Source organism: Streptomyces sp. NPDC003035, from assembly GCF_042888285.1.
Lineage (GTDB): Bacteria > Actinomycetota > Actinomycetes > Streptomycetales > Streptomycetaceae > Streptomyces.
The window spans coordinates 1-56427 of record NZ_JBIAPJ010000006.1 but is presented as its reverse complement, the minus strand read 5'-3'; the positions used below and the strand labels follow the sequence as shown (position 1 = coordinate 56427).

The 56427-nt window shown below is 71.4% G+C and carries 51 protein-coding genes and 1 pseudogene; 34 read left to right on the top strand and 18 right to left on the bottom strand.

Annotated features, from left to right (window positions below; all coding sequences use genetic code 11):
- The first annotated feature begins 211 nt into the window (after positions 1-211).
- A complete protein-coding gene (locus ACFYV5_RS20160; RefSeq protein ID WP_389170132.1) occupies positions 212-1669 on the top strand; it encodes a purine-cytosine permease family protein in 1458 nt (485 codons plus the stop codon).
- Between the two features lie 629 nt (positions 1670-2298).
- Here ACFYV5_RS20160 and ACFYV5_RS20155 read toward each other — a convergent pair.
- The gene (locus tag ACFYV5_RS20155) at positions 2299-3651 is read right to left on the bottom strand and encodes an MFS transporter (RefSeq protein WP_389170129.1); all 1353 of its coding nucleotides are present in this window, start codon (positions 3649-3651) and stop codon (positions 2299-2301) included.
- A gap of 261 nt (positions 3652-3912) precedes the next feature.
- On the opposite strand from ACFYV5_RS20155, the gene ACFYV5_RS20150 reads away from it, so the two are divergent.
- The 5 genes from ACFYV5_RS20150 (at position 3913) to ACFYV5_RS20130 (ending at position 8324) form a co-directional block, all read left to right on the top strand.
- Positions 3913-5028 carry a PfkB family carbohydrate kinase gene (locus ACFYV5_RS20150; protein WP_355116113.1) on the top strand — a complete coding sequence of 372 codons (1116 nt, stop codon included), beginning with the start codon at positions 3913-3915 and terminating at the stop codon, positions 5026-5028.
- Positions 5029-5133: 105 nt separating this feature from the next.
- Positions 5134-6156 carry a PhoH family protein gene (locus ACFYV5_RS20145; protein ID WP_355116111.1) on the top strand — a complete coding sequence of 341 codons (1023 nt, stop codon included), beginning with the start codon at positions 5134-5136 and terminating at the stop codon, positions 6154-6156.
- 12 nt (positions 6157-6168) lie between these two features.
- The gene (ybeY, locus tag ACFYV5_RS20140; protein ID WP_355116109.1) at positions 6169-6666 is read left to right on the top strand and encodes an rRNA maturation RNase YbeY; all 498 of its coding nucleotides are present in this window, start codon (positions 6169-6171) and stop codon (positions 6664-6666) included.
- 7 nt (positions 6667-6673) lie between these two features.
- Positions 6674-7981: a hemolysin family protein gene (locus ACFYV5_RS20135; protein WP_389170125.1), complete on the top strand. Its 1308-nt coding sequence runs from the start codon at positions 6674-6676 to the stop codon at positions 7979-7981.
- Complete coding sequence (locus ACFYV5_RS20130; protein ID WP_389170122.1) at positions 7971-8324, top strand: MmcQ/YjbR family DNA-binding protein; 354 nt, start codon at positions 7971-7973, stop codon at positions 8322-8324. The genes ACFYV5_RS20135 and ACFYV5_RS20130 overlap by 11 nt, the downstream gene beginning before the upstream one ends.
- 18 nt (positions 8325-8342) lie before the next feature.
- On the opposite strand, the gene ACFYV5_RS20125 is transcribed toward ACFYV5_RS20130, so the two are convergent.
- A complete protein-coding gene (locus ACFYV5_RS20125; RefSeq protein WP_355116105.1) occupies positions 8343-9743 on the bottom strand; it encodes an MFS transporter in 1401 nt (466 codons plus the stop codon).
- A 92-nt stretch (positions 9744-9835) separates the two neighbouring features.
- Here ACFYV5_RS20125 and ACFYV5_RS20120 point away from each other — a divergent pair, with 92 nt between their 5' ends.
- The 10 genes from ACFYV5_RS20120 to ACFYV5_RS20075 all read left to right on the top strand — a co-directional run bounded on the left by ACFYV5_RS20120 (position 9836) and on the right by ACFYV5_RS20075 (position 20500).
- The gene (locus ACFYV5_RS20120) at positions 9836-10723 is read left to right on the top strand and encodes a helix-turn-helix transcriptional regulator (RefSeq protein ID WP_389170119.1); all 888 of its coding nucleotides are present in this window, start codon (positions 9836-9838) and stop codon (positions 10721-10723) included.
- A gap of 116 nt (positions 10724-10839) precedes the next feature.
- Entirely contained in the window at positions 10840-11565 is a 726-nt protein-coding gene (locus ACFYV5_RS20115; protein ID WP_389170117.1) for a hypothetical protein, read from the top strand.
- Positions 11566-11592: 27 nt separating this feature from the next.
- The gene (locus ACFYV5_RS20110; protein ID WP_355116102.1) at positions 11593-11955 is read left to right on the top strand and encodes a cytidine deaminase; all 363 of its coding nucleotides are present in this window, start codon (positions 11593-11595) and stop codon (positions 11953-11955) included.
- A gap of 195 nt (positions 11956-12150) precedes the next feature.
- The gene (locus tag ACFYV5_RS20105; RefSeq protein ID WP_389170114.1) at positions 12151-12624 is read left to right on the top strand and encodes a hypothetical protein; all 474 of its coding nucleotides are present in this window, start codon (positions 12151-12153) and stop codon (positions 12622-12624) included.
- 114 nt (positions 12625-12738) lie between these two features.
- Entirely contained in the window at positions 12739-14079 is a 1341-nt protein-coding gene (locus ACFYV5_RS20100) for a beta-xylosidase (protein WP_389170111.1), read from the top strand.
- A gap of 29 nt (positions 14080-14108) precedes the next feature.
- Positions 14109-15053 (top strand): WxL protein peptidoglycan domain-containing protein, encoded by a 945-nt coding sequence (locus tag ACFYV5_RS20095; RefSeq protein WP_389170108.1) that lies wholly within the window; start codon positions 14109-14111, stop codon positions 15051-15053.
- A gap of 21 nt (positions 15054-15074) precedes the next feature.
- Positions 15075-16025, top strand: coding sequence for a GTPase Era (gene era, locus ACFYV5_RS20090; protein WP_389170105.1), 951 nt, complete (start codon positions 15075-15077; stop codon positions 16023-16025).
- A gap of 144 nt (positions 16026-16169) precedes the next feature.
- Positions 16170-16697, top strand: a complete 528-nt coding sequence (locus ACFYV5_RS20085; RefSeq protein ID WP_389170102.1) for a hypothetical protein — start codon at positions 16170-16172, stop codon at positions 16695-16697.
- 176 nt (positions 16698-16873) lie between these two features.
- A complete protein-coding gene (locus tag ACFYV5_RS20080; protein WP_389170100.1) occupies positions 16874-19897 on the top strand; it encodes a tetratricopeptide repeat protein in 3024 nt (1007 codons plus the stop codon).
- A 54-nt stretch (positions 19898-19951) separates the two neighbouring features.
- A complete protein-coding gene (locus ACFYV5_RS20075; protein WP_389170098.1) occupies positions 19952-20500 on the top strand; it encodes a GNAT family N-acetyltransferase in 549 nt (182 codons plus the stop codon).
- Between the two features lie 20 nt (positions 20501-20520).
- On the opposite strand, the gene ACFYV5_RS20070 is transcribed toward ACFYV5_RS20075, so the two are convergent.
- Together ACFYV5_RS20070 and ACFYV5_RS20065 are read right to left on the bottom strand one after the other, a co-directional pair.
- Positions 20521-20784 (bottom strand): protealysin inhibitor emfourin, encoded by a 264-nt coding sequence (locus ACFYV5_RS20070; RefSeq protein ID WP_389170095.1) that lies wholly within the window; start codon positions 20782-20784, stop codon positions 20521-20523.
- Between the two features lie 12 nt (positions 20785-20796).
- Positions 20797-21855: a M4 family metallopeptidase gene (locus ACFYV5_RS20065; RefSeq protein WP_389170092.1), complete on the bottom strand. Its 1059-nt coding sequence runs from the start codon at positions 21853-21855 to the stop codon at positions 20797-20799.
- Between the two features lie 295 nt (positions 21856-22150).
- Here ACFYV5_RS20065 and leuA point away from each other — a divergent pair, with 295 nt between their 5' ends.
- A complete protein-coding gene (gene leuA, locus ACFYV5_RS20060; protein WP_389170089.1) occupies positions 22151-23908 on the top strand; it encodes a 2-isopropylmalate synthase in 1758 nt (585 codons plus the stop codon).
- Between the two features lie 213 nt (positions 23909-24121).
- A complete protein-coding gene (locus ACFYV5_RS20055) occupies positions 24122-24844 on the top strand; it encodes a TerB family tellurite resistance protein (protein ID WP_355116082.1) in 723 nt (240 codons plus the stop codon).
- A 12-nt stretch (positions 24845-24856) separates the two neighbouring features.
- Here ACFYV5_RS20055 and ACFYV5_RS20050 read toward each other — a convergent pair whose 3' ends face one another.
- Positions 24857-26272, bottom strand: a complete 1416-nt coding sequence (locus ACFYV5_RS20050; protein ID WP_389170086.1) for an FAD-binding oxidoreductase — start codon at positions 26270-26272, stop codon at positions 24857-24859.
- A gap of 98 nt (positions 26273-26370) precedes the next feature.
- A complete protein-coding gene (locus ACFYV5_RS20045; protein WP_389170084.1) occupies positions 26371-28242 on the bottom strand; it encodes a LuxR C-terminal-related transcriptional regulator in 1872 nt (623 codons plus the stop codon).
- Between the two features lie 232 nt (positions 28243-28474).
- Here ACFYV5_RS20045 and ACFYV5_RS20040 point away from each other — a divergent pair, with 232 nt between their 5' ends.
- The 3 genes from ACFYV5_RS20040 to ACFYV5_RS20030 are packed head-to-tail and all read left to right on the top strand — an operon-like array spanning position 28475 to position 32428.
- Positions 28475-30553 carry an MMPL family transporter gene (locus ACFYV5_RS20040; protein WP_389170081.1) on the top strand — a complete coding sequence of 693 codons (2079 nt, stop codon included), beginning with the start codon at positions 28475-28477 and terminating at the stop codon, positions 30551-30553.
- Between the two features lie 55 nt (positions 30554-30608).
- A complete protein-coding gene (locus ACFYV5_RS20035) occupies positions 30609-31760 on the top strand; it encodes a sensor histidine kinase (protein WP_389170078.1) in 1152 nt (383 codons plus the stop codon).
- Positions 31757-32428, top strand: coding sequence for a response regulator transcription factor (locus ACFYV5_RS20030; RefSeq protein ID WP_355116074.1), 672 nt, complete (start codon positions 31757-31759; stop codon positions 32426-32428). Before ACFYV5_RS20035 ends, ACFYV5_RS20030 begins: the two co-directional genes overlap by 4 nt.
- Here ACFYV5_RS20030 and ACFYV5_RS20025 read toward each other — a convergent pair.
- The 3 genes from ACFYV5_RS20025 to ACFYV5_RS20015 form a co-directional block, all read right to left on the bottom strand.
- The gene (locus tag ACFYV5_RS20025; RefSeq protein WP_389170074.1) at positions 32415-33791 is read right to left on the bottom strand and encodes an FAD-dependent oxidoreductase; all 1377 of its coding nucleotides are present in this window, start codon (positions 33789-33791) and stop codon (positions 32415-32417) included. The genes ACFYV5_RS20030 and ACFYV5_RS20025 overlap by 14 nt on opposite strands.
- A gap of 146 nt (positions 33792-33937) precedes the next feature.
- Complete coding sequence (locus ACFYV5_RS20020; RefSeq protein WP_355116072.1) at positions 33938-34759, bottom strand: hypothetical protein; 822 nt, start codon at positions 34757-34759, stop codon at positions 33938-33940.
- Between the two features lie 98 nt (positions 34760-34857).
- On the bottom strand, positions 34858-35697 hold the full coding sequence (locus ACFYV5_RS20015; RefSeq protein ID WP_389170071.1) for a hypothetical protein: 840 nt from the start codon (positions 35695-35697) through the stop codon (positions 34858-34860).
- Between the two features lie 86 nt (positions 35698-35783).
- Here ACFYV5_RS20015 and ACFYV5_RS20010 point away from each other — a divergent pair, with 86 nt between their 5' ends.
- Positions 35784-36230: a hypothetical protein gene (locus ACFYV5_RS20010; protein WP_389170068.1), complete on the top strand. Its 447-nt coding sequence runs from the start codon at positions 35784-35786 to the stop codon at positions 36228-36230.
- Here ACFYV5_RS20010 and ACFYV5_RS20005 read toward each other — a convergent pair.
- Both ACFYV5_RS20005 and ACFYV5_RS20000 read right to left on the bottom strand, forming a co-directional pair.
- Entirely contained in the window at positions 36220-36489 is a 270-nt protein-coding gene (locus ACFYV5_RS20005; protein WP_389170065.1) for a DUF397 domain-containing protein, read from the bottom strand. The two genes, ACFYV5_RS20010 and ACFYV5_RS20005, sit on opposite strands and share 11 nt — an antisense overlap.
- Positions 36471-37304 carry a Scr1 family TA system antitoxin-like transcriptional regulator gene (locus ACFYV5_RS20000; RefSeq protein WP_389170062.1) on the bottom strand — a complete coding sequence of 278 codons (834 nt, stop codon included), beginning with the start codon at positions 37302-37304 and terminating at the stop codon, positions 36471-36473. Before ACFYV5_RS20000 ends, ACFYV5_RS20005 begins: the two co-directional genes overlap by 19 nt.
- Positions 37305-37436: 132 nt before the next feature.
- Between ACFYV5_RS20000 and ACFYV5_RS19995 the strand changes: the two genes are divergently transcribed.
- The 5 genes from ACFYV5_RS19995 (at position 37437) to ACFYV5_RS19975 (ending at position 40126) form a co-directional block, all read left to right on the top strand.
- A complete protein-coding gene (locus ACFYV5_RS19995) occupies positions 37437-37661 on the top strand; it encodes a hypothetical protein (protein ID WP_355116062.1) in 225 nt (74 codons plus the stop codon).
- A complete protein-coding gene (locus ACFYV5_RS19990; protein WP_355116060.1) occupies positions 37658-37873 on the top strand; it encodes a hypothetical protein in 216 nt (71 codons plus the stop codon). Before ACFYV5_RS19995 ends, ACFYV5_RS19990 begins: the two co-directional genes overlap by 4 nt.
- A 103-nt stretch (positions 37874-37976) precedes the next feature.
- Positions 37977-38726 carry a DNA repair protein RecO gene (recO, locus tag ACFYV5_RS19985; RefSeq protein ID WP_355116058.1) on the top strand — a complete coding sequence of 250 codons (750 nt, stop codon included), beginning with the start codon at positions 37977-37979 and terminating at the stop codon, positions 38724-38726.
- An 18-nt stretch (positions 38727-38744) separates the two neighbouring features.
- The gene (locus ACFYV5_RS19980) at positions 38745-39590 is read left to right on the top strand and encodes an isoprenyl transferase (protein WP_355116120.1); all 846 of its coding nucleotides are present in this window, start codon (positions 38745-38747) and stop codon (positions 39588-39590) included.
- Entirely contained in the window at positions 39590-40126 is a 537-nt protein-coding gene (locus ACFYV5_RS19975) for a YcxB family protein (RefSeq protein WP_389170058.1), read from the top strand. Before ACFYV5_RS19980 ends, ACFYV5_RS19975 begins: the two co-directional genes overlap by 1 nt.
- Positions 40127-40188: 62 nt before the next feature.
- Here ACFYV5_RS19975 and ACFYV5_RS19970 read toward each other — a convergent pair whose 3' ends face one another.
- From ACFYV5_RS19970 to ACFYV5_RS19955, 4 genes are read right to left on the bottom strand one after another with little or no spacing between them, the layout of a single operon-like run.
- Positions 40189-40599: a transcriptional repressor gene (locus ACFYV5_RS19970; protein WP_355116055.1), complete on the bottom strand. Its 411-nt coding sequence runs from the start codon at positions 40597-40599 to the stop codon at positions 40189-40191.
- 46 nt (positions 40600-40645) lie between these two features.
- Positions 40646-41548 (bottom strand): metal ABC transporter permease, encoded by a 903-nt coding sequence (locus tag ACFYV5_RS19965; protein ID WP_389170055.1) that lies wholly within the window; start codon positions 41546-41548, stop codon positions 40646-40648.
- A gap of 16 nt (positions 41549-41564) precedes the next feature.
- Entirely contained in the window at positions 41565-42326 is a 762-nt protein-coding gene (locus ACFYV5_RS19960; RefSeq protein ID WP_389170052.1) for a metal ABC transporter ATP-binding protein, read from the bottom strand.
- 23 nt (positions 42327-42349) lie between these two features.
- Entirely contained in the window at positions 42350-43390 is a 1041-nt protein-coding gene (locus ACFYV5_RS19955; RefSeq protein ID WP_389170048.1) for a metal ABC transporter substrate-binding protein, read from the bottom strand.
- 164 nt (positions 43391-43554) lie between these two features.
- Between ACFYV5_RS19955 and ACFYV5_RS19950 the strand changes: the two genes are divergently transcribed.
- Positions 43555-44937, top strand: coding sequence for a glycine--tRNA ligase (locus ACFYV5_RS19950; protein ID WP_355116049.1), 1383 nt, complete (start codon positions 43555-43557; stop codon positions 44935-44937).
- A 274-nt stretch (positions 44938-45211) separates the two neighbouring features.
- Positions 45212-45430 carry a DUF6243 family protein gene (locus tag ACFYV5_RS19945; RefSeq protein WP_355116047.1) on the top strand — a complete coding sequence of 73 codons (219 nt, stop codon included), beginning with the start codon at positions 45212-45214 and terminating at the stop codon, positions 45428-45430.
- Positions 45431-45484: 54 nt separating this feature from the next.
- Here ACFYV5_RS19945 and ACFYV5_RS19940 read toward each other — a convergent pair whose 3' ends face one another.
- Positions 45485-46942 carry an MFS transporter gene (locus tag ACFYV5_RS19940; protein ID WP_355116045.1) on the bottom strand — a complete coding sequence of 486 codons (1458 nt, stop codon included), beginning with the start codon at positions 46940-46942 and terminating at the stop codon, positions 45485-45487.
- A 125-nt stretch (positions 46943-47067) separates the two neighbouring features.
- On the opposite strand from ACFYV5_RS19940, the gene ACFYV5_RS19935 reads away from it, so the two are divergent.
- From ACFYV5_RS19935 to ACFYV5_RS19920, 4 genes are all read left to right on the top strand, one after another.
- A complete protein-coding gene (locus tag ACFYV5_RS19935) occupies positions 47068-47988 on the top strand; it encodes a helix-turn-helix domain-containing protein (protein WP_389171079.1) in 921 nt (306 codons plus the stop codon).
- Positions 47985-49121 (top strand): tRNA dihydrouridine synthase DusB, encoded by a 1137-nt coding sequence (gene dusB / locus ACFYV5_RS19930; protein ID WP_389170044.1) that lies wholly within the window; start codon positions 47985-47987, stop codon positions 49119-49121. The genes ACFYV5_RS19935 and dusB overlap by 4 nt, the downstream gene beginning before the upstream one ends.
- Before the next feature lie 376 nt (positions 49122-49497).
- Positions 49498-52209 carry a pyruvate, phosphate dikinase gene (gene ppdK / locus ACFYV5_RS19925; RefSeq protein ID WP_389170041.1) on the top strand — a complete coding sequence of 904 codons (2712 nt, stop codon included), beginning with the start codon at positions 49498-49500 and terminating at the stop codon, positions 52207-52209.
- 563 nt (positions 52210-52772) lie between these two features.
- Positions 52773-53813, top strand: coding sequence for a helix-turn-helix domain-containing protein (locus ACFYV5_RS19920; RefSeq protein WP_389170038.1), 1041 nt, complete (start codon positions 52773-52775; stop codon positions 53811-53813).
- On the opposite strand, the gene ACFYV5_RS19915 is transcribed toward ACFYV5_RS19920, so the two are convergent.
- Positions 53783-54943 (bottom strand): alkaline phosphatase PhoX, encoded by a 1161-nt coding sequence (locus tag ACFYV5_RS19915; protein ID WP_355116039.1) that lies wholly within the window; start codon positions 54941-54943, stop codon positions 53783-53785. The two genes, ACFYV5_RS19920 and ACFYV5_RS19915, sit on opposite strands and share 31 nt — an antisense overlap.
- Positions 54944-55100: 157 nt before the next feature.
- On the opposite strand from ACFYV5_RS19915, the gene ACFYV5_RS19910 reads away from it, so the two are divergent.
- Positions 55101-56084: a hypothetical protein gene (locus ACFYV5_RS19910; RefSeq protein ID WP_389170035.1), complete on the top strand. Its 984-nt coding sequence runs from the start codon at positions 55101-55103 to the stop codon at positions 56082-56084.
- On the opposite strand, the pseudogene ACFYV5_RS19905 reads toward ACFYV5_RS19910, so the two are convergent.
- Positions 56081-56427: pseudogene (locus ACFYV5_RS19905) on the bottom strand (IS200/IS605 family accessory protein TnpB-related protein); the annotation flags it as partial. The gene ACFYV5_RS19910 and the pseudogene ACFYV5_RS19905 overlap by 4 nt on opposite strands.

The following is a 56427-nucleotide window of genomic DNA, read 5'->3' as shown; positions in this document are numbered from 1 at the left end:
TTCCCGCGCGGGGGGGGCGGCGACCCTGTCCGCGGGGGGGGGGGGGGGGGGGGCCCCCGCCCCCCGGAAACCCCCGGGGGGGGGGGGGCGGGGGCCGCCGCGCCCCCCTGGGCTGTTCCGTTCCCGCCAAACCCTTGACGCCAGGAAACGGATGCTATTGAGTGTGCGACCAATAACCTATTAGCCGGTTGACCAATACCCGGAGGGCTCCGTGGCGTCCACGATTCCTGACCCGCACCCCAGAACGGACGACGCGTCCGGAGCCGCCCCGCCGGCCTCGGGCCGAGCGGGTCGTATCGAGGCCCACGGCGTCGACCACATCCCGGACTCCGAACGCCATGGCCGCCCCCGGGAGCTCTTCTCCGTCTGGGCGGCGGCGAACGTGAACTACCTCAGCCTGATCATCGGCGGCGCCCTCGTCCTCATGGGCCTGAGCCTCTGGCAGTCGCTCGCCGTCATCGTCGTGGGCAACCTCTTCTGGCTGCTCACAGGGCTGCTCGCCACCTCGGGCCCGGCCGCGGGCGCCCCCAGCGAGGTGATCACCCGGTCCCTCTACGGCGTCATCGGCAACCGGTTCAACAACGCGATCGGCGGCTGGCTGGTCTCGGTCTGCTACTTCGCCCTCAACCTGGCCGCCGCCGCGGCCGCCGCCTTCGCCCTCGTCGAGAAGGCCGGCATCACGACGAACACCCCCGTCAAGGTCGTCGTCGTGGTGGTCATCGCGGCGCTCACCCTGGTCATCAGCGTCTACGGACACGGGATGATCATGAAGCTGTACCTCCCGATCACCCTGGTGCTCGCCGCCGCCTTCGCCGTCGTGGCCTTCGCGGTGGCCGGACACGCCGACTTCGCGTACCGGCCGGCCGAGCCGCTGACCGGCATCGAGCTGTGGGCCGTTCTCGTCGCCGGCGTCACCATGATCGCCTCGGGACCGCTGTCCTACACAACCAGCGCCGACTTCTCCCGCTACCTGCCCCGTACGGCCTCGCGGAAGGGGATCGTCGGCTGGACCGCGTTCGGCGCCTTCCTGCCCAGCGTCCTCACCTGCGCCCTGGGCGCCGTCGCCGCGACGGCGGTCGACATGACGGACCCGCAGACCGGGCTGGAGCGGATCCTTCCCGGCTGGTTCCACCCGGTCTTCCTGCTCGCCCTGGTCCTCGGCACGATCGCCATCAACGCCCTGACGGCCTACAGCGCCGGACTGGCCCTCCAGGCCGTCGGCCTGCGCATCCGCCGCTCCCTCAGCGTCATCGTCGACGGCGTCGTCGCCGTGGCCCTGACGCTCTACGGCCTGCTGGCCTCCAGCCTCCTCGACACCGTCAGCAACGCCCTCCAATTGGCCGTCGTCCTGACCGGTCCCCTCATGGCCGTCTACGCCACCGACATCGTGCTGCGCCGGGGCCGCTACGACGGAGCCGCCCTGTCGGACGAGACCCCGAACAGCCCCTTCTGGTACACCGGCGGCGTCAACGGGGCGGGCGCCCTCGCGCTCGGGGCGGGCGTCGCCTCCGCGGCCCTCTCCGTCAACACCCTCTACGCGGGCCCGGTCGCCGACGCGCTGGGCGGTGTGGACCTCTCCCTGCCCGTCGGCATGGTGGTCTCCGCCGCGGTCTACGCCGTCCTGATGCGGAAGCACGCGACCGTGCGGGCGGCGAGAGCGGAGGCATGAGCGACCGTACGATCCTCCGGATCACCGGCGACGGCCCCGCGAGCGGGGCCACGCCGCCGGCCGCCGGACCCGCGGGACCGCCCGCTCCTGCCACGTCCAGGACCGGCGCCTCAGGGCGACCCGGCCCCTGGCCGCTCGCCCGGAGCGGCCTCCAGGGCGGTCCGGCCCCCGGCCGCTCGGGGAGTGGGCCTCCAGGGCGGTCCGGCCCCCGGCCGCTCGGGGAGCGGGCCTCAGGGCGGTTCCGGCCCTGGCCGCTCGGAGGGGGCCCCAGTGCCTTTCAGCGCCCGTCGTTCGGGCAGCGGGCCCCCGGGCGGTCCGGCCCTTGGCCGCTCGGGGAGTGGGCCTCCAGGGCGGTCCGGCCCTTGGCCGCTCGGGGAGTGGGCCTCCAGGACGGTCCAGCCCTGACCGCTCGGAGTGGGCCCCAGGGGCCTTCCAGCGCCCGTCGCTCGGGTGGTGGGCCTCCAGGACGGTCCAGCCCTGACCGCTCGGAGTGGGCCCCAGGGGCCTTCCAGCGCCCGTCGCTCGGGTGGTGGGCCCCAGGACGGTCCAGCCCTGACCGCTCGGAGCGGGCCTCCAGGGCCTTCCAGAGCCCGTCGTTCGGGAGAGGCGTCCCCTGAGCCGGTGTTTGGCTAGCCGCGGGCGCTCGGGCGGGCCAGGCGGAAGGCGCGGCGGTCGGCGCGGCGGCGGGACGGGACCGGGATCTCGGTGACCTGCTGTTCCGGCGCGCCCATCTGCGGGACCAGGCCCGTGGCCGCCGTCGTCGTGCCCGCGACCACGGCCGCCGGGGCGCCGCCGCGGCGGCGGACGGAGCCCGGTACCAGCGGGCGGCCCGAGGTGTGCAGGGCGACCGCGGTCATCGGGACCGCGACCAGCAGGAGCAGGACGCACAACACCATGCCCATGCCCGGGTACCCGGCCTGCGCGGACAGGACGCTGCCGGTGACCGGGCCGCAGGCCACGCCCAGCGAGGACGCCGAGCCGACGAGCACGGCCCAGCGGCCGCGCGGGTCCAGGGAGGCGGCGAGACCCAGCAGGTAGGACAGGACGACCGGGTAGAAGAGGTTCCAGAGGATCTCGCCGGTCGCGAAGGCGGCCAGGTTCTCCGCGCCCGAACTCACCAGGACGCACCCGGCGATGATCGCCGTGCCGGCCCCGATCGGGACGGCGCGTCCCAGCCGTGAGCCGAGCGCCCCGGCGGCCGTGACACCCGCGAGCCCGGCTCCCAGCGCCACGGCGAAGACCGCGCCGACGGTGACCTCGCCGAGCCCGGCCTGCGTCAGGCCGATCCGGCCGCTCACGCCCCACAGGGCGTTCTGCGCCAGGGACCACAGCAGGATCGCGGCGGCGAGCACGAGGCCCGAACGCCGGTGGGGGAGCGGCACGCCCTCGCCGCCCCTGCCCGGCCGGCCCGGCGCGTCCTCCGCACCTCGCGCCGCACCTCGCGCCGCACCTCCCGCCAGGCCCCCCGTCAGCGGCCACACCAGCGCCGCCGCCAGCGCGATCGACGCGAACGGCAGCGCGTGGCCGCCGCCGAGGTGCGGCAGCGTGAGATAGAGCGCGCCGGCCGTCGCCGAGACCGAGAGCAGGCCGAGGGTCGAGGCCCGGTGCGGGTCCCGCTGCGCCGCGATGCCCGCGGCGGCCACCGCCAGCGTCGTACCCGAGCCGAAACCGCCGACGACCGCACCGCCGACCACCAGCGGCACACTCGTGGTGAGCGCCGCCGAGCCGTAACCGACGCACATGGCCAGCAGGCCGGCCCGCGCCGCCCTGCGTGGGCCGAACCGCTCCACGCGCGCGGCCAGGGTGAAACCCGCCGACGCGGAGGCGAGGAGGAGGACCGATCCCACCAGGCCCGCCTGGGCGGGGCTGAGGCCGAGTCCGGCGGAGAGCCGGCCGACGACGGTCGGCAGCAGGTACGGGGCGAGATAACCGGCCGTGAACAGGGCGACGAGAGGCCCCAGGGCACGCGGGCGCGACAACATGGGCGTTCCAGGAACAAGGGGAAGGGAGGGAGGAGCGCCCGGTGTTGCACGGGATCGCGGGACATAAGTATCAAGTGACGGAGGGTCCCGAGAAGACCGGAGAGGCCGGAATCCAGCACTTCCAGTTGTGATCTGGGTCACCATGGGTTTGAGGACCGGTTCCGCGGGTATGTCCGCGCGCTTTTCGGCCCGCGTCACCCCCGTCACCGGAGACCCATCAGGCACACTGACCTGATCCGCACCACGTACGGGGAGGCCGCCGTGACCACAGCAAGGGGAGACCAGCAACACGACGCCGGGGTCGACCCGTTGGTGTGCCTGCGCGAGCCCACCGACCCCGACTGCGACGTCTTCCTCACCGGCACGGTCTTCCTCGACATCATCTTCACCGGCCTCGACAGCGCCCCCGTACGCGGCACCGAGTCGTGGGCCAGGGGCATGGGCTCCAGCCCCGGCGGCGTCGCCAACATGGCCACCGCCCTCGCCCGCCTCGGCCTACGCACCTCGCTCGCCGCCGCCTTCGGCGACGACCACTACGGCGAGTACTGCTGGGACGCCCTGGAGCAGGGCGAGGGCATCGACCTCTCGCTCTCCCGGACCGTGCCCGGCTGGCACTCCCCGGTCACCGTCTCCATGGCGTACGAGGGCGAGCGCACCATGGTCTCCCACGGCCACGACGCACCGCCCCTGGAAGGCGCCCTGCCCGCCTACCCGCCGCACGCCCGCGCCGCCGTCGCCTCGCTCGTGCCCGGGCGCGCCGAGGAGTGGGTCGCGCAGGCGGCCCGCGGCGGGGCGAAGGTCTTCGCGGACGTCGGCTGGGACGAGACCGGCCGCTGGGACCTGGGCGGTCTGGGCGACCTGGAGCACTGTGAGGCCTTCCTGCCCAACGCGCAGGAGGCGATGCGGTACACCCGTACCGACTGCCCGCGGGCCGCCGCCCGGGCGCTCGCCGACAAGGTCCGCTACGCGGTCGTCACCCTCGGCGCGGAGGGCGCCTACGCGGTCGACGGGGCCACCGGCGAGACCGCCGAGGTGCCGGCGATCCAGGTCTCCGCCCTCGACCCGACCGGGGCCGGCGACGTCTTCGTGGCCGGCTTCGTCACCGGCACGCTCGCGGACTGGCCGCTCGCCGACCGGCTGGCCTTCGCCGGGCTCATCGCGGCGCTCTCGGTGCAGGAGTTCGGTGGATCGCTCTCTGCACCCGGCTGGGGCGAGGTCGCCGCGTGGTGGGAACACGTCCAGGACCACGTCTGCCAGGACCCGGAGGCCCTGCGCGCCCGCTACGCCTTCCTGGAGCGGCTGCTCCCCGCCGCCACCCGCCCCTGGCCGCTGCGCCGGGCCGTGCCGACCATCGGCTTCAGAGCGGCGAGCCTGTAAAAGCCTTCGGCCTTGTCAGCGCTACGTCGTAGGCTTGTACCCCAGAGGTTGTCGAGCAGCGAGAACCCTGCAACGGGAGGTATGTGCAGGCCACAGTGCCGGCCCATGACTCAGACACCCACAGCCCGCAATGGCGCGCAGGGCGAGGCCCGCGCCCACTTCACCGTCCCCGCCAAGCATCCGATGGTGACCGTCCTCGGCTCCGGTGACGCCCTCCTGCGCGTGATCGAGAAGGCGTTCCCGAAGACCGACATCCATGTCCGGGGAAACCAGGTCAGCGCGGTCGGCGAGGCGACGGAAGTCGCCCTGATCCAGCGACTGTTCGACGAGATGATGCTGGTGCTCCGCACCGGACAGCCGATGACGGAGGACGCAGTGGAACGCTCGATCGCCATGCTCAGGGCGAGCGAGAACGGCACGACGGAGGCAGGCCAGGAGACCCCGGCCGAGGTGCTCACCCAGAACATCCTCTCCAGCCGTGGCCGCACCATCCGCCCCAAGACCCTCAACCAGAAGCGGTACGTCGACGCGATCGACAAGCACACGATCGTCTTCGGCATCGGCCCCGCGGGTACCGGCAAGACGTATCTGGCCATGGCCAAGGCGGTCCAGGCCCTGCAGTCCAAGCAGGTCACCCGGATCATCCTGACCCGGCCCGCCGTCGAGGCCGGCGAGCGGCTCGGCTTCCTGCCCGGCACGCTCTACGAGAAGATCGACCCGTATCTGCGCCCGCTCTACGACGCGCTGCACGACATGCTCGACCCCGACTCGATCCCGAAGCTGATGGCGAGCGGGACGATCGAGGTCGCGCCGCTGGCATACATGAGGGGTCGCACGCTCAACGACGCGTTCATCATCCTCGACGAGGCGCAGAACACGAACCCCGAGCAGATGAAGATGTTCCTCACCCGCCTCGGCTTCGACTCCAAGATCGTCATCACCGGTGACGTCACCCAGGTCGACCTGCCGGGCGGTACGAAGAGCGGTCTGCGTCAGGTCCGCGAGATCCTGGACGGCGTCCAGGACGTGCACTTCTCGTTGCTCACGTCGCAGGATGTCGTCCGGCACAAGCTCGTCGGCCGTATCGTCGACGCGTACGAGCAGTACGACAGCCGCAACGGGAAGTAGTCACAGAGCACCATGTCGATCGACGTCAACAACGAGTCCGGAACCGAGGTCGACGAGCAGGCGATCCTCGACATCGCCCGCTACGCCCTCGCGCGGATGCGCATCCACCCGCTCTCCGAACTGTCGGTGATCGTCGTCGACGCGGAGGCGATGGAGCAGCTCCACATGCAGTGGATGGACCTGCCGGGCCCGACGGACGTCATGTCCTTCCCGATGGACGAGCTGCGCCCGCCCTCGAAGGACGACGAGGAGCCCCCGCAGGGGCTCCTCGGCGACATCGTGCTCTGCCCCGAGGTCGCCACCCAGCAGGGCAAGGACGCGCCGACGGAGCACTCCATGGACGAGGAGCTCCAGCTCCTCACCGTCCACGGAGTGCTGCACCTGCTCGGGTACGACCACGAGGAGCCGGACGAGAAGGCCGAGATGTTCGGCCTCCAGGCGGCCATCGTCGACGGCTGGCGCGCGGAGAAGGGCCTCACCGGCCCGTCCCCGGCGCCGACCGTCTCCTGAGCCCCCGATGAACGCTTCGCTGATCTTCGGCGCGGTCGGCCTGGTGATCGTCGCCTGGCTGGCCGCCTGCGCCGAGGCCGGTATCGCGCGCGTCTCCAGCTTCCGCGCCGCCGAGGCCGTACGGTCCGGGCGGCGCGGTGCCGAGAAGCTCGTCGAGGTCGCCTCCGATCCCACCCGCTATCTCAACGTGGCGCTGCTCGTGCGCGTCTCCTGCGAGATGGCGGCCGGCGTCCTCGTCACGTACGCCTGCCTGGAGGAGTTCCCCCAGACCTGGGAGGCGCTGCTCGTCGCCATCGCGGTGATGGTGCTCGTCTCGTACGTCGCCGTCGGCGTCTCGCCGCGCACCATCGGCCGGCAGCACCCGCTGAACACGGCCACCGCCGCCGCGTACGTCCTGCTGCCGCTGGCCAGGATCATGGGCCCGATCCCGCAGCTGCTCATCCTCATCGGCAACGCGCTCACCCCCGGCAAGGGCTTCCGCAAGGGCCCCTTCGCCTCCGAGGCCGAGCTGCGGGCGATGGTCGACCTCGCCGAGCAGGAGTCGCTGATCGAGGACGACGAGCGCCGGATGGTGCACTCCGTCTTCGAGCTCGGCGACACGCTCGTACGGGAGGTCATGGTGCCCCGCACCGACCTGATCTGCATCGAGCGGTACAAGACCGTCCGCCAGGCCCTCACGCTCGCGCTGCGCTCCGGCTTCTCCCGGATCCCCGTCACGGGCGAGAACGAGGACGACGTCGTCGGCATCGTGTATCTGAAGGACCTGGTCCGCAAGACGCACATCAACCGGGACGCCGAGGCGGACCTCGTGTCGACGGCGATGCGCCCGGCCGCCTTCGTGCCGGACACCAAGAACGCCGGCGACCTGCTGCGGGAGATGCAGCAGGAGCGCAACCACGTCGCAGTCGTCATCGACGAGTACGGCGGCACGGCCGGGATCGTCACGATCGAGGACATCCTGGAGGAGATCGTCGGGGAGATCACCGACGAGTACGACCGCGAGCTCCCGCCGGTCCAGGAACTGGGCGACGACCGCTACCGCGTCACCGCCCGCCTCGACATCGGGGACCTCGGCGAGCTGTACGGCTTCGGCCCGGACGAGTACGACGACGAGGACGTGGAGACCGTCGGCGGACTCCTCGCCAAGGCGCTGGGCCGGGTGCCGATCGCGGGCGCGAAGGCGGTCGTGGAGCTGCCCGACGGGCGCTCACTGCGGCTGACGGCCGAGTCCCCGGCGGGCCGGCGGAACAAGATCGTCACCGTGCTCGTGGAACCCGTGGCCGTCGCGTCGGAGGGGACGCCCGATGACGCCTGACCAGCTGCGCGCATTCTGCCTGGAGTTCAACGACGCGACGGAGGAGTTCCCCTTCGGGCCGGACACCTCCGTCTTCAAGGTCGCCGGGAAGATGTTCGCGCTGTCCTGGCTCGACGGCCGGCCGCTGCGCATCAACCTCAAGTGCGAGCCGGAGGAGGCGGTCCGGCTCCGCGAGGAGCACCCGGCGATCGCTCCGGGCTACCACATGAACAAGCGGCACTGGAACACGGTGACGGTCGGCGAGCTCCCGGACCGCATGGTCCGGGAGCTCATCGAGGACTCGTACGACCTGGTGGTCGCGGGCCTGCCCAAGGCGGTACGGCTCCGCCTCGACCGGCCGTAGCGCCCCGGCCTGCCGCCGCTACGCGCGCCGCCGCAGGCCGAGGGCGACCAGCAGGGCAGCCGCCAGCACGATCGCCGCGTCGACGGCGAGGACCGTGCGGACACCGTCGTACAGACTCGGGCCGGTCGTCGCGAGGACACCGAGCAGGGGGATGCCGACGGTGATGCCGACCTGCTGGGTCGTCGTCACCAGCCCGGTCGCCAGACCCTGCTCCTCGTCCGGGACGCCGGAGGTGACGGTCACGCCGTACGAGATGATCGCGGCGAGGTGGCACATGCTTGCCAGCGAGACCGCGATCGTCGCGAACACGGCACCCGAATCCGTGCCGAGGCCCAGCATCGTCGCCACGAACACGCCCTGGCCGAGCAGGGAGAACGCGAGCGTGCGGCGGGCGCCGATCCGCCCGATCACCTTCGACGCGACCGACCCGGCGAGCACCGACAGGACGCCCTGCACACCGAAGACCAGACCGGTGCCGAAGGCCGAGAGGCCCAGCGTCTCCTGGAGGTACAGGGTCAGCACGAAGATGACGGTGGACATCATCGAGAAGGTCACGAGCCCGCCCAGGTTGCCGAAGGCCACCGTGCGCCGCCGCAGCATCGGCAGCGAGACCAGCGGGGACTCGTGCCGGGACTCGACCGCCACGAAGGCCGCGAGCAGCAGCACGCCCGCCACGAGCGTCACGAGGACGTCCGTGCCGCCGAAGCCGCGCTCCGCCGCCGACGACAGGGCGTAGATCACCGCCAGCAGACCGCCGGTCACGGTCACCGCGCCCGGCACGTCGAGCCGCGGCCGGTCCGCGGTCCGCGACTCGCGCAGCAGGCCGGGGGCGAGGGGCAGCACGATCAGGGAGAAGAGCGCGAGCAGACCCATCGTGGAGCGCCAGCCGAGGGCGTCGGTCATGACCCCGCCCAGGATCATGCCGACGGTGAAGCCCAGGGACATCACGGTGCCGGAGATGCCGAGCGCCCGGTCCCGCGCAGGGCCCTCGGGAAACGTGGTGGTCAGCAGGGACATGCCGGTCGGCACGATCGCCGCCGCGCCGAGGCCCTGGAGGGCACGGCCGGCCAGGAACGAGGCCGGGTCCCAGGCGAACGTGGCGAGCAGCGAGGCCGCGCCGAAGAGCGCGAGGCCCGCGAGGAACAGCCTCTTGCGCCCGTACAGGTCTCCGATCCGGCCGAACAGCAGCAGGAACCCGCCGGACGGCAGGGCGAAGGCCGTGACCGCCCACTGCAGCGCGGACGGGCTCAGGCCGAGATCGGAGCCGAGGACGGGCAGCGCCACGTTCAGTACGGAGAAGTCGAGCGCCACCATGAACTGGGCGGCGCACAGCACGAAGAGGACGAGCCGGGAACGGCCGGTCAGGACCGGTGGGGCGGGGGCGGGAGCCGGAGCCGAGGAAGTGAGCGTGGTTGCCATGGGCACCACCCTCGGCGCGCGGGAACAAGCGTGGGGAGCGGGAACTTATCCTGTTGGTCGCACCACCAGGCATCCCGGGGGAGGAAGCACACGTGGCCCCAGTGATCGAGAGCACGGACGCCAAGGCACACCGACTGGCCGAACTGCGCGAGTTCCTGATGAGCCGTCGGGCCCGGGTCACCCCGGCCGAGGCCGGCCTTCCGGACGGCGGTGCCCGGCGCCGTACGCCCGGCCTGCGCCGGGAGGAGGTCGCCGTCCTCGCGGGCGTCGGCGTCTCCTGGTACCAGTGGCTGGAGCAGGGCCGCGACATCACGGTCTCGCCGCAGGTGCTCGACGCGGTGGCGCGGGTGCTGCGGCTCAGCGGGGCGGAGCGCCGCCACCTGTACGTCCTCGCCGGGCTCAACCCGCCCGCGCCCGAGGTCGATCCGGAGGCGCGGGACATGTGCGCGGGTTTGCGTCGGCTGATCGACGCGTGGATGCCGTTCCCGGCGCACATCATGGACGTGTACTGGAACACGATCATGTACAACGAGTCGGCGTCCGTCGTCCTCGGCATGCGGCCCGAGATCTCGCAGAACTGCCTCGTCTCCTTCTTCACCGACCCGATCTACCGCTCCCGGTCGACCGACTGGAAACGGCTCGCGCCGCAGGTCGTCGCACAGTTCAGGGCCGCCTGCTCGGAGTGCCCCGACGACGAGGGCTTCCGCGCGGTGGTGGAGGAGGTGAAGGCGGCGAGCGCGGAGTTCGCCGAACTGTGGGAGCGGCGGGACATCTCCCCGGGCGGCCAGATCCGCAAGGAGATCGAGCACCCGCTCGTCGGCGTCCTGCACGTGGAGTCCACGCAGTTGAGGGTGCCGGCCCGCCCCGACCTGACGATCGTCATGCACACCCCACTGCCGCAGGCGGACACGGCCGCCAAGCTGGAATGGCTGGTCTCCCCGGAGGGACGACGCGGGGCGATGTATCCGATAGCGGGCTGAACGAGGCGCTGCCGTCAGGCCTTGTCGGTGGGCCCGTATATCCTCCTGGCGATCCGGCCGTCCCCCACCGGTGCCGGGCTGTCCCACCACCCTCAGCCGCAAAGGGCACATTCACCATGCGCACTCGCATTCGCCACGGACTGGCCGCCGCTCTCGCCGTCTCCGCTCTCTCGCTCACCGCCGCGTGCGGTGGCGGCGACGCCAAGGACGACGCGAAGAAGGACAAGGCGGCCGACAAGCCGGCCGCCGAGCAGACCACCTCGGCGGCTCCGGCCGCGCCGCTGACGGCCGCCCAGATGAAGGCGGCGACGCTGACCGTCAAGGACCTGCCCTCCGGCTGGAAGAGCGGCACGTCCGACACGGACCAGATCCAGCCGAAGGCGGACAAGGCGGAGTGCCAGCCGCTCGCCGGCTTCATGGCCGACACCATCACCGGGGCGACGATGGGCCCGTCCGGCAGCTTCGAGCGCACCAGCGACACGACCGGGATCGACAGCCAGGTCTTCACCTTCCCGGCCGCCGGTGCCACGGACTTCGTCAAGGCGCTGGGCACCTCGCTGGACACCTGCAAGGGGTTCGCCGCCGACCTCCAGGGCATGAAGATGACCGTCACGGCCGAGAAGCTCGCGGGCCCGAAGGCCGGTGAGGAGTCTCACGCCTTCCGGCTGAAGATGAAGATCGCCGACATCTCCATGACCGTCGAGACGAACATGCTCGTCGTGCGGCAGGGCACCGGCGTCGCCCGCGTCTCCCACGTGCCGCCGAACGCCTCCGGCCACAAGGACTTCGAGGCCCTCGCCAAGCTCGCCGCCGACAAGTTCGTCAAGGGCGCGCAGAGCTGACCCCGTGCCCCGACCTATGCTCGGGGTATGACACTCAAGCCCGACCACGGCGCTCTCGGCGCCGAGGACCTCAAGATCATCACGCTGGCGCGCAGCGCCCGCGCCCGCAACGGTGTGCCCGAGGGCGCGGCGGTACGGGACGAGACCGGCCGCACGTACGTGGCGGGGACCGTGGCCCTGGAGTCGCTCAGACTGAGCGCGCTCCAGACCGCGGTCGCGATGGCCGTGGCCAGCGGGGCCCAGTCCCTGGAGGCCGCGGCCGTCGTCTCGACCGCGGACGCCGCCTCCGAGGAGGACCGCGCGGCGGTACGTGACCTCGGCGGCCCCGAGACCCCGGTGCTGCTCGCCGGCCCCGACGGGCAGCTGCGCGCGGCGGTCACGGCGGGCTGAGGCCCGGCGGACTCGAAGAGGGCCCGGCATCCCGCCGGGCCCTCTTCGCGTGCTGGTGAAGAATCACCGGACATTCTCTTGCCTTCCCCGGCCCGCTGCGCATCAATGAACAGCGGTCCGCCCGACGGACCGTCAGTTCTACGCCTCACGCAGCGTCCGCACCCCTGCGTGCTTCATCGGAAGGGGTACGACCTCATGAGAGGCACCAACTTAGGACTCGGCGCCGTCCTCGCGGGTGCGCTCGCCGCGACCGGACTCGCCTTCGCCCCTGCGGCGGCCGCCGTGACGCCGTCGACCGCGACGGCGACGTACGACTGCGGCATGTGGGGCGGCGGGCTCGCCACCCTCAAGGCCACGCAGAGCGGCACGGCCGCGACGATCACGCTCACCGCCGCCGTCAAGACGCCGATCGCGGTCGGCGCCGACCAGATCAACGCCCGCCTGACGATGGCCAAGACCGGCGGCGGCACCCGCGTCTTCAGCGGCAAGAAGAACCCCGCACTGGCGGCCAACCAGGCCGTCACCATCGGCCCGCTCAGCGGCACGGTGGCCGTCGGCGACAGTCTCAACTCCTACTTCGCCGGCACCGCTCTCACCATGACGATCTTCGGGACGACCGTGAACTGCGACGCCATCACCTCGCAGTCGCCCGGCCCGTTCGTCTTCTGACCCATCGGAGCGCCACGCACCACCGCGCCCACCGCGCACCACCCACGCACCACCCCTCAACCGGCGTCGCCCCAGGCGGCGCCGGTACCTTCCCATCCCTCAGGAGGGGCACACATGGCACAGAGAACACCGACGCCACCCCGAAGACGGCGCTGGACCGCCGCCCTCGGCGTCGCCGCACTCGCGGTAGCCGCCGGCGGCGCGCTGGCCGCTCCGGCCGGCGCCCTGGCGACCGCGTCCCAGGCGGTGGACTTCCCCACGCACTGCGTCCCGCCGCCGATCGCCGGCATCCCGCCCATCGACGGCACAACGACCGCCGAGATCACCGTGGACAAGCCCACGCCCAAGGTCGGCGACACCGTCACCGTCACCTACAAGGTGACCAAACCGGCCGCGTCCAACCCCGTCGACCTGGCCCTCCCGGCCGACATCATGACCCCGAGCGGCAAGGTCGTCCTCGGCGGCGCCCAGACCGGCGCGGTCACCGTCACCGGTCCCAAGAAGAACGACCCCGTCCCCGGCAAGGGCGCGTTCCCGCCGTTCTCGATGACCGGCACGTTCACGGTCACCGCGCCCGGCTCGATCACCCTCTCGCCCGGCGACTACAACATCCACACCAGCTACCTGATGGAGCTGGACACCCCCTGCACCGTCACCGACCCGCCCGCCCCCGTCTCCGAGACGATCACGGCGAGCGCGCAGCCGGGCGCCAACGAGCGCAACATCTCGCTCGGCACGGCCTCCGGCGCCCCGGGCGTCCGCGTCACCGTGACCGGCGCCAAGTTCACCCCGCTCACCGAGGTCACGGTCGTCGGACGTTCCGGAGCGGCGGAGACCGCCGACCGGATGACCGTCACGACCGACACCGAGGGCGGGTTCGCCGCGCGCCTGAGGGTCGACGACAAGGCGACCACCGGGATCGTCGCGTACGAGGGGACGGCCTGGGACCCGGAGAAGGGCGCCGGACCGGCCGCGTACACCGTCATCGACGACACCCCGCAGCCGCCGAACAGCCAGAAGCTCGAGGTGGCCGTCACGGCGGGCGAACTGTCGATGACCCAGGCCGGTGACGCGGTGCAGCTGTCGTCCGTCGACTTCGGTCAGGGCGGCGCGGCGACCGGCGATCTGAGAACGGTGACGGTCAAGGACTTCCGCGGCGGCCCCGCGGGCTGGTCCCTGACCGGCAAGGTCACCGACTTCACGGGCCCCGGCGGCTCCATCGGCGCGGGCGCGCTCAGCTGGACCCCTGCCTGCACCACCAAGGCCGGCAGCCCCAGCACCTGCGTCCCCGGCTCGGCCGGAACGGTCGGCGGCGGCGGGGCGACCCTCGCCTCGACCCCGAACGGCACGCTCACCGGCGGCGAGTTCACCGTCGACGCCAAGGTCTCCCTCGACGTCCCGGCCTTCACCGCACCCGGCGCGTACGCGGGCGTCCTGACCCTGACCCTGTCCTGATCCCGGGCGAGCAAAAGGAGTTCCGCACCGTGCGCAACCTGTACGTACTCCTCCTGGCCGCCGTGCTTCTGCTCCTGCCCGGCGGCCCTGCCCCCGCCCACGCCGCCGAGAACGGCGAGTGGGCCGTCCACCCCGCCGCCTCCCGGCTCGGGAGCCGGCCGTACTTCTATCTCTCCGCCGACCCCGGCACGACCCTGACCGACCGGGTCACCGTCACCAACAAGACCGGCGCGCCGCTCACCTTCCGGCTCTACGGCGCCGACGCCTACAACACCGAGCGCGACGGCGGCTTCGCCGTCCGCACCCGGCAGGAGAAGCAGACCGGCGCCGGCGCCTGGATCACGCCCGAGCGCACCCGCGTCACGGTCCCGCCCCGTTCCTCCGTGACCGTGCCCTACACCCTCGCCGTCCCCGCCGACGCCGAGCCCGGCGACCACCCCGGCGCGCTGGTCGCCCTCGACGAACGGATCCAGCCGGGCCGGGGGTCCGTCGCCGTCGGCGTGCAGCGGGCCGTCGGCGCCCGTGTGTACCTCCGGGTCAACGGCCCCACCGTCCCCGCCCTCGCGGTCGAGGACGTCACCCTCGACCAGGACCGGCCGCTCGTCCCCGGCGCCGGGACGAGCACCGCCCTCATCTCGTACACCCTGCACAACCGCGGCAACGTCACCCTCGACCCCAAGGTCGCCCTGCGCGCCGAGGGAGTCTTCGGCCGCACCCTGCTCGCCCGCGACCTGGAGAAGATCCCCTCGGAGCTGCTGCCGCGCCAGAAGATCCGGCTGACCGAGCGCTGGACGGGATCGCCGCAGTTCGACTGGGGTGAGGTGACTCTCACGGCCACCGCGAAGGACGTACGGGAGTCCGGGCGCGCGTCCTTCCTCGCCCTGCCCTGGCTCGCCGCCGCGGTGGTGCTGACCGGGGGAGTGGTGGCGCTGATCGGCCTGCGGGTACGGCGTCGGCGGGCACTGGGTACGTGATGACGCCCCGCATCGGGGAGAATGGCCCCCATGAGCGCTCGTAATCAAGAATCCGAAGCCGTCCACCGGGCCGGCTTCGCCTGCTTCGTCGGCCGCCCCAACGCGGGCAAGTCCACCCTCACGAACGCTCTGGTCGGCCAGAAGGTGGCGATCACCTCCAGCCGGCCACAGACCACCCGGCACACCGTCCGCGGCATCGTGCACCGCCCGGACGCGCAGCTGATCCTCGTGGACACGCCCGGCCTCCACAAGCCGCGCACGCTCCTCGGCGAGCGGCTGAACGACGTCGTGCGCACCACGTGGGCCGAGGTCGACGTGATCGGCTTCTGCCTGCCCGCCGACCAGAAGCTCGGCCCCGGCGACCGCTTCATCGCCAAGGAGCTCGCCGGGATCAAGAAGACCCCGAAGGTCGCGATCGTCACCAAGACCGACCTGGTCGACTCGAAGACCCTCGCCGAGCAGCTCATCGCCATCGACCAGCTCGGCAAGGAGCTGGGCTTCGAGTGGCAGGAGATCGTCCCGGTCTCGGCCGTCGGCGGTTCGCAGGTCCAGCTCGTCGCCGACCTGCTGATCCCGCTCCTGCCGGAGTCCCCGCCGCTCTACCCGGAGGGCGACCTCACCGACGAGCCGGAGATGGTCATGGTCGCCGAACTGATCCGCGAGGCGGCGCTGGAAGGCGTACGGGACGAGCTGCCGCACTCGATCGCGGTGGTCGTCGAGGAGATGATCCCGCGCGAGGACCGCCCGGCGGACCGGCCGCTGCTCGACATCCACGCGAACGTCTACATCGAGCGGCCCAGCCAGAAGGGGATCATCATCGGCCCGAAGGGCAGCCGCCTGAAGGAGGTCGGGATGAAGTCCCGCAAGCACATCGAGGCGCTGCTGGGGACCCCGGTCTTCCTCGACCTGCACGTCAAGGTCGCCAAGGACTGGCAGCGGGACCCGAAGCAGCTCCGGAAGCTCGGCTTCTAGCCCGCCCGGCTGCCTGAGGCTCGGGGTCGTTCTTCGCCGGATTTCGGGGTTCTCCCCCGGGACATCAGCGGGCTCTTTAGGGTAGTCCCGCTATCTTTTCGCGCGGCCGGCCCGGGGGCGGTCCGCCGGACGAGGGGGAGAACGGTGCTGGTCGAGACGTTGACGGCGTTGGCCGCCGCGGGGGGCGGTGCGGTCGTGCAGGCCGCCGGGACCGACGCGTGGCACGGCGTACGACGGCGGGTGGCGGAGCTCTTCGGGCGCGGCGACGAGGAGCTTGAGCAGGCCGAGCTGGAACGCCTGGACCGGACCGCCCGGGCGCTGGAACCCGGAACCGCCGCGGACCCGGAGCGGGAGCGCGACCGGCAGAGTGAGCGGGACCGGCAGGGCGGCATGTGGCAGGGACGCTTCGAGGCCCTGCTGGAGAACGCGCACCCCCAGGACCAGGAGCGCGTGGCCGAGGAACTGCGGGCGCTGCTCGCCTTCGCCGCCGGCTTCGAGGGCGACCTGGCCGTGTCCACCGGAAGGGCGGTGGCCACGGACGGGGGCCACGCGGTGACGGGCGTCGAGCGCGGCGGCGGGGTCGGCGGGCGGCCGGCACGCGCGGTGAACACCGGGGACGCGGAGGCCACAGGCCCGGGCTCCCGCGCGGTCAGCGGCATAGCCGACGCGTAGTCGCCGGGCACCGTGCGAAGGCCGAAGAGCGACGAGACGAGGGATCGGGAGCGGCCGTGGCCAAGTGGCGCTGGGGCAGGCGACGTGACGGTGGCGGGCGCAGCCCGGCACGGGGCACCGCCGTCGAGGGGGTGCGCGTGACGGGGGAGGCCCCTCCGCCCCCTCCCGTCCAACAGGTGACAGGGTCCGGGAACGCCGTCGCCGACAACGGCGGCATCGCGGTCTCGGGCATCTACAACGACCATTCCAGCGTGCTGCTGCCACCCGAGGTGTTACGGGCGGCGGCCAAGGTGAAGGCCCCGCGGGGAATGGACGATCTGCCCTACCTGCCGGGCCACTTCGTGGGCAGGGAGGCCGAACTCCAGACCCTCGACTCGGCCTTGAGAGTCTCCGGCCAGGTGCATCTGCAGGCGGTGCACGGACTCGGCGGGGTCGGCAAGAGCGCTCTGGCCGCCCATTGGGTGGCCACCCGGGCCCGCTCCCAAAGGCTGAGGCCGGTCCGGTGGATCACCGCCGACAGTCCGGCCGGCGTCGAGCAGGGGCTCGCCGCCCTGGCCATCGCCCTGCAGCCCGCCCTTGCCAAGGTGCTCACGACGGCCGCCCTGGCCGAGTACGCCCTCCAGTGGCTGGCCGGGCACACCGGCTGGCTGCTGGTCCTGGACAACGTCACCGACCCGGCCGACATCGCCGGACTGCTCGCCCGCGCCCCCGGCGGCCGCTTCCTGATCACCAGCCGGCTCGCCACGACCTGGACCACCGCCACCACCGTCATCCGGCTCGACGTCCTGGACCCGGCCGAGTCCCTGGCCCTGCTCACCCGCATCACCACCGCGGCCGGCCCCCGTGACCTGGACGGCGCCGCCGAGTTGTGCGCCGACCTCGGCCATCTGCCTCTCGGGGTCGTGCAGGCCGCGGCGTACCTGGCGCGGAACCCCATGCTCACCCCGCGCGACTACCTCGGCCTCCTGCGCGAGGACCCGGCCGGGACGTACCAGCGGGGAGGCGAAGGCCGCACCGCCGCCGAGCGCACCGTCGCCCGCGTCTGGCGCGTGACACTGAACCGCGTCAGCGAACTTCAGCCCTACGCCGTCGACCTGCTGCGTGCCATGGCCTGGTACGGCCCCGACCGTATCCCCGCCGGCCTCCTCGACCGCATCCCCGCCGGCACCGTCGAAACAATGCCCGCGCCGCGCGACGTCGCTGGCGCCATCGGCCTCCTGAACGCCTACAGCATGATCGATGTCGACCCCGCAACCCGCACCCTCGCCATGCACCGCCTGGTGCAGGGTCTGGCCCGCACACCCGACCCCGACGATCTGCACCGCGACCCGATGCTCGTCCATGTGGGCCGCTACCGTGCGACCCACGCCCTGCACGAGGTCGTCCTCCCCCTTTCCTGGCGGGATCCCGCCTTGTGGCCCCAGTGGCGCAGCCTGATCCCGCACATCGACGCCCTGGCCCGTAACACGCCCGCCGCCGAGGACCTGCCGGACATGGCGGCACTCCTCAACCAAGCGGGGGGCTACCTTCACGGCCAGGGACTGGCCGACCGGGCGGTCCCGCACCTCGAACGAGCCCTCGCCCACCGGGAACGCCACCAGGGTCCGGACCACCCGGAGACCTCCCACGTCCTCAACAACCTCGCCGCCGCCCGGCTCGGGATCGGTGACCTGGCAGGGGCCGTCGCCCTGTCCGAGCGGGCCGTCGCGGCGACCGTGCGGCACTGGGGCGAGGACCATCCGCTCAGCATCGGAGCCCAGGTCAACCTCGCGGCCGTCCACCTGGAGGCCGGGGAGGTGGACCGGGCGACGGCCATGATCGAGCAGGCCCTCGCCGACAGCCTTCGGCTGGGAGGCGAAGGGCACTACGCCACCATCATGACCCGCTCCAATCTGGCGACCGCCTACCTGGCGGCAGGGCACTTCGACCGGGCGCTGGAGCTGCAGACGCGGAACGCCGCCATCTGCGCCCGGGTGCTGGGGGAGGACCACCCCGACACCCACGCCGCCCGCCTCATCCTCACCCAGGCCGCCCAGGCGGCGGGAGACCCGGCCCGAGCCGTTCCGCTGTACGAACGGCTCCGCCGAAGCCAGGAGCAGGCCCTGGGGGAGGATCACCCGCACACCCTCGCCACACGTTCGAACCTCGCCTCCGCCCACCGGGCGTCCGGAAACCCGGGCCGGGCGATCGAGGAGTACGAGCAGGTGGTCGAAGACCGGGTGCGGGCCCTCGGCGAGGACCATCCGCACACGCTCGCCGCCCGAGGCCAGCTCGCCGACGCCCATACCGAGGCCGGGGACACGGAGCGGGCGATCCCGCTCTGCGCGCGAGTCCTGGAGGACCGGCTGAGGGTCCTGGGGGAGGACCACCCCGACACGCTCGCCGCCCGCGAGAGTCTGGCCGGGGCCCACCGGGAGGCGGGAGACCTCGACCGGGCGATCCTGCTCTGCGGCCAGGTTCTCGACGACCGGCTGCGCGTGCTCGGCCCGAACCACCCCGACACCCTCAACTCACAGAGCAATCTCGCTCTCGTCCATATGCAAAGGGGGGACCTCGACAAGGCGATCCCCCTCTTCGAGGAAGCCCTCGCCGCGCGCCTACGCGTCCTGGGCGAGGACCATCCGCACCTTCCCGCCACCCGTCTCAACCTGGCGTCCGCCCACCTGGAGGCCGGTGACCCGGGCCGCGCGATACCCCTCCTGGAGCAGGCCCTCGCCACGAGCGTCCGCACGCTGGGCGAGGACCATCCCCACACCGTCAACGCCCTCCACGGCCTCGCTTCGGCCCACCGGGACGCGGGAAACGCGGCCGAGGCCGTCCCGCTGTGCGAGCGGATCCACGCCTCCCACAGCCGGACGCTGGGCAAGGACGACGCCCAGACCCTCAAGTCGGCCTCCCACCTGGCTCTCGCCCATCTGGAGGCGGGAGACCCGGAGCGCGCCCTCCCCCTGCTGAAGGCGACCTACCGCGCGCAGAAGCACCTCCTCGGACCCGGGCACATCGATTTCCTCACGACCGCCCACAATCTGGCGCTCGCCCACCACACGGCGGGGCGCCTGGGCAAGGCCATCCGCCTCTACGGGACGGTCCTCTTCATGTCCGTCCGCATCCTCGGCGAGGACGATCCCCTGACGATGTCCGCCCGAGCCCACCACGCCGCCGCCACCGCCGAACGGGACGCCCGCCGGACAGCCCGCTAGGACCTGTCCGTAATTGGTTTGCCGTCGGCGAGCCCGGTCGGATAGGAAGCGTGCATGCTCAGAGGAAGCAAGGTCGGGCTCAGGGCCCGGCACGAGGACGACATCCCGATCCTGCGGGCCGAGCTCTACGACGACGTGGTCAACGCCTCGAGGGCTGAGGGCGCGCCGTGGCGGCCGATCACGCCCGGCTCGAAGGATCCGCGACTCGTGGTCGACGACAAGGAACAGGGGCACGTCCCGTTCTCCGTGGTGGAGTTGGACGGCGGCACGCTGGTCGGCACCGCGACACTGTGGGGCATCGACAACCACCACCGGTCCGCGCACATCGGCCTCGGGCTGCTGCCGTCCTCCCGCGGCAAGGGCTACGGCACCGACGTGGTCGCGACGCTGTGCCACTACGGCTTCGTCGTGCGCGGCCTGCAGCGGCTGCAGATCGAGACGCTGGCGGACAACGCCGCGATGCTGCGCTCGGCCGAGCGCAACGGCTTCGTCCGCGAGGGCGTGCTGCGCTCCTCGGCCTGGGTGATGGGCGAGTTCCTCGACGAGGTGCTGCTCGGGCTCCTCGCACAGGACTGGAAGCCGGATGCGAAGGGCGAGGGCTAGGGCTGGGGCCCTCGGCGTCTCTAGGCGCCTTCCTTCAGGACCTTCGCGATCAGGGCGCGCTGCGACTCGGTCAGACGGGGATCGCAGCAGCGGATCGTCTCGCCGTCGACCGTGATCTCGTACGAGAAGCCGTCCGGCACGCCCCGGACGTCGCCGTCGCCCTCACGGAGGACGGTGGCGGCCAGGGTCTGCCACTCCCCGGTGTCCGGCCGGCCGGAGGTGTCCACCTCGGCCGACCGCTCGATGCCCGCGAAACCGCCGGTGCGCCGCACTCGAATACGCATGGCTCAGGTCTATCAGTCCGTCGGCACGCCGACAGCCGTCCACGCCTTCAGCACGGCCTGGATCTCCGCCCCGTCCCCGTACCGCGCCTTCGCCGCCTTCGCCGTCGCCCGCGCGAACTCGGTGAACCGGGTCTCGGGGGTGAGCGTGCCGCCCGTCATCACGTCGTACCAGATCTGCCCCGCCCGCTCCCAGGCGTTGCCACCCAGCTCGGTCGCCGCGAGGTAGAAGGCCTTGTTGGGGATGCCGGAGTTGATGTGCACCCCGCCGTTGTCGCTGCTCGTACGGACGTAGTCGTCCATGTGCGCCGGCTGCGGGTCCTTGCCCAGGACATCGTCGTCGTACGCCGTGCCCGGCGCCTTCATCGAGCGCAGCGCCACGCCCTGGACGTTCTCGTGGAGCAGGCCCTCGCCGATCAGCCAGTCGGCCTCGGCGGCGCTCTGTCCGAGTGTGTACTGCTTCACCAGCGACCCGAAGACGTCCGAGACCGACTCGTTGAGCGCCCCGGACTGGCTGAAGTACTCCAGATTGGCCGTGAACTGGGTGAAGCCGTGGGTCAGCTCGTGGCCGATCACGTCCACCGGCACGGTGAAGTCGAGGAAGATCTCGCCGTCGCCGTCACCGAACACCATCTGCTCGCCGTTCCAGAAGGCGTTCGCGTAGTTCCGGTCGTAGTGGACGGTCGCGAGCAGCTTCATCCCGGCGCCGTCCATCGAGTTCCGGCCGTAGGCCTTCAGAAAGAGGTCGAAGGTGGCGCCGAGGCCGGCGTACGCGCGGTTGACGGTCGCGTCGTCCGTCGCCTCCGCGCCCTCCTCGCGCACCGTGACGCCCGGCAGGTCGGTGCCGTGCTCGGCGTCGTACACCGTGCGCCGGGGCTTCGCCGCCTCGTCCGGGGCGGCCTGCGCGGGGGCGGTGGGCGCGGCGAGGCGGCGCGCGGTTCGCTGGGCGGCGTCGGCGGCCAGGGTGCGGCGGGCGGTCTCGGCGATCGCCGGGTTCCCCGACCGGGCCAGGTGCTCCAGCAGGTGCGGGGGCACGATGGAGCAGAAGACAGGGTGCTGCGCGTGGGAGGTCATGCCTGCAATGTGGCACTGCGTGATCCGGCTGTCACTACCGGCGACGATGATCCGCGAAATAGAGTGATTCGTCACTCTTTCGTATTGACGCCGCACCGTGTCCCGCATACTGAAACAGGACGTCCGGAGTCCGCCGTCCTGAGCTAGGCTGCGGCCATCATGCGTTTCGGGCTGCTTCTCCTTAGCTGCCGCGGCGAGGGCCTGTAGTCGTAGGCCGACCCCCTCCCCGCGGGACCTGGTGTTGCGTTCGACAGTCGGCCGTCCCTCCCCAGCTGGACCCGAGGAGCCCTACGCAATGTCTCAGCCCGTTGGCCGCCCCACGCCCATCACCAACGCCACCCAGATGCAGAAGCCGTCCGGGATGCCGATCCACAAGTACGGCCGGTACGAGGCCGTGCACATCCCCGATCGCACCTGGCCCGAGCAGCGCATCACCAAGGCGCCCCGCTGGCTGTCGACCGACCTGCGCGACGGCAACCAGGCTCTGATCGACCCGATGAGCCCCGCCCGCAAGCGCGAGATGTTCGACCTGCTGGTGCGCATGGGCTACAAGGAGATCGAGGTCGGCTTCCCCTCCTCCGGCGAGACCGACTTCAACTTCGTGCGCTCCATCATCGAAGAGGGCGCGATCCCGGACGACGTCACCATCTCCGTACTGACCCAGGCCCGCGAGGACCTGATCGAGCGAACCGTGGAGTCCCTGGTCGGCGCCAAGCGCGCCACCGTCCACCTGTACAACGCCACCGCGCCCACCTTCCGCCGGGTCGTCTTCCGCGGCTCGAAGGAGCAGATCAAGCAGATCGCCGTCGACGGCACCCGCCTGGTCATGGAGTACGCGGACAAGCTGCTGGGCGATGAGACGATCTTCGGCTACCAGTACAGCCCGGAGATCTTCACCGACACCGAGCTGGACTTCGCCCTGGAGGTCTGCGAGGCGGTCTGTGACGTCTGGCAGCCCGAGGAGGGCCGCGAGATCATCCTGAACCTGCCCGCCACCGTGGAGCGTTCGACGCCGTCCACGCACGCGGACCGGTTCGAGTGGATGTCCCGGAACCTGACCCGCCGCGAGTACATCTGCCTGTCCGTCCACCCGCACAACGACCGCGGTACGGCGGTCGCGGCGGCCGAGCTGGCGATCATGGCCGGCGCCGACCGTATCGAGGGCTGCCTGTTCGGCCAGGGCGAGCGGACCGGCAACGTCGACCTGGTGACGCTGGGCATGAACCTGTTCTCGCAGGGCGTGGACCCGCAGATCGACTTCTCGCAGATCGACGAGATCCGCCGCACGAGCGAGTACTGCAACCAGATGGAGGTCCACCCGCGCCACCCCTACGCGGGCGACCTGGTCTACACCGCCTTCTCCGGCTCCCACCAGGACGCCATCAAGAAGGGCTTCGACGCCATGGAGGCCGACGCGGCCGCCGCGGGCAAGACCGTCGACGACATCGAGTGGGCGGTGCCGTACCTGCCCATCGACCCGAAGGACGTCGGCCGCTCGTACGAGGCTGTGATCCGGGTCAACTCGCAGTCCGGCAAGGGCGGCATCGCGTACGTCCTGAAGAACGACCACAAGCTGGACCTGCCGCGCCGGATGCAGATCGAGTTCTCGAAGATCATCCAGCAGAAGACCGACACCGAGGGCGGCGAGGTCACGCCGGCCGCGATCTGGTCCGTCTTCCAGGACGAGTACCTGCCCAACCCGGACAACGCCTGGGGACGCATCCAGCTGCGTTCCGGCCAGACCACGTCCGACACGGACGGCACCGACACCCTGACCGTCGAGGCGGTCGTGGACGGCGTCGACACCGTCCTGACGGGCTCCGGCAACGGTCCGATCTCCGCCTTCTTCGCCGCACTGCAGGCGATCGGCGTGGACGCCCGCCTGCTGGACTACCAGGAGCACACGATGAGCGAGGGCGCCTCCGCGCAGGCCGCCTCGTACATCGAGTGCGCCATCGACGGCAAGGTCCTGTGGGGCATCGGCATCGACGCCAACACCACCCGTGCCTCGCTGAAGGCCGTCATCTCGGCGGTCAACCGCGCCGCGCGCTGACCTCGCGGACCGTACGAGAGCCGGTGCCCCGCATCCCCCGAGGGGGTGCGGGGCACCGGCCTCTCCACCCCTGAGGGTGATCTCGCGGGGCGTGATCGGGAGCGCGGCGAGCCCCTTCCGGCGGTGTCGCGTCTCGGCCATGTCCGTGGCGTTCTGTCGACGGGGTGCTGACGCCACATCACAGATGTGGTTAACATCACGCCCACGTCGGCAATGCTGCCGGTTCGCCAAGGGAGGTGCGGGATGCGGTCTGCCCGGGAGTCACGTAGTCGAAAAGTGGGCATCTGTGGCATTCGTACTTCCTGGAACACCGTAGGGGACGGCGAGTTCTTCTGCGAGGAGTGCGGCGGCGACCGCAACTACCGCCGTCGGACCGGCCGTCGGCGCTTCGCCGTCCTGGGAGTCCCGGTGCTGCCTCGCGGGCACGCCGGACCGGTCGTCGAGTGCGCGGCCTGTCATACCCACTTCGGTACCGACGTCCTCGACCACCCGACGACGAGCCGCTTCTCCGCGATGCTGCGGGACGCCGTGCACACCGTCGCCCTCGCCGTCCTCGCGGCCGGCGGCACCTCCTCCCGTACGGTGGTGGACACCGCGGTCGCGGCGGTCCGCGCCGCCGGGTTCGACGAGTGCACCGGCGTCCAGCTCACCGACCTCGTGGAGGCGCTTGCCGCCGACACCGGCCGCTTCCTGCCCGACGAGGGCAGCGGGGGCGCGGCCCTGGCCATCGAGCTCCACGAGGCCCTGGAGCCACTCGCGCCGCACCTCGCCGTCTCCGGGCGCGAGTCGATCCTGCTCCAGGGAGCCAGGATCGCCCTTGCGGACGGGGCGTACAGCCCGGCGGAACGGGACGTGCTCCACACCGTCGGCAACGCGCTGGCGCTGTGCGCCGACGACACCGCCCGGCTGCTCGCCACCGCCAGGACACTGCTCTAGTCAGGGCTTCCCTCACGGCGCGATGTTGTGATTGAGACGGAACAGGTTGCCGGGGTCGTAGCGGCGCTTCACCGTCCGCAGCCGGTCGTAGTTCTGCCGGTAGTTGGTGCGCACCCGGCTCTGGTCGTCGGTGTCCATGAAGTTGATGTAGCCGGCCTCCTCGGTGTGCGGCCGCAGGTCCCGGTCGTACGCCCGCGTCCAGGCGATGTTCGCCTCGTTGTCCGCGGGATCGGTGTGGCTCGTGCCGAACGCGGCCGAGAAGGAGGCGTCGCGGTAGGCGAACGCGGTGTCCTCGGGGCCGACCCGGTGGCACGCCCCGTCGATCGGGAAGATCGCGGTGTCGCTCTCCATCGAGGGCATCGTCTCCCCGTAGCGCATGTGCACATCGATGGCGCCGTCGCTGAGATCGCGGCTGAAGCTCCCCTTCCAGTAGTGGTACAGCCCCGGTGGCAGCTGCTCGTCGAAGAGTGTGTTGATCACCGGGTACGGCATCCGCTCCACGAACCGGCCCACGACCGGGCCCAGTTCGTCGAGGAGGCCGAGCATCTTCTCGTCCTCGGTGGCGGGGCCGCTGAAGCAGGTCATCAGGCCGCAGATCGGGCGGCCGTGCCAGCGCTCCGGCAGGAACGGCATCTCGGGGCCGAGCGCGATGACCAGGATCGTGTTGAGCTCCTCGGGGGCGTCGGCGTTCATGTCACGCCAGCGCCGGGCCACCTCCGCGTCGAGCGGATAGAAGACGGCGCCGCCCAGGATGTCCGACACCGGGTGCAGGCGGTAGACGAGCGAGGTGACGACGCCGAAGTTGCCTCCGCCGCCACGCAGCGCCCAGAACAGGTCCGGATGCCGCTCGGCGTCGCAGGTCAGGAGGGCGCCCTCGGCGGTGACGACATCGGCCTGCACGAGGTTGTCGCAGCTCAGTCCGTAGCGACGGGCCAGGTTGCCCATGCCGCCGCCGAGGGTGAGACCGGCGATGCCGGTGGTCGAGACGACCCCGCCGGTGGTGGCCAGGCCGAAGGCGTGCGTGGCGTGGTCGAAGTCGCCCCAGGTGCAGCCGCCGTCGGCGCGGGCGGTACGGGTCACGGGGTCGACGCGGACGGAGCGCATCCGGGACAGGTCGACGACGAGACCGTCGTCGACGGTGCCGTACCCGGCGACGGCGTGGCTGCCGCCGCGGACGGCGAGCGGCAGCCCGTTGTCCCGGGCGAAGAGGACGCCGGCGATCACGTCGCCCGCGTCCACGGCCCGGACCACGACGGCCGGGTGTCGGTCGTGGAGGGCGTTGTAGACCCGGCGGGCCTCCTCGTAGGACGGGTCGCCGCGGACGACGACGTCGCCGCGGACGGTGCCGCGCAGGGTGTCGAGGGCGAGTTCGGTGGTGGGTGCGTTTGTGGTGGGTGCGTTTGTGGTGGGTGCGTTTGTGGTGGTCATGTACCCGTTCTAGGCCGCGGGGGCCGGCGCGGGCATCGCCCGAACCACCCACGTCGGTGGGCGGCCGGGCATGGGTGAAACGGCCTATGCCCGGGTGCCTATGCCCGGGTTCTGACCAGACCGTGGGCGTAGGCGTAGGCCGTGGCGGCGGTACGGGAGGTCACGCCCAGCTTGGCGAAGATGTTGTTCAGGTGCCGGGCGACCGTGTGCTCGCTGATCACCAGGGCGTGGGCGATGTCCTTGTTGGTACGGCCCTCCGCCACCAGGCGCAGCACCTCCGCCTCGCGGCCGGTCAGACCGCCGGGCAGGCGGCGGCGCAGCCCGGTCAGCAGGGCGGCCGCACGGCGGGCGTCGGGGGCGGCGCCCAGCCGCTCGAACGTCGCCCGGGCGGCCGCCAGCTCCAGCCGGGCCGCCTCCTCGTCGCCCGAGGCCCGGTCGGCGGCGGCGAGCAGCATCCGTACCTGCGCGGCCTCGTACGGGACGCGCAGCTCCAGCCAGCCGGCCAGCGCCCGGCGCAGCGGAGGCAGGGCCGGTTCGTGCCGGGCGAGGGCGAGGGCGCCGCGGGCGGTGTCGGCCAGGGCGCCCAGGAGCGGCGCCCCGCCGGAGAGCGCCTCCAGCTCCGCGACCGCCTCGGCGGCCCCGTCCGGGTCCCCGACGGCCAGCGCCACCTCCGTGCGGGCCGCGAGCAGCCGGGCCCGGCCGAGGAGGTCGTGGCTCGGGTCGCTCTGACAGGCCAGGGCCAGCTTCAGGCCCGTGACGGCGGCGTCCGCCTTGCCCTGGGCGAGCCGGAGCAGAGCCAGCCCCGGCTGCGGGATCCGGCCGAGTTCGTGAGCGTGCGCGTACGAGACGGCGGCTGCGTCGAGCCGCCCCTGGCGGCGCCGGATCTCCCCGGCCGCGTAGTGCGCCGCGGCGGCGACGTCCAGGCTGTCCACCGGCACCTCCCCGCACACCCGCGCGGCCTCGGCCTCGGCCGGCGCCCAGGACCCGAGCAGGTCGAGCACCTCGACATGATGGATCCGACACAGGCCCCGGAAGGGGTTGTCGGCAAACGGCGCGTCCGCGCCGGCCAGCGGCGCGGCGCCCGGCGGGGCGGCGCCGGTCGTCAGCGCAGGCACGGCGGCCGGCACGGCGGCCGGGCCGGAGGCCCCGGACCTCGCGCCGGGCGCGCCCGGCGCCTCGGTGCCGCCCTCGCCGGGCCCGGAACCCAGCCCCGACGCGCCGGCCGCGGACGCGGCCCTCGCGCGGACGTGCTGGGACCAGGGGACCTCGCACCAGGCCATCGCCGCGTCCGTCCATTCCACCGCGCGGCCGAGGTCCGCCGCCTCCATGCACTGGGTGAGGGCCAGGCAGAAGAGCCAGCCCGTGAACATGCCGCTCAGCTCGCCCGCCGTGACCGCGCACATCGCGTCGTCGAGGAGCGCGAGGCCCTCCGCCCTCCGGCCGTTCGCGAGGAGGACCGAGGCCTGGGCCTGCCGGCTCAGGGCGATCAGGTCCGGGCTTCCGGAGGCTCGCGCGAGGCGCTCCATGCGCCGCGCCGCGGCGAGCGCCGCCTCCGGATCGTGGCGCTCCTGGGCCTCCTCCGCGTCCGTCCAGGCGAGGAAGCACTGCTCGGGGCAGTCCGGTTCGCCCTCCAGGTGGTGCCGGGACCGGTGCAGCCAGCCCGCCGCCGCCGCGGGCCGCCCCAGGCAGCGGTACTCGAAGGAGAGCCACCACGCCACCTGCCCCGCCCCGCGGTGGTCGCCCGCCGCCACGTACCCCGCGTGGGCCCGCAGCCGGGCCGCGACCGACTCGTCCACGTGGCCCGTCCACCAGGCGGCGTCGGCGAGAAGGTCCAGGTCCTCGGGGCCGAGCGCGGCGGAGGGATGCCGGTCGGCCTCGCACAGCAGGACGTACACCTCGGCCCACGACTCCCGGGCCGCCGCTCTTCGCGCCCGCTCGAAGGCGGGGGCCTCTTCGACGGGGACGGCCATCGCCGCTCACTCCCTTTCCGGTCCTTCCAGAGTAGGAGCGCGCGGGCGGCCGCGCCCGCTCCCCGGCGCGTACCGCGCGCGGCCGCCCGCCCCGTACTCCCCAGGGAGTACCGCCCACGCCGCGCCGCCGCCGGCAGTAGCCCGCAACTCGATCGCCGGGCCGACGAATCGCCCCTGCCCCGACGGGAGTCTGGGAACGACCCGGACGCCACACGCAGGAGGGAGGCCCGACATGGGGGCCCCGAACAGGACCATCGGCGAGCGCAGGGGGCGGAGGGCCGTCCCCTGGGGGGTGCTCGCCCTGTGGGTGATCGTGATCGCGATCGCCGCACCCTTCGCCGGACAGCTCGGCGACGTGCAGCGCGACCGGGCCGTCGACTACCTGCCCGCGAGCGCCGACTCCACCCAGGTCGCCACGATCACCGAGCAGCTGCCCGGCGGCGACTCCACCGACCTCGTCCTCGTCTACCACCGCGACGGCGGGCTGACACCGGCCGACGAGGCCACCGCCGCCCGCGAGGTCGCCCGGGTCGCCGCCGAGCATCCGCTCACCGCCACGCCGCGACCCGTCCCCTCCGAGGACGGCACGACCCTGCTGTACGCGGTCTCGAGCACCGAACCGGGGCAGGACGAGGAGGCCAGGGACGCGTTCGTCAAGGACATCCGCGCCACGGTCACCGGCGAGGTCGGCGGGCCCGGCGCCCTCGCCACCGACGCGGGCGAGGTCTACAACTCCCTCGACGGCCCGCTCCTCTACACGACCGTCGCCGTCGTCGCGATCCTGCTGATCGTCATCTACCGCAGCCCCTTCCTCTGGCTCGTCCCCCTGGTCGTCGCCGGAGTCGCCGACTACCTCTCCATGGCCGTCACCTACGGCCTCCACCAGGGCTTCGACATCAGCGTCTCCGGACAGAGCACGGGCGTCATGACGATCCTCGTCTTCGGCGCCGGCACCGACTACGCCCTTCTGCTCGTGGCCCGCTACCGCGAGGAACTGCGCCGCGTCCCCCGTCCGTACGACGCGATGCTCGCGGCCCTGCGCGGCTGCGGCCCCGCCGTCCTCGCCTCCTCCGGCACCGTCGCCGTCGGCATGCTCTGCCTGCTCGCCGCCGACATGAACAGCAGCCGGGGCATGGGCCCCACGGCCGCCGTCGGCGTCCTGTGCGCGCTCGTCGCCATGATGACGCTGCTCCCCGCCCTCCTCGTCGTGCTCGGCCGACGGGTGTTCTGGCCGTTGGTCCCGGCGTACGGAAGCGAGCCGAAGGCCCCGCGCCGCTCCCTCTTCGCCGTCATGGGCAGCTCCGCGGGCCGCCGCCCCCTCACCGTCCTGCTCACCGGAGCTGCGACCCTGGCCGCCCTCGCCCTGGGTGCGCTCACCCTGCCCGGCGCCCTCAAGCAGGAGGACTCCTTCACCTCCACCCCGGAGGCGGTCGCCGCGATGAAGACGCTGGCCGTCGCGTACCCGGAGATGGGGACCCAGCCGATCACGGTCGTCGCCCCGACCGCCGGTGCGCCCGGCGCCCTGCGGACCGCCCTCGCGACCGAGGGCGTCGCGAGCGCCGAGCGGGGCCGCAGCGGCGACGGCTGGACCGAGATCTCCGTCATCGCCGCCCACCCGCCCCAGTCCGCGGCCGAGACCGCGACCATCAAGGAGCTGCGGCAGGCGCTCGGCGACGGCGTGTACGTCGGCGGGCCGAGCGCCGAACAGCTCGACATGAGCGACACCAGCGCCCGCGACCGGAACATCGTCGTCCCGCTCGTCCTCGTCGCCGTCCTGCTCGTCCTGATCGTGCTGCTGCGCAGCCTGGTCGCCCCGCTGATCCTGCTCGGAGCCGTCGTCGCCGTCTGGGGCGCGGCCCTCGGCATCGGCGGACTGGTCTTCGAGTCGCTCTTCGGCTTCGAGGGCACCGATCCCGGCCTCTCCCTGCTCTCCTTCGTCTTCCTCGTCGCCCTCGGCGTCGACTACGGCATCTTCCTGATGCACCGGATGCGGGAGGAGTGCCTGAACGGTACGGAGCCGGGAGCGGCGGCCCTGACCGCCCTGCGCACCACCGGCGGGGTGATCGCCTCGGCCGGACTCGTCCTCGCCGCCACCTTCGGGGTCCTGATCAACATGCCGATGGTGCAGCTGGCGGAGCTCGGCTTCGTCATCGCGGTCGGCGTCCTGCTCGACACGTTCCTGGTCCGCACCTACCTCGTCACGAGCGCGAGCGTGCTGCTCGGCAGGAAGGTGTGGTGGCCGGGTCCGTTGGCCAGGGCGCCGGAGCCGGCCGTCGGTCAGGGACCGGAGCGGACTCCCGTAGGGGTGTGATCAGGGGCGGGCGGGGGCCTTCCCGGACTGTCAACGGCCCCCGCCCGCAGGGAGGATGAACCTCGTGGACTTCGCAACAGCTCTGACCCGAGACCCGCAGGCCGCTCCGTACCCGGTGCGGTGGGACGCGACGGCCGCCGCCGTGTTCGCGGTCGTCGCGGCCGTGCTCGCGCTGACCACCGACGACGGCCGCCGGCCGGACGCCCTCGGCTGGGCGCTGCTGCTCGCCGCGCACGTCCCGCTGGCCTGGCGCAGGCGCCGCCCGCTGCCGGTGCTGCTCGCCGTGGTGGCGTTCGTGGTTCCGTACCACGCGCTCGACTACATGCATCTGGCGCCGATCCCGGCCTCGATGACCGCGCTGTACACGGTCGCGGCGAACGGCCGTCCGCTGCGGACGCTGATCGTCGGCCTCTCGGTCACCGCCGTCACGCTCACCATCCAGCTGTTCGCCAACCCGCACGAGATAGCCGAGATCCTGCGGGTCTCCGGCTGGGTGATCGCGATGCTCGTCTTCGGCGCGAGCATCCGCCTCTACCGCCAGCTGGTGGCGGGCATGGTGGAGCGGGCGGAGCGCGAGGCCGAACAGAAGGTGGCCGAGGAGCGGCTGCGGATCGCCCGCGATCTGCACGACCTCCTGGCGCACTCGATCACGCTCATCGGCGTCCAGACCTCGGTCGCCGCGCACGTCCTGGTCGCCGATCCGGACCGGCTCGACCGCGAGGCGCTCGCCAAGGCCCTCGACGGGATAGCCGAGACCTGCCGGGACGCCCGCTCCGAGATCCGTACGACGCTGGACGTGCTGCGCGCCGCCCCGGAGGGCCCGCTGCCGGACCTGGCGGCGCTGCCCGATCTCGCACGGGCGTCGGGGGCGGAGCTTGCGGTACGGACGGGGGAGGCGCGGGTGCCGGCGGCGGTGGGCGCGGCGGCGTACCGGATCGTGCAGGAGTCGCTGACCAACGCGGTACGGCACGGGGGCCCGGACGCCTCGGTGCGGGTCGATGTCGGCCTGGCGGACGAGGTGTTGACCGTACGGGTCACGGACGACGGCGCCGCACCCGAGGGAACGGGCGGATCCGGCTACGGAATCCTGGGGATGCGCGAACGGGCCCGGAGCGTGGGCGGCACACTGAGCGCGGGCCCGCGCACCGGCGGGGGTTTCGAGGTCACGGCGGCCCTGCCGCTGCGGACGGGGGAGGTCATGGCGTGAGCGCGATCCGGGTCCTGCTGGCGGACGACCAGACGCTGGTCCGGGCGTCGTTCGCGATGCTCGTCGACTCGGCGCCCGGCATGGAGGTCGTGGGGCAGGCCGGCACCGGCAAGGAGGCGGTGGAGCTGGCCCGTTCGGCGCGGGCGGACGTGGTCGTCATGGACATCCGGATGCCCGAACTCGACGGCATCGCGGCGACCCGGCTGATCGCCGCCGACGAGGACCTGGCCGGCGTGCGGGTGCTGGTCCTGACCACGTACGACACCGACGAGCATGTGATGGAGGCGCTGCGGGCGGGTGCGTCGGGCTTCGTCGTGAAGGACATCCGACCGGCCGAACTCCTGGACGCGATCCGCACGGTGGCGGCGGGGGAGTCCCTGCTCTCGCCAGGCCCGACGGCGCGCCTGATCGCCCGTGCGCTCGCCGCCCCGGACGCCCGGCCGGCGGGCGGACCGGACGAACTGTCGGAGCGCGAGCGGCAGGTGCTCGCGCTCGTCGCCCGAGGTCTGAACAACACGGAGATCGCGGAGACCCTCGCCCTGTCGCCGCTCACCGCGAAGACCCATGTCAGCCGGATCATGGGCAAGCTCGCGGCCCGTGACCGGGCCCAACTCGTCATCATCGCCTACGAGTCGGGCCTGGTCCGGCCGGGTGCTACTGCGGGGTGACGGCGTTGCTCGCGCGCAGCATGTCCTCGCGCTCGACGATCTTCACGCGCTCACGGCCCTGCGGCTCGCCGAGCGCCTTCTCGGCGGCGTCGAGGGCGTACCAGCCCTCCCACGTCGTGTACGTGATGCCCTTGCCCTCCAGGAAGGCCACGACGGCGTCCGTCTCCGGCGTCTCGGGGGTGAGCAGCCGGCCGTGGGCGAAGTCGTCCAGGAGGTTGGCGACGGTCTCGTTGGCGTCTCCCTTGGTGTGGCCGATGAGGCCCACCGGACCGCGGCGGATCCAGCCGGTGACGTACGTGGAGGCGAGGTGTCCGCCGCCCTCCTCGATGACCCGGCCGCCCTCGTCCGGGACGGTGCCGCTGGCGGTGTCCCAGGGAAGCTTGGGCAGCTCGTCGGAGAGGTAGCCCACGGCCCGGTAGACGGCCTGGACGTCCCAGTCGGTGGTCTTGCCGGTGGAGGTCACGTTGCCGGTGCCGTCGAGCTCGGTGCGCTCGGTGCGCAGCCCGACGACCTCGCCGTCCTCGCCGAGGATCTCGACGGGCGACTCGAAGAAGTGCAGGAAGAGCTTGTGCGGGCGGTCGCCTATGTCGCGGATCGCCCAGTTCTCCAGGGTCTTGGCGACCATGTCGGTCTGCTTGTTCTTGCGCCGCTCGGCGATCGAGCCCTCGTCGTAGTCGATGTCCTCGGGGTTGACGATGACCTCGATGGTGGGGGAGTGGTCCAGCTCGCGCAGCTCCATGGGGCTGAACTTGGCCTGGGCCGGGCCGCGGCGGCCGAAGACGTGGATCTCCACGGCCTTGTTGGCCTTGAGGCCGTCGTAGACGTTCGGCGGGATCTCGGTCGGCAGCAGCTCGTCCGCGGTCTTGGCGAGGATGCGGGCGATGTCGAGGGCCACGTTGCCGACACCGAGCACGGCGACCTTCTCGGCCTTGAGATCCCAGGTGCGCGGCACGTCCGGGTGGCCGTCGTACCAGGAGGCGAAGTCGGCGGCGCCGAAGGAGCCGTCGAGCTCGACGCCGGGGATCTTCAGCTCGCGGTCGAACATGGCGCCGGTGGAGAAGATCACGGCGTCGTAGAAGGCGCGCAGGTCGTCGAGGTGCACGTCCGTGCCGTAGTCGACATTGCCGAAGAGGCGGACCTGCGGCTTGTCGAGGACCTGGTGGAGGGCGGTGATGATGCCCTTGATCCGCGGGTGGTCGGGGGCGACGCCGTAACGGATGAGTCCGAAGGGGGCCGGCATCCGCTCGAAGATGTCGATCGACACGCCCGGCTCGGCGGCGGCCTCGGACTTCAGCAGCGCGTCAGCGGCGTAGATTCCGGCGGGGCCGGCGCCGACGATCGCGACCCGGAGAGGGCGGGGCATGTCAGGTTCCCTTCGCAAGGACGTGACGACGATGACTGTCGTCGCTTAGGTCACCCTAATTAGCACGCCGAGCGAAGCGGTACCCGCCCCCGGTCTATGAGCCCATAAGGTGGACTTATGACATCCCAAAGGGCTGGCGAGGGTCCCTAGCTTCCGTCGCCGGTGAACAGACCGCCGGTGAGGGCGTCCACCGCGATGATCGCCACCATCACCATGCCGAGGAGCCCGCAGAAGAGAAGGAAGGACCCCATGACGGTGTTGAAGCGCCGCAGGAGCGGGTTCTGCGGCGCGTAGACGTCCGCCGGGTCGTCGGGGTCATAGCTGACCGCCACGTACGCGCTGTTTCCCTCCCACGACACGACGCGGACCACGCCGGCGCCATCGGTGTACAGATACCGGCCCGGCACGTCGGCAGGCCGGGCGAAGGTCTTGACGCCGTGCTTGAGCAGCCGCCGCCTGCGCATCCACACCCCCATCTCGAACACACCGGCCGTGAGCGCCGCGATCGCGAGGAAGCCGAACGGCACGAGGGCGATGATGTGACCGCCGCTTCCCACGACCGCGCAGATCACACACAGCGCGACGACCGTTCCGACACAGCTCAGCACGAACCACTTGAGCCGGCGCAGGGCCTTCTCGCGCGCCTTGGTCCTGAGGGTCCGCACGACGACGAGGGTGGCGGCGTCGACCTCCTCGTCCGGCTCGATCAGCAGCGAGTTCACGCCCTCGGCGAAGGCGGCGGCCGCGTCCTCGCTCACGTCCTCGATCCTGTGCACGGCCGGAGTCGCCCCGGCCGGCGCCCTCAACTCGACGGCGACGGACCGCCCCTCGGCACGCACCCGGGCGACGGCCTCACCCGGGATCGTGACCACCTCGCGGGGACGCTCCAGGATCAGACCGCCGCTGACGGCGCACAGGACGACGCCGTCGCGGCCCTGGAGTATCGGGAGGGAGGAGATGATCGACATGGGTGTGATCGTAGGGGTGGGGCGACGGATGGGGACAGCCCCTGGACGTCGGTACGGCGAGGGGTGACGGGACGCCGGAGGCGTGGACGCCGATCCGCCTACCCGTCGAAGGCAGGGAGCGCGAGGAGGACCGTCCCGTAGACGACGGGAGCGGCGAACGCGAGGAGGAACACGACGAGGAGCAGGTCCTTGACCTGGCGGCCCCACCCTTCGCAGGAGACCGCTCTGCTCGGCCTGCGCACGCTGTACGCGACCCGGACGGTCTCGTCCCTGGACGAGCCGGAGAAGGGGTGGGTCTTCCCGCTGGTATCGGTGTACACGTGCCTGTCCCTGCCGTCGAGCCAGACCTGCTGCGCGTCGACCGTGATGCCGTGGCGGGGCAGGTACCAGTTCTCCCACGCCGTGAGCAGCGCCGAGCCGACCATGGCGAGGAACAGGGCGCCGAGGCCGCCGAGGAGCAGCACCGCGACCGCGCGGCCCACGTGCTCTCCCACGATCCCCACGACGACCGAGAAGGCCACGAGCATGACGCCGACGCCGAGGCTCATCCACCTGAAGCGGCGTGACCCTCCGTTCTCCTCCTCTTCCTCATCCTCCTTCTCGTCGGCAGGCCGCACGCTCCGGACGGTGACGAGCGTGGAGCCGTCGACCACCTCCTCCTCGGGGGCCCGCTCGGGCAGAGCTTCGTTCACCGCGTCGGCGAAGGCGGTGGCGGCGGCCCGGCTCACGTCCTCGATCCGGTACGCGGTCGGCTCGACCCCGGCCGGGGCCGTCAACCCCACGACGACGGCACGCCCTTCGGTATGGACCCACCCGATGGCGGTGAGCGGAATGCGCAGCTCGTCATCAGGACGGCGCAGCAGCAGTGCCTCGCCCTGAGAGCGGAGTTCTGTGCCTTTGTCACCTTGGAGAACGGGTATGGGCGAAGTGATCGACATGGGCGTGATCGTAGAGGCGCGCTGTGGGCCGGTGAAGGGGAATGGAGGGGTTTCGGTCGGGTCCCGTGCTGCCGTACGGTCCGGACATGGTCAACGCAGTGCTCATAGGCTTCGCGATCCTGTCCGTGCCGGTCTTCTTCTTCGCCCTGATGTGGATGCAGGGCGAGCGGGACAACCTCAAGAAAGCGACAGAGCTGGTCGACATCGGCATCGAGGTCCAGGCGCGCCTGACGTATGCGGAGCCGATCCGCGACACGGGGACCTTGCGTGTCGTGTACGAGTTCGAGGGCCCGAACGGCGAGAAGGGACGGCACCAGACGGGCGTGGGGGTCTCCTCGGTCCACGTGGTGGGCAACACGTACCCGCTCGTCCACCACCCCCAGCGCGTGAACCGCGTGCACTTGGGAACGAAGCGGACCGTCCGCAAGGAGCGAAAGGAACGCGCGGGCTACGTGAAGACCGCTCAGGGGATGGCGCTCGGGTCTTTCGTGGTGTTCGCCCTCGCGGTCGGTGGGTTCGTCCTCAGCCCTTGACGCCCTTCACGAAGACGGCCCAGGCGGCGGCGGGGAGGATGAGGGCGGGGCCGGTGGGGTTCTTGGAGTCCCGGACGGGGACGGCGCCGGGGATGTCGTCGAGGACTTCGACGCAGTCGCCGCCTTCGCCGTTGCTGTAACTGCTCTTGCGCCAGGCGGCGCCGGTGAAGTCGTACGAGACTTCGACGCAGCTGCCGCCCTCACCGTTGCTGTACGAGCTCTTGAACCAGCGGGCGTTGCTCAGGTCGTACTCGCGCATCGTCTGTAGTCCTCCGCCGCCGACTCGAGCAGGGCCAGGGACGCCTCCGGCGACAGAGCGGCGACCCTGAGCAGATCGTAGGCGCGCTGTACGCGCTTCACCACCGCCGGATCGTCGATCAGCGTTCCCGAGAACGACGTCTCTGTATAGCCAGTTGGCGGCGCGTCCTCGAACTCCATGAGCTTGAGCGAGCCGGCCATAGAGGCGTGCGCGCCAGCCGCGCGCGGGAGGACCATCGCCAGTACCACCCGCTCGCGTACGAGCGCCGCCAAGTGCTCCAGCTGCGCCGCCATCACGGCCGCCCCGCCCACCGGCGTAAGCAGCACGTTCTCGTGCACGACCACCCAATACTCGGGCCTTGTAGCGTCCTTGAGGATCCGCGCCCGCTCTATCCGCGCGGTCACCTTCTCCTCCACGTACGCCTCGGTCACGAACGGGTTCGCCGCCAGCGTCACCGCCCGCGCGTACTCCGCCGTCTGCAACAGCCCCGGCATCACCGTCGGCGCGAACTCGCAGATCTTCGTCGCCAGCGCCTCCAGTTCCACCACCGGCTCGAAATAGGACGCGTACGGCGACGCGTTGATCAGTCGCCTACACGTCCGTTCGAAAAAACCACCGGTTTGTAGGACCTCGTCGATTCGCCGCGCCACATCCAGCTGCGGCTTCCGAATTCCCTGTTCGAACTGGCCGATGTATCCGCCCGAAACGAACACCCGCTCGCCCAGCTCCCCCTGCGTCATCCCCTTCGCTTCCCGCTGGGCCTTCAGCTCCTGGCCGAAGAACCGCCACGTGTCCAGCCGTCGAGCTTTGGCCATGGATTAACTCCCCATCCCTACGCCGCAGTTGTAGGACCTGCGCATCTGCCGATTCTACGGATCCCGTACCACCCTGGGTGCGGTAAGCGGGAAATGGATTCGGAAAGGGATGCGTTGGTGAAGGAACACGACATGCGGTCGATCACGGGGTCCGTCGAAGAAGCGAGTGAGGCGGTGACGGAATTGCGCGAGGCTCTCGTACGGGCGGGAATCGTGCTGCCCTCCCTCGGGCTCGACGCCGTCACCCTCGCCTCCGACAACCCCCGGCCGCTCATCGAATTGGGACGCTGCACGGTGGAAACGGCGCGCCGGCTGGCCGCCGTCGTACTGCCGGGGGAAGAAGGGGGCCGGTCATGAAACTGCCCATCGGGTCGTACGTCGTCGAGATCCGCACCGGGCGTGTGGGAACGGTCATGGGTCACGAGGGCCCCTATGTCCAGCTGCGGCCGCTCGGCGGCGGGCGGGAGTGGGACGCGGAGCCGGAAGGGGTCCGGGAGGCGACCTCGGCGGAGCGCCTGAGCGCGGCGACGGCCCACGCGAACGCCCGGAGCCGGGGCGAGGTGCCCTGAAGGGTGACAGCTCAGGGTCGGCCGGCAGCCCCCGGGGCGGGCGGACGAGGGCGGAAACCCGCCCCGGGCCGCAGCGCCCCTCCCGTACGGGAGAATGGGCCCCATGAGTCTGTTCCGCGACGACGGCATCGTGCTGCGCACCCAGAAGCTGGGTGAAGCGGACCGCATCATCACGCTCCTCACACGCGGTCACGGCCGCGTACGCGCCGTGGCGCGCGGCGTCCGTCGTACCAAGTCGAAGTTCGGGGCCAGGCTCGAACCCTTCTCCCACGTCGACGTGCAGTTCTTCGCCCGCGGCAGCGATCTCGTCGGCCGCGGGCTTCCCCTCTGCACGCAGAGCGAGACCATCGCCGCGTACGGCGGGGGGATCGTCACCGACTACGCCCGCTACACCGCCGGGACCGCGATGCTGGAGACGGCGGAGCGGTTCACGGACAACGAGGGCGAGCCGTCCGTGCAGCAGTACCTGCTGCTCGTCGGCGGTCTGCGGACGCTCGCCAACGCCGAGCACGCCCCCCACCTCATCCTCGACGCCTTCCTCCTGCGCTCCCTCGCCGTGAACGGCTACGCACCGAGCTTCGAGGACTGCGCGAAGTGCGGCCTCCACGGACCCAACCGGTTCTTCTCGGTCGCGGCGGGCGGCGTCATATGCGGCGACTGCCGGGTGCCCGGCAGCGTCGTACCCTCTCCGGAGGCCATCGGCCTGCTCAGCGCGCTCCTCACCGGCGACTGGGCGACTGCGGACGCGTGCGAGCCGCGTCACGTCAGGGAGGGAAGCGGGCTGGTGTCCGCCTATCTGCACTGGCACCTGGAGCGCGGCCTGCGCTCGTTGCGGTACGTAGAGAAGAGCTAGGAGACCCATCGCATGGCCATCGCACGACGCGGAATCCTCGGACGGAAGCTGCGGGAGTACAAGACCCCGGAGCCGCACCCGTCCGGTGCGCGCCCGCCGAAGCTTCCCGCGGAGCTGGTGCCGAACCACGTCGCCTGCGTGATGGACGGCAACGGCCGCTGGGCCCAGGAGCGCGGACTGCCGCGCACCGAAGGGCACAAGGTCGGCGAGGGCGTCGTCCTGGACGTGCTGAAAGGCTGCCTGGAGCTCGGCGTCAAGAACCTCTCGCTCTACGCCTTCTCCACGGAGAACTGGAAGCGGTCGCCCGACGAGGTGCGCTTCCTGATGAACTTCAACCGGGACGTGATCCGGCGCCGTCGCGACGAGATGGACGAGCTGGGCATCCGTATCCGCTGGGTCGGCCGGATGCCGAAGATGTGGAAGTCGGTCGTCCAGGAGCTCCAGGTCGCGCAGGAGCAGACCGTCGACAACGACGCGATGACGCTGTACTTCTGCGTGAACTACGGCGGTCGCGCCGAGGTCGCCGACGCCGCGAAGAAGATCGCGGAGGATGTGGCGGCGGGCCGGCTCGACCCGTCGAAGGTCAACGAGAAGACCTTCCAGAAGTACCTGTACTACCCGGACATGCCGGACGTCGACCTCTTCCTCCGCCCGAGCGGCGAGCAGCGCACCTCGAACTACCTGATCTGGCAGAGCAGCTACGCGGAGATGGTGTTCCAGGACGTGCTGTGGCCGGACTTCGACCGCCGTGACCTGTGGCGCGCGTGCGTCGAGTACGCCTCCCGCGACCGTCGCTTCGGCGCGATCCCGGCGGCGGACCGCGCGGCGATGGGTTCCGTCCCGCAGCAGGGGCCGGCCGTCTGATGACACTGGGGGGACAGATGCGCGAGGGCGTGGAGCTGGTCTACGTTCCGACGCGCGCCGACGTGGCCGACGCCGTACGGGTACAGATGCGGTACGGCATGTTCCGGCGACTGCGGTGGCTGCTGCCGGCTGTCGCCGTCCTGGCGGTCCTGGTGATCGCCCTGGAGCTGTTCGGCCCCGGCGAGCCGGATTCGGGACGGGTGGCCCTGATGGCGGGGCTCGGAACGCTCGTCGCCGTCATCGGGCCGCTGACGCCCCGGCTGGCCGCCCGGCAGATGTTCGCGATGATCGAACGGCAGGGGGAGTTCCGGGCCCGCGTGGACGAGCAGGGGGTCGGCTGGGCCACCAGCGACACCGAGACCGTCACCCGCTGGCCGATGCTGCCCCGGTACGTCGAGACGTCGACGCAGTTCGTCCTGCTCTCGGCCGACAAGGCCAGGGCCGGCGTCGCCGCCCTGCCCAAGCGCGGGCTCGCCGACCCCGCCGACGTCGACCGGCTCCGTGACCTCCTGGACCGGAGCATCACCAGGCTCTGAGCCGTACGCGTACGACAGGGGCCCGCACCGGAAGCGTCCGGTGCGGGCCCCTGTCGTCGTGCCTACTTCGCCGCGCAGTCCACGCAGGTGCCGAAGATCTCGACCGTGTGCGCCACGTTCACGAATCCGTGCTCCGCGGCGATCGTCTCCGCCCACCGCTCCACCGCCGGGCCCTCCACCTCGACCGCCTTGCCGCAGACGCGGCAGACGAGATGGTGGTGGTGATCGCCGGTCGAGCAGCGGCGGTAGACCGTCTCGCCCTCGCTGGTGCGCAGCGCGTCGACCTCGCCCGCGTCCGCGAGGGACTGGAGCGTGCGGTACACCGTCGTGAGGCCGACGGAGTCGCCGCGGTGCTTGAGCATGTCGTGCAGCTCCTGCGCACTGCGGAACTCGTCCACCTCGTTCAGTGCCGCCGCCACCGCGGCCCGCTGCTTGGTCGAGCGGCCGCGTACGGGTGGTCCTGCCGTCGCCACAGGGGCCTCCTAGGGATGTCGTCGCCCCCGCCATTCTGCCAGGCCGCTAGAACGTGGCGTCGCCCGTGGGTCGCCGGGTGGCCGGAACCGCCATGTCGCACTCCGCCGAGGACGGCGCCGCGGCCTCCGCGGCCCGGGCGCGGCGCCGGGCGAGGGGCGTCGCGAGGACCGTGAGGAGGACGAAGACGGCGATCGCGAGCAGCACGATCGTCGCGCCCGGCGGCAGGTCCTGGTAGTACGAGGTGATCGTGCCGGTCAGCGTGGTGCCGGTGCCGATCACGACGGCGAGCGCGAAGGTCGTACGGAACGATCGCGACAGCTGCTGGGCGGCGGCCACCGGGACCACCATCAGCGCGCTGACAAGCAGCAGGCCGACGACCCGCATGGCGACCGTGACGGTCACGGCGGCCGTGACGGCGACCAGCAGGTTCAGGGCGCGCACCGGCAGGCCGGTGACACGGGCGAACTCCTCGTCCTGGCTGACCGCGAAGAGCTGGCGCCGCAGCCCGACCGTCACCAGCACCACGAACGCGGCGAGGATGCTGATCGCGGTGACGTCCTCGCGGGAGACGGTGGTCAGAGAGCCGAAGAGGTACGAGCTCAGGTTGGCGTTGGAGCCGGTCGGCGAGAGGTTGATCAGCAGGACGCCGCCGGCCATGCCTCCGTAGAAGAGCAGGGCGAGCGCGAGATCGCCGCGGGTCTTCCCGTAGGCCCGGATCAGCTCCATCGCGACCGAGCCGACGATGGCGACGAGGGTCGCCATCCACACCGGACTCCACGAGAGCAGGAAGCCGAGACCGACACCGGTCATGGCGACATGGCCGATGCCGTCGCCCATGAGCGCCTGGCGGCGCTGGACGAGGTAGACGCCGACGGCGGGAGCGGTGATGCCGACGAGGACGGCCGCGAGCAGGGCCCGCTGCATGAATTCGAGCTGCAGGAATTCCATGGTCAGGTCAGCTTCCTCAGGTCAGCAGACCCGTGCGGAGCGGCTCACCGGCCGCGTGGGGATGGACGTGGTCGTGGCCGGGCAGCGCGTGCTGGCCGACGGCCTGCGGCGGCGGGCCGTCGTGGACGACGCAGCCGTCGCGGAGGACCACGGCCCGGTCGATCAGGGGCTCCAGGGGGCCCAGCTCGTGCAGGACGAGCAGGACGCTGGTGCCGCCCGCGACCTGCTCGCGCAGGGTGGCGGCGAGGATCTCCTGGCTGGCGAGGTCGACGCCGGCCATCGGCTCGTCCATGATCAGCAGCTCGGGCTCGGAGGCGAGCGCGCGGGCGATGAGCACGCGCTGGTGCTGGCCGCCGGAGAGGGCGCTCACCGAGTCCTTGGCGCGGTCGGCGAGCCCGACGAGGTCGATGGCCCGGTCGATGGCGGCCCGGTCGGCCTTGGTCAGCAGGCCGAAGGGGCGGCGGGAGAGCCGGCCGGAGGAGACGACCTCGCGGATCGTGGCGGGGACGCCGGAGGCGGCGGTGGTGCGCTGCGGTACGTAACCGACGCGGGCCCACTCGCGGAAACGCTTCTGTTCGGCGCCGAAGAGGGAGATCGCGCCACCGGTCAGCGGGACCTGACCGATGACGGCGCGGACGGCGGTGGACTTCCCGGAGCCGTTGGCGCCGAGCAGGGCGACGACCTCACCGGGGTTCACGGTGAGGTCGATGCCGCGCAGGACGGGGCGCGAGCCGAGGGCCGCCGTGGCTCCGCGGACGGATATGACGGGAGCGGTCACGGTTGCCTCCTGCTGTGCGTGGGTCACTTCGCGCCGAGGGCCTTCTTCAGCGCGGCGAGGTTGGACTGCATGACCTCGATGTAGTCATCGCCCTTGGACGTGTCCGTGATTCCCTCCAGCGGGTCCAGGACGTCGGTCTTGAGACCGGTGTCCGACGCGAGGGTCTTCGCGGTCTTGTCGCTGGCGAGCGTCTCGAAGAAGACGGTGGAGACCTTCTCCTTCTTCGCGATGTCCTGGAGCGCCTTCATACGGGCGGGGCTCGGCTCCGACTCGGGGTCGATGCCGGCGATGCCCTCCTGGTCCAGGCCGTAGCGCTCGGCGAGGTAGCCGAAGGCGGAGTGGGTGGTGATGAAGGTCTTGGTGGAGGTGTTCTTCAGGCCGGTCTCGAAGGCGGTGTCCAGGTCGCCGAGCTTCTTCACCAGGGCGTCGGTGTTCTTCTTGTAGTCGGCGGCGTGGTCCGGGTCGGCCTTCTCCAGGGAGGCGCCGACGCCCTTGGCGACCTCGGCGTACTTCACCGGGTCGAGCCAGATGTGCGGGTCGGCGCCGGCCTCGGACTCGTGGCCGTGCTCGTCGGCGGGTGCTTCGTCGGCGTGGGCTTCGCCCTCGTGGGCGGCGTGCTCCTCGACGGTCTCGCCCTCGTGGCCGGGCTCCTCCGCGCCGTGGTCGTGGCCGACGGCGGTGCCGTGGTCCTCGAGCTTGGTGAGGGTGGCGGCGTCGACGGTGTTCTTGACGCCGGACTGCTTGATCGCCTCGTCGACGGCGGGCTGGATACCCTTGAGGTAGAGGACGTAGTCGGCCTCGCCGAGCTCGCCGATCTGCTTCGGCTTCAGCTCCAGGTCGTGCGGCTCGACTCCCGGCTTGGTGAGCGTGGTGACGGCGACGTGCTCGCCGCCGATCTGCTCGGCCAGGTACTGCATGGGATAGAACGACGCCACCACGGCCAGCTTGCCGTCGCTCTCCTTGTCCGCGGCGCCCGAGGTCCCGGAGCAGGCGGACAGGGTGACGAGCCCGAGGGAGACGGCTCCGGCGATGGCGGCGGTGGGTATGAGGCGGCGTACGTTCATGACACTCATTTTCAACAAAACTGGAAACGATTGTCAATTGTCCTACTTGTGGTACCGGCCACGTCGGGACGGCCCCGCCCGGGGCCGGACCGATTTGATACGGGGGGTGCGCGCGCCGGTAATCTGAGGCATTCGCACTTCGTCGTCGTAATGAAGAGAGCACCGTGGCCGCCGACAAGATCGACACCATCGTCAGCCTGAGCAAGCGCCGTGGCTTCGTCTACCCGTGCAGTGAGATCTACGGCGGCCAGAAGGCCGCCTGGGACTACGGACCGCTGGGTGTCGAACTCAAGGAGAACATCAAGCGTCAGTGGTGGCGTTACATGGTCACCTCGCGCGAGGACGTCGTCGGCATCGACTCGTCGGTGATCCTGGCCACCGAGGTCTGGGAGGCGTCGGGCCACGTCGCCACCTTCACCGACCCGCTGACCGAGTGCACCTCCTGCCACAAGCGCTACCGCGCCGACCACCTGGAGGAGGCGTACGAGGAGAAGCACGGCCGCGTCCCCGAGAACGGCCTCGCCGACCTCAACTGCCCCAACTGCGGCAACAAGGGCACCTTCACCGAGCCCAAGCAGTTCTCCGGTCTGCTCTCCACCCACCTCGGTCCGACCCAGGACTCCGGCTCGGTCGCCTACCTGCGTCCCGAGACCGCGCAGGGCATCTTCACGAACTTCGGCCAGGTGCTGCAGACCGCGCGCAAGAAGCCGCCGTTCGGCATCGCGCAGATGGGCAAGTCCTTCCGGAACGAGATCACTCCGGGCAACTTCATCTTCCGCACCCGCGAGTTCGAGCAGATGGAGATGGAGTTCTTCGTCAAGCCGGGCGAGGACGAGCAGTGGCACGAGTACTGGATGGAGCAGCGCTGGAACTGGTACACGGGCCTGGGTCTCCGTGAGGAGAACATGCGCTGGTTCGAGCACCCGCAGGAGAAGCTCTCCCACTACTCCAAGCGCACCGCCGACATCGAGTACCGCTTCCAGTTCGGCGGCAGCGAGTGGGGCGAGCTCGAGGGTGTCGCCAACCGCACCGACTACGACCTGAAGGCCCACTCCAAGGCCTCCGGCAACGACCTGCTCTACTTCGACCAGGACGCCGGCGAGCGCTGGACCCCGTACGTCATCGAGCCGGCCGCCGGTGTCGGCCGCACGATGCTGGCCTTCCTCCTCGACGCGTACAACGAGGACGAGGCCCCCAACGCCAAGGGCGTCATGGAGAAGCGCACCGTCATGCGCCTCGACCCCCGCATCGCGCCGGTCAAGGTCGCCGTCCTGCCGCTGTCCCGCAACGCGCAGCTGTCGCCGAAGGCCAAGGGCCTCGCCGCCGACCTGCGGCAGAACTGGAACATCGAGTTCGACGACGCCGGCGCCATCGGCCGCCGCTACCGCCGCCAGGACGAGATCGGTACGCCGTTCTGCGTCACCGTCGACTTCGACACTCTGGACGACAACGCGGTGACCGTGCGCGAGCGCGACACCATGAAGCAGGAGCGCGTCTCCCTCGACCAGATCCAGGGCTACCTGGGCAGCCGCCTGATCGGCTGCTGACGGTCCCACCCGCGGTACGGATCGGCCCCCGGCTCCGGAAGGAGCCGGGGGCTTCCGTCTGTCGTGGACCCTTTGCGCTGTCGTGGGCCTCAGACGCGCGCCGGCCGTCGTACGTGGGTGGTCCGGCGGAAAATCTGGTGTCGGAGGGCTCCGCGGCGGGGTAGCGTCTGGGGCATGTCTTCGTTCTTCCAGATCTACGAGTGAGAGCGCGGCGGGCCTCGGCGCCCGCCCGCCGCACGATCCCCTCACCACTTCTCACCAATGGGAGAACCCCATGGCCAAGGGCCGTAACAACCTTCTCGGCGTCGGCGGACAGCGCAAGAAGCTGTCCCGCGCCGACCAGCAGGGCTCCGTCGAGGGCCGCAGCGCCGACCGCAAGGCCGCTGTCGACCAGAAGCAGGAGCTGCTGAAGAAGATGCGCGAGCGCGCGCTGGGCGTCGAAGGCGCCGACACCGCGCAGGACGCCGAGGACACCTCCGGCGCCCAGCGGTAAGCAGCAGGCCGTACCAGTGGGGCCCGGGTCACCTCCGTGACCCGGGCCCCACGTCTAGCTCACCGTGCGCGGCAGGCGCAGGCTGAGCAGGACCGTGAGGAGCACCGCCGCCAGCTGGACCAGGAGGGTCACGGTCAGCGCGGTGCCCATCGAGCCCGAGGCCGCCAGGGACAGGAAGAGCGAGCCGAGCGTGGCCACGCCCAGGGCCAGGGCCGACTGCTGGGCGGTCACCATCACGCCGCTGCCCACGCCCGCCCGGTCCGCCGGGACCTCGGAGAGGACGACCCGGAACAGGACCGGGAGCTGGAGACCCTGGCCGAGGCCCGCGACGGCCATGCCCGGCAGAAGGCTCCAGGCCGAGAGGTCGGGCCAGGAGCGCCACACCGTCAGGGCGAGCGCGCCGATCCCGAGCCCCTGCAGGAGCCCGCCCGCCGTGACGATCCGGGTGCCCCAGCGTCGTACCAGGCGCGGGCCCGCCAGCGAGGCCCCGAAGAAGGCCACCGCCATCGGGACCAGCGCCAGACCCGAGACCACCGCGCCCAGGCCGAGGCCCTGCTGCAGCGCGACCGCGATCACGAACATGAAGCCGCCGAAGCCGACCGAGAACGGCAGGACCAGCGCCAGGCCCCTGCGCAGCGAGACGAGACCCAGCAGACTCGGCGGCACCAGTGGCGTACGCCCTCGCCGGTCGGCCCGCAGCTCCACCCACCAGAACGCTCCGGCGGCGAACGGGAAGACGCCCAGCGCGATCCAGGTCCACAGCGGCCAGCCGGAGGCCCGGCCCTCGGTCAGCGGGGCGAGGAGGGTGAGCAGCGCGAGAGCGAGGAGCAGCGTGCCGGGCACGTCGACCGGCGCGGGGCGCTCCGAGCGGGTCTCGGGGACGGTACGGACGGCGAGCAGCAGCCCGGCCACCGCGACCGGCACGTTGACCAGGAAGATCGCCCGCCAGCCGGTGCCCGCGAGGTCGGCCGCGACGAGCACGCCGCCCAGGATCTGGCCGGTCACCATCGCGAGGCCGGCGGTCGCCCCGTACAGGCTGAGGGCCTTCGCGCGGCGCGCACCCGTGGTCGAGGAGTGAATGGTCGCGAGGACCTGCGGGAGCATCAGCGCGGCCGAGGCACCTTGTGCCACACGGGCTCCGACCAGGGTCCAGGCGTCGGGCGCGAGCCCGCAGGCGAGCGAGGTCAGTCCGAAGGCGGCCATGCCCGCGAGGAAGAGCCGGCGCCGGCCGAACTGGTCGCCCAGGCGCCCGCCCAGGACGAGCAGCACGGCGTACGAGAGCCCGTACCCGGCCACGACCAGCTCCAGCATGGCAGGCCCGGCCGCGAGGTCGTGGTCGATGGTCGGCAGGGCGACGTTGACGATGAAGAAGTCGATCAGGGGAAGCGCGGCGCCGAGGAGCACGGTGAACAGGCCGAGGGAGCCGAGGGCGGGCGTCGCGTGGTCGACGGCGACGCCGGTCCGCCGGGCGGAGGTCGTGGTGGAGGCTGTAGTACTCACGCCCTCGACCATCGGCCGTCACTCAGCCTGGTACCAGAGTGTCTTTATCCTGGTACAAGCACTACCTGGCAACCGGCTGACGGCCCCGGCACCCTGGGAGCATGACGACCATGACGGTGGAGACGCGCACGGCGCCCATGGCAACGGCAACGACGACGGCGACGGCGCCCACGAGCACCGGCACGGACGCCGATGTCCGCCGGCACGAGCTCGCCGCGTTCCTCCGCAGCCGCCGCGAGCGCATCACCCCCGAGCAGGTCGGCCTGGTCCGCGGCCGCCGCCGCCGGACCCCCGGGCTGCGCCGCGAGGAGGTCGCGCATCTCTCCGCCGTCGGCGTCACCTGGTACACGTGGCTGGAGCAGGCGCGGGACATCCATGTCTCCCCGCAGGTCCTCGACGCCCTCGCCCGGGCCCTGCTGCTCGACCCGACCGAGCGCAGCCACCTCTTCGCCCTCGGCGGGGAGAGCGACCCCCACCCCGAGTCGCCCTGCCCGACCGTCACGCCGGCCCTGCGCGCGATGCTCGACCAGCTGGAGCCGTTGCCCGCCTGCGTCCAGAACAGCCGGTACGACATCCTGGCGTACAACCGCACGTACGGCAGGCTGCTCTGCGACCTCGACGCGCTGCCGCGCGAGGACCGCAACTGCATCTGGCTGGCCTTCACCAACGACGAGTGGCGGGCCGCCGTCGCCGAGCTGCCGGACGTCACGCGCGCGATGGCGGGCAAGTTCCGCGCCTCGATGGCCGAGCATCTCGCCGAGCCCGCCTGGAAGGCGCTGCTGCACCGCCTGGAGGCGGCCTCGCCGGAGTTCCGGGAGATCTGGGCGCGCCACGAGGTGGTGGCCCAGGGCGGCCGCACCAAGTTCATCCGCAACGCCCATGTCGGCATGCTGCACCTGGAGCACACCAACGTCTGGCTCGGACCGAACTCCGGGCCGCGGCTGGTGACGTACGTACCGGTGGACGAGGAGTCCCGGGCGGGCCTCGAACGCCTGCTGGCCTGCGCGGACGGCACGGCCGACGGACAACCGCGGCAGTGCGGGACAATGGCTCAATGACCGCGTTCTCTCCTCTCGCCATCGGGCCGCACATCGTGCAGCCGCCGGTGGTGCTCGCGCCGATGGCCGGCATCACCAACGCCCCCTTCCGTACCCTCTGCCGGGAGTTCTCCGGCGGCAAGGGCCTGTTCGTGAGCGAGATGATCACGACGCGGGCGCTGGTCGAGCGCAACGAGAAGACGATGCAGCTCATCCGCTTCGACGACACCGAGAAGCCGCGGTCGATCCAGCTGTACGGCGTCGACCCGGTGACGGTCGGCAAGGCTGTGCGGATGATCGTGGACGAGGACCTGGCCGACCACATCGACCTGAACTTCGGCTGCCCGGTCCCCAAGGTCACGCGCAAGGGCGGCGGCTCGGCCCTGCCGTACAAGCGGCCGCTGCTGCGCGCGATCCTGCACGAGGCCGTGACCAACGCGGGCGATCTGCCGGTCACGATGAAGATGCGCAAGGGCATCGACGACGACCACATCACCTTCCTCGACGCGGGCCGGATCGCGGTGGAGGAGGGCGTCACGGCGATCGCCCTGCACGGGCGGACGGCGGCGCAGCACTACGGCGGTACGGCCGACTGGGACGCGATCGCGCGGCTCAAGGAGCACGTGCCGGAGATCCCGGTGCTCGGCAACGGCGACATCTGGTCCGCGGACGACGCGCTGCGGATGATGCGTGAGACCGGCTGCGACGGCGTGGTCGTGGGTCGGGGCTGCCTGGGGCGGCCGTGGCTCTTCAGCGATCTCGTGGCGGCCTTCGAGGGCAGGGGAACGTACGCCCAGCCCGGGCTGCGCGCGGTCGCCGACGCGATGGTCCGGCACGCGCGGCTGCTCGGCGAGTGGCTGGGGGACGAGTCGCGCGGTGTCATCGACTTCCGCAAGCACGTGGCCTGGTACCTGAAGGGCTTCTCGGTCGGTTCGGAGATGCGGAAGAAGCTGGCGATCACCTCGTCCCTGGACGAGCTGAGCGCTCAGTTGAGCGAGCTCGATCTGGACCAGCCGTGGCCGGTGGGTGCGGACGGGCCCCGGGGCCGTACCTCCGGAAACAACCGTGTGGTGCTGCCCGACGGCTGGTTGAAGGACCCGTACGACTGCGCGGGCATCAGCGAGGAGGCGGAGTCGGACACGTCCGGAGGGTGACCCGGGACGTCCGGATCGTGGGAAACGAGGCGCTTTTACGGAGTGATTCGCGCCACCCTTGATAAGGGTGCTGCTCAGATGAGCAGATTGCGGGGCGTTGCACTTCTGGAGGGGTGGCACTGGGTGCCACCCCTTCTGTGTTCAAGAGTTGAACGCAGATGCTCGGGAAGGGGCTCATGTGAGCGCGTAGGCTTTGGTTTGAGTCAAGGGAGCTTCGGCTTCTGAAAGCGGAAGCTACCCGTCGGTTACTTTCGATGTGCTGGCGGACGGGTGGTTAAGACCAGATGACCACTAGGCATACCTCCCCAGGAGCCTTCGATCTGGGTATGTTCCTCGCCGTCAGGGCAGCCACCGAGTCCTCGAGGAGTCGAGACACGTGTCGGAAAACAAAGATCAGAAGTTCGTCTACGACTTCACCGAGGGCAACAGGGACCTGAAGGACCTGCTCGGTGGCAAGGGTGCGAACCTCGCCGAGATGACCAACCTCGGCCTCCCGGTTCCCCCCGGCTTCACGATCACCACCGAGGCGTGCAAGGTCTACCTCGACAGCGGCTCCGAGCCGGTCGAGCTCCGCGACGAGGTCAGCGCGCACCTCGACGCCCTCGAGCAGAAGATGGGCAAGAAGCTCGGCCAGGCCGACGACCCGCTGCTCGTCTCCGTCCGCTCGGGCGCCAAGTTCTCCATGCCCGGCATGATGGACACGGTCCTGAACATCGGCCTCTCCGACGAGTCCGTCACCGGACTCGCCACGCAGGCCGGCGACGACCGCTTCGCCTGGGACTCGTACCGCCGCCTCATCCAGATGTTCGGCAAGACCGTCCTCGGCGTCGACGGCGAGCTCTTCGAGGAGGCCCTCGACGAGGCCAAGGCCGCCAAGAAGGTCACCGTCGACACCGACCTCGACGCCGCCGACCTGAAGAAGCTGGTCAAGCAGTTCAAGAAGATCGTGAAGGCCGAGGCCGGCCGCGACTTCCCGCAGGACCCGCGCGAGCAGATGGACCTGGCCATCGAGGCGGTCTTCAACTCCTGGAACACGGACCGCGCCAAGCTGTACCGCCGCCAGGAGCGCATCCCGCACGACCTCGGCACCGCGGTCAACGTCTGCTCCATGGTCTTCGGCAACCTCGGCCCGGACTCCGGCACCGGCGTCGCCTTCACCCGCGACCCCGCCTCCGGCCACCAGGGCGTCTACGGCGACTACCTGCAGAACGCCCAGGGCGAGGACGTCGTCGCCGGCATCCGCAACACCGTGCCGCTGGCCGAGCTGGAGTCGATCGACAAGACGTCGTACGACCAGCTGATGCAGATCATGGAGACCCTGGAGACCCACTACAAGGATCTCTGCGACATCGAGTTCACGATCGAGCGCGGCCAGCTGTGGATGCTGCAGACCCGCGTCGGCAAGCGCACCGCCGGTGCCGCCTTCCGGATCGCCACCCAGCTCGTGGACCAGGGCCTGATCGACGAGGCCGAGGCGCTCCAGCGCGTCAACGGCGCCCAGCTCGCCCAGCTGATGTTCCCCAAGTTCGACGAGAACGCCAAGGTCGAGCAGATCGGGCGCGGCATCGCCGCCTCCCCGGGCGCGGCCGTCGGCAAGGCCGTCTTCGACTCGTACACGGCCGTCAAGTGGTCGCGCTCCGGCGAGAAGGTCATCCTGATCCGCCGTGAGACCAACCCGGACGACCTGGACGGCATGATCGCCTCCGAGGGCATCCTGACCTCGCGCGGCGGCAAGACCTCGCACGCCGCCGTCGTCGCCCGTGGCATGGGCAAGACCTGTGTCTGCGGCGCCGAGGAGCTCGAGGTCGACACCAAGCGCCGCCGGATGACCACCGCCTCCGGCGCGGTCATCGAGGAGGGCGACGTCGTCTCCATCGACGGCTCCACCGGCAAGGTCTACCTCGGCGAGGTACCGGTCGTACCGTCCCCGGTCGTCGAGTACTTCGAGGGCCGGATGCACGCCGGCGCCGACGACGCCGACGAGCTCGTCCAGGCCGTCCACCGGATCATGGCCTACGCGGACCGCGTCCGTCGGCTGCGCGTCCGCGCCAACGCCGACAACGCCGAGGACGCGCTGCGCGCCCGCCGCTTCGGCGCCCAGGGCATCGGCCTGTGCCGCACCGAGCACATGTTCCTCGGCGAGCGTCGCGAGATGGTCGAGAAGCTGATCCTCGCCGACACCGACGAGGAGCGCGAGGAGGCCCTCCAGGCCCTGCTCCCGCAGCAGAAGCAGGACTTCGTCGAGCTCTTCGAGGCCATGGACGGCCTGCCCGTCACGGTCCGCCTGCTCGACCCGCCGCTGCACGAGTTCCTGCCCGACATCACCGAGCTGTCGGTGCGCGTCGCCCTCGCCGAGGCCCGCAAGGACCCGAACGAGAACGACCTGCGCCTGCTCCAGGCCGTGCACCGGCTGCACGAGCAGAACCCGATGCTGGGTCTGCGCGGCGTCCGGCTCGGACTGGTCATCCCCGGCCTGTTCACCATGCAGGTCCGGGCGATCGCCGAGGCCGCGGCCCAGCGCATCGACGCCAAGGGCGACCCGCGCGCCGAGATCATGATCCCGCTCGTCGGCACCGTCCAGGAGCTGGAGATCGTCCGCGACGAGGCCGAGCAGGTCATCGCCGAGGTGCGGGCCCGGACCGGCGTGGAGCTGAAGCTCGCGCTCGGCACCATGATCGAGCTGCCGCGCGCCGCCGTGACCGCCGGTCAGATCGCCGAGGCCGCCGAGTTCTTCTCCTTCGGCACCAACGACCTCACCCAGACGGTGTGGGGCTTCTCCCGGGACGACGTGGAGGCCAGCTTCTTCACCGCGTACCTGGAGAAGGGCATCTTCGGTGTCTCGCCGTTCGAGACCATCGACAAGGACGGCGTCGGCGCGCTGGTCCGCAGCGCGGTCGAGTCCGGCCGGGCCACCCGCCCGGACATCAAGCTCGGCGTCTGCGGCGAGCACGGCGGCGACCCGGAGTCGGTGCACTTCTTCCACGAGGTCGGTCTCGACTACGTCTCCTGCTCGCCGTTCCGGATCCCGGTGGCGCGCCTGGAGGCCGGCCGCGCGGCCGCCGAGTCGAAGGGCTCCGACAGCCGCTGACGCCGTGCCGGGCGCTCGCTGACCGAGCGTTCAGTAGCAAAGACCGCCGGAGCCGCCGCTCGTCCCCGACCCTCAAACCGATGGGCGGTGGCTCCGGTCAGCAAGAGAGACGGGGCGGACACCTTGTGCGGAGGTGTCCGCCCCGTCGTATTTCGTCCGCCCCGAATCGGCACCCGGATGTTCGCGTCATGTGAGTTCATGTTCAATTGAGGCCGGTTGAATTATTGGCCGTTGAACTTTCTGTTTTGAACTTTCCACGATTGGTCCCGCAAAGAACGGGACGGGCGCGGCCCCCGGATCCCCACCCGGTGACCGCGCCCATTACCCATGCCGGGCAGGTGAGCCGCAACCCTCGCCGACCGCCGCCGGACGTGTGAAGCCCCCCACGGTCTTCGTCACGCCACCTCGGTCCTGAAGGTTTCCTGCCCGACCCGCACAGCCTTTCGGTTCGCCCCCGTTCTCCGCGATGCTTTTCAAGTGTGGCTGAAACACCCTGGTAACGTGCTGTGATGGTGTGCATACTCATCGACGGGGGTGGTTGCGAGTGCACAGGTGGGGGTTTCATGCTGCGGATTCATTTCACCGCAAACGATGTGGCCGGGGTCCGGATGGCCGCCCGGCCGGATGTTCTGTGGGAAACGATTCTCAGTTTTCACCGTTTAAGAGACCGGCGCGGGTCCGTCGTCTACGGCGAATGGCGCTCGGACACCCGCACACGCCTCAACGGTGAGACCCGGCTCCTCGCGGCCCTGGTGCCCAGTCGCGGTTACTTCCCCGACTTCCTGACGCCGTCCCAGGGCGTGCACGGCCTCGACGAGGGCCTCCAGGCGATCCGCGCGACCTCACAGGCCCGGCTCCAGCGGGAACTGGCCCTGCTGGGCGCCGACCGGCCGGGCGGCCGGACCGTGCCCCACTCGCTGCGCGCCCTCGCCGAGGGCGGTGCCGAGCCGCTCAGCCGGCTCGTCGGGGCGCTCCGCAGCTACCACCGGGCGGCGATCGAGCCGCACTGGCCCCACGTCCGGGCCCGGGTCGAGGCCGACCGGGCGCTGCGCGGCCGGGCCCTGCTCGACGGCGGCGCCGACGAACTCCTCGCCTCGCTGCCGCCGATGATCCGCTGGCGCGCGCCCGTCCTGGAGGCCGACTATCCCGTCGAGCGCGACCTGTACCTCGACGGCAGGGGCCTGCTGCTCCAGCCCTCGTACTTCTGCCGCGGCACCCCGGTCGTGCTGCGCGATCCCTCGCTGCCGCCGGTGCTCGTCTACCCGACGACCCACTGCGAGGCGCCGACCGTCCGGGAACCGGGCGGGTCCTCGCTGGCCAAGCTGGTCGGCACCACCCGCTCCGCGGTCCTGCACGCGATCGGGGACGGCGGGACCACCAGCGAACTGGCCCGCAGGGCAGGGGTGTCACTGGCCTCGGCCAGCCAGCACGCGGGCGTGCTGCGCGAGGCCGGGCTCGTCGCCACCCTGCGGCACGGCAACGCCGTCCTGCACACGCTCACGCCGTTGGGCGCCGCCCTGCTGGGCGGCGCCCAAGGAGTCGGGGGCCGGTCACGGGCCCCCGCCGAACGCCACTACGCGCGGAACGGACCCGTCACCTCGTAGGTGATGCCGCCGGAGGAGCTGCCGCTCGTGCCGCGCTGGCTGGAGAAGTAGAACCGCCGGCCGTCGGGGGAGAAGGCCGGTCCGCAGATCTCGGAGCCGGACTGGCCGTTGATCCGCAGGAACGGGGCGACGACGTCGTCCGGCGTGATGACGCAGATCTCCATGTTGCCGCCGTCCTCGGCGATGAACAGGTCGCCGGAGGAGGAGCCGGTGACGTTGTCGACGCCGGTCAGCGGGGCGCCGCCGCCGGCCACGAGCGAGTCGTCGTAGGCCAGCTCGTAGGTGTTGGCGGCCAGGTTGAGCTGCCAGAGGCGGTTGTCGCCCTTGGTGGTGAACCAGACGGTGTCGTTGGCGTAGTGGCAGCCCTCGCCGCCGTTGAAGCGCTTGACGCCGGAGACCTGGTTACGGGTCGCGGTGGGCGAGCCGTCGGGGTCGGGCACGGTGGCCCAGGTGAAGGAGCCGGAGGTGGCGGTGCCCGCCTTGAGGACCTGGAGGGTGCCGGAGGAGAGGTTGCCCCAGGTGGTGGGGACGAAGCGGTAGAAGCAGCCGTCGGACGCGTCCTCGGTGAGGTAGATCGCCTTGCGGACGGGGTCGGCGGCGGCGGCCTCGTGGTTGAACCGGCCCATCAAGGGCCGGCGGACCGCCGCGTTCACACCCCACGGGTCGGTCTCGTAGACGTATCCGGTGGTGACCTCCTCGCAGGAGAGCCAGGTGTTCCACGGGGTCGCGCCGCCCGCGCAGTTGCGGTTGGTGTTGGAGAGGATGCGGTAGGCGGAGGTGATCGAACCCGACGAGTTGAACTTGATGGCGCTCGCGCCGCCGGTGGTGGAGATCTCCGAGTTGGAGACATAGATCCAGCCGGTCCCGTCGGCGAAGCAGGCGCCGCCGTCGGGAGCGTTGTGCCAGGTGTACGAGGTGCCGGAGACCGTCTGCCCCGACCGGGCGATGACCCGGCTGGTGAATCCGCTCGGCAGCTGGATGCCGTTGGCGTCGGCCGCGCCGAGGGCGCCGTACGGGCCGGCGCCGGGCTGGGCGGGCGCCGCGTAGGCGGCCCCGCGCATCAAGGTGCCGCCGAAGGCGGCGGCCGACGTGCCGATGACCGCTCCGCGCAGGAAACTGCGTCGCTCCACGTCACACTCCAGAGGTGGTGGTGATCACCCGCCGCACGGTCCGCGGCGGGGTTCGCGCGATTCCGGAAACTAGAAGTACGGAGTTGACGGTGCATCAACAAGCGGTGAAGGGGAAGCGTCGGTCGGAATGTCACTGGGGTTCGCTACGGTCGGGGGCATGGCGATCACCGCACAACTGCTCGACTCGGTACGGCTGCCGGGTGGGAGCGCACTGGTCAACGGCTCGGCCTACGAGAGCCGGACGGGCTCGGCGCGCTGCGCCCTGCTGCGGAACGGGCACGAGCTGGAAGTCCACGACCTGGACGAACTCCTGGCCGGGGAGGGCGCCCCGCGCGCCGTCTTCCCGGTGCCCTGGCCGGGGTGGGACCAGGGAGTCCACTCGGTGAGCCCGGACGGCACGTTCGCGGTCTTCTCCGGCCAGCGCTCGGTACGGGCGGTGGACGCGCGGGGCACGACCCTCTGGGAGTACCGGCACGGGTGCTGGGACCAGCAGATCGGGCACCCGCACACCGGTGACCCGGGGCAGATCTGCCCCGGCATCGAATCCGGGTCCTGCAAGGTCTCCGACGACGGCCGGCTGGTGTGGGCGCACGTCGTCGCGCCGGAGCGCGGTGAGGGCGAGGGCGACGGGGAGTACGACGAGCTGTGGGTCGTCCTCGACGCGGCCGACGGCAGCGAGCTGGCCCGGCTGACCCTGGACAGCGTGGCCTCCGGCTCCCAGCACCACCCGCACCCGGACGGGGTCCACATGGGCCTGGAGATCGGCATGGGCCAGGACGGCATCCTGCTGTACTGGGGGCGCTGGGACGGGGAGAAACTGACCACCTGGGACCTCAACGAGACGCTGGACCGGATCCTGATGGACGTCCATCCGGAGCAGCCCGGCTTCCTGACGGTGGAGCACTACGGGTACGACATCCAGCTGCACGACCTGGACGGGACGGTGGTGGCGGAGGCGGAGCCCCCGGAGCCCCGCGACGACGAGGACCCGCTCGGCTGGGACTGGGCGTGCGGCTTCGTGGACGCCACGACCGTCATCGCCTCCACCATGGAGTTCGGCGACGACCCCGAGGGCCACAGGCACTGGCTCCTGGACGCCCGCACCCTGGAGATACGCGGGACCGTCGACTACCGTTCCTAGAGACTGAGCGGTAGTGAGTCCTGTTGCCAGGACTCATGCTCAGCCGCGTGCCCCGAACGGTTTTCGGCACGCTGGTCGCCCGCGTTCGCTCCGCGTCCGGGCGGCGCGCATCGTGTGCGTGGTCCGGGGATGCGGGGGCGGGTTTCCTCACGCCCGAGGGTGCCCGATGGGGCCTGGGCGGTCCGATGCCCACGACGATCGCTCCGGTCGTCGTGGGGCGGTGCCGTCCGTCGCCGGATCGGGTGCCGTTGGGCGCGCCTTCCGATCGCCACGGCAGCCGTGTCGTGGCGAGTGGTCTTACGGGTGGTGCTGGTCAGGGACTTCTGCCAGTGCTGGGCGCCCC

Excerpts from the sequence above, each read along its gene's own strand:
- ACFYV5_RS20000 (WP_389170062.1), bottom strand. The coding sequence starts at position 37,304 with ATGGCCAAAGCTCGACGGCTGGACACGTGGCGGTTCTTCGGCCAGGAG.
- ACFYV5_RS20145 (WP_355116111.1), top strand. The coding sequence starts at position 5,134 with ATGACTCAGACACCCACAGCCCGCAATGGCGCGCAGGGCGAGGCCCGC.
- ACFYV5_RS20055 (WP_355116082.1), top strand. The coding sequence starts at position 24,122 with ATGCTGCCGGTTCGCCAAGGGAGGTGCGGGATGCGGTCTGCCCGGGAG.
- ACFYV5_RS20010 (WP_389170068.1), top strand. The coding sequence starts at position 35,784 with ATGGTCAACGCAGTGCTCATAGGCTTCGCGATCCTGTCCGTGCCGGTC.
- dusB (WP_389170044.1), top strand. The coding sequence starts at position 47,985 with ATGACCGCGTTCTCTCCTCTCGCCATCGGGCCGCACATCGTGCAGCCG.
- ACFYV5_RS20065 (WP_389170092.1), bottom strand. The coding sequence starts at position 21,855 with ATGACCTCCCACGCGCAGCACCCTGTCTTCTGCTCCATCGTGCCCCCG.
- ACFYV5_RS20135 (WP_389170125.1), top strand. The coding sequence starts at position 6,674 with ATGAACGCTTCGCTGATCTTCGGCGCGGTCGGCCTGGTGATCGTCGCC.
- ACFYV5_RS19955 (WP_389170048.1), bottom strand. The coding sequence starts at position 43,390 with ATGAACGTACGCCGCCTCATACCCACCGCCGCCATCGCCGGAGCCGTC.
- ACFYV5_RS19920 (WP_389170038.1), top strand. The coding sequence starts at position 52,773 with ATGCTGCGGATTCATTTCACCGCAAACGATGTGGCCGGGGTCCGGATG.
- ybeY (WP_355116109.1), top strand. The coding sequence starts at position 6,169 with ATGTCGATCGACGTCAACAACGAGTCCGGAACCGAGGTCGACGAGCAG.
- ACFYV5_RS20155 (WP_389170129.1), bottom strand. The coding sequence starts at position 3,651 with ATGTTGTCGCGCCCGCGTGCCCTGGGGCCTCTCGTCGCCCTGTTCACG.
- ACFYV5_RS20050 (WP_389170086.1), bottom strand. The coding sequence starts at position 26,272 with ATGACCACCACAAACGCACCCACCACAAACGCACCCACCACAAACGCA.
- recO (WP_355116058.1), top strand. The coding sequence starts at position 37,977 with ATGAGTCTGTTCCGCGACGACGGCATCGTGCTGCGCACCCAGAAGCTG.
- ACFYV5_RS20100 (WP_389170111.1), top strand. The coding sequence starts at position 12,739 with ATGGCACAGAGAACACCGACGCCACCCCGAAGACGGCGCTGGACCGCC.
- ACFYV5_RS19965 (WP_389170055.1), bottom strand. The coding sequence starts at position 41,548 with ATGGAATTCCTGCAGCTCGAATTCATGCAGCGGGCCCTGCTCGCGGCC.
- ACFYV5_RS20070 (WP_389170095.1), bottom strand. The coding sequence starts at position 20,784 with ATGCGTATTCGAGTGCGGCGCACCGGCGGTTTCGCGGGCATCGAGCGG.
- ACFYV5_RS20075 (WP_389170098.1), top strand. The coding sequence starts at position 19,952 with ATGCTCAGAGGAAGCAAGGTCGGGCTCAGGGCCCGGCACGAGGACGAC.
- ACFYV5_RS19935 (WP_389171079.1), top strand. The coding sequence starts at position 47,068 with ATGGCAACGGCAACGACGACGGCGACGGCGCCCACGAGCACCGGCACG.
- era (WP_389170105.1), top strand. The coding sequence starts at position 15,075 with ATGGCCCCCATGAGCGCTCGTAATCAAGAATCCGAAGCCGTCCACCGG.
- ACFYV5_RS20125 (WP_355116105.1), bottom strand. The coding sequence starts at position 9,743 with ATGGCAACCACGCTCACTTCCTCGGCTCCGGCTCCCGCCCCCGCCCCA.
- leuA (WP_389170089.1), top strand. The coding sequence starts at position 22,151 with ATGTCTCAGCCCGTTGGCCGCCCCACGCCCATCACCAACGCCACCCAG.
- ACFYV5_RS19995 (WP_355116062.1), top strand. The coding sequence starts at position 37,437 with ATGCGGTCGATCACGGGGTCCGTCGAAGAAGCGAGTGAGGCGGTGACG.
- ACFYV5_RS20130 (WP_389170122.1), top strand. The coding sequence starts at position 7,971 with ATGACGCCTGACCAGCTGCGCGCATTCTGCCTGGAGTTCAACGACGCG.
- ACFYV5_RS19975 (WP_389170058.1), top strand. The coding sequence starts at position 39,590 with ATGACACTGGGGGGACAGATGCGCGAGGGCGTGGAGCTGGTCTACGTT.
- ACFYV5_RS19910 (WP_389170035.1), top strand. The coding sequence starts at position 55,101 with ATGGCGATCACCGCACAACTGCTCGACTCGGTACGGCTGCCGGGTGGG.
- ACFYV5_RS20040 (WP_389170081.1), top strand. The coding sequence starts at position 28,475 with ATGGGGGCCCCGAACAGGACCATCGGCGAGCGCAGGGGGCGGAGGGCC.
- ACFYV5_RS19990 (WP_355116060.1), top strand. The coding sequence starts at position 37,658 with ATGAAACTGCCCATCGGGTCGTACGTCGTCGAGATCCGCACCGGGCGT.
- ACFYV5_RS20045 (WP_389170084.1), bottom strand. The coding sequence starts at position 28,242 with ATGGCCGTCCCCGTCGAAGAGGCCCCCGCCTTCGAGCGGGCGCGAAGA.
- ACFYV5_RS20025 (WP_389170074.1), bottom strand. The coding sequence starts at position 33,791 with ATGCCCCGCCCTCTCCGGGTCGCGATCGTCGGCGCCGGCCCCGCCGGA.
- ACFYV5_RS19940 (WP_355116045.1), bottom strand. The coding sequence starts at position 46,942 with ATGGTCGAGGGCGTGAGTACTACAGCCTCCACCACGACCTCCGCCCGG.
- ACFYV5_RS20035 (WP_389170078.1), top strand. The coding sequence starts at position 30,609 with ATGAACCTCGTGGACTTCGCAACAGCTCTGACCCGAGACCCGCAGGCC.
- ACFYV5_RS20020 (WP_355116072.1), bottom strand. The coding sequence starts at position 34,759 with ATGTCGATCATCTCCTCCCTCCCGATACTCCAGGGCCGCGACGGCGTC.
- ACFYV5_RS19945 (WP_355116047.1), top strand. The coding sequence starts at position 45,212 with ATGGCCAAGGGCCGTAACAACCTTCTCGGCGTCGGCGGACAGCGCAAG.
- ACFYV5_RS20105 (WP_389170114.1), top strand. The coding sequence starts at position 12,151 with ATGAGAGGCACCAACTTAGGACTCGGCGCCGTCCTCGCGGGTGCGCTC.
- ACFYV5_RS20115 (WP_389170117.1), top strand. The coding sequence starts at position 10,840 with ATGCGCACTCGCATTCGCCACGGACTGGCCGCCGCTCTCGCCGTCTCC.
- ACFYV5_RS20005 (WP_389170065.1), bottom strand. The coding sequence starts at position 36,489 with ATGCGCGAGTACGACCTGAGCAACGCCCGCTGGTTCAAGAGCTCGTAC.
- ACFYV5_RS20110 (WP_355116102.1), top strand. The coding sequence starts at position 11,593 with ATGACACTCAAGCCCGACCACGGCGCTCTCGGCGCCGAGGACCTCAAG.
- ACFYV5_RS20015 (WP_389170071.1), bottom strand. The coding sequence starts at position 35,697 with ATGTCGATCACTTCGCCCATACCCGTTCTCCAAGGTGACAAAGGCACA.